The 55047-nt window shown below is 70.1% G+C and carries 55 protein-coding genes and 2 pseudogenes (1 of these 57 only partly in view); 38 read left to right on the plus strand and 19 right to left on the minus strand.

From position 1 onward, the window contains the following. Positions 1 to 113: 113 nt before the first annotated feature. Entirely contained in the window at positions 114 to 1106 is a 993-nt protein-coding gene (locus ACFYSC_RS35550; RefSeq protein ID WP_389970367.1) for an EamA family transporter, read from the minus strand. A 74-nt stretch (positions 1107 to 1180) separates the two neighbouring features. Here ACFYSC_RS35550 and ACFYSC_RS35555 point away from each other — a divergent pair, with 74 nt between their 5' ends. From ACFYSC_RS35555 to ccsB, 6 genes are all read left to right on the plus strand, one after another. After that, positions 1181 to 2080 (plus strand): LysR family transcriptional regulator, encoded by a 900-nt coding sequence (locus ACFYSC_RS35555; RefSeq protein ID WP_362938775.1) that lies wholly within the window; start codon positions 1181 to 1183, stop codon positions 2078 to 2080. Between the two features lie 39 nt (positions 2081 to 2119). Then, positions 2120 to 2758: a histidine phosphatase family protein gene (locus ACFYSC_RS35560; protein WP_389970370.1), complete on the plus strand. Its 639-nt coding sequence runs from the start codon at positions 2120 to 2122 to the stop codon at positions 2756 to 2758. A gap of 200 nt (positions 2759 to 2958) precedes the next feature. Then, a complete protein-coding gene (locus ACFYSC_RS35565; protein ID WP_389970373.1) occupies positions 2959 to 3543 on the plus strand; it encodes a TlpA family protein disulfide reductase in 585 nt (194 codons plus the stop codon). 30 nt (positions 3544 to 3573) lie between these two features. Continuing rightward, positions 3574 to 4308, plus strand: coding sequence for a cytochrome c biogenesis protein CcdA (locus ACFYSC_RS35570; protein WP_362938766.1), 735 nt, complete (start codon positions 3574 to 3576; stop codon positions 4306 to 4308). Between the two features lie 34 nt (positions 4309 to 4342). Beyond that, positions 4343 to 6037, plus strand: a complete 1695-nt coding sequence (locus tag ACFYSC_RS35575; RefSeq protein WP_362938764.1) for a cytochrome c biogenesis protein ResB — start codon at positions 4343 to 4345, stop codon at positions 6035 to 6037. Then, positions 6027 to 7076 carry a c-type cytochrome biogenesis protein CcsB gene (gene ccsB / locus ACFYSC_RS35580; RefSeq protein WP_389970377.1) on the plus strand — a complete coding sequence of 350 codons (1050 nt, stop codon included), beginning with the start codon at positions 6027 to 6029 and terminating at the stop codon, positions 7074 to 7076. The genes ACFYSC_RS35575 and ccsB overlap by 11 nt, the downstream gene beginning before the upstream one ends. 175 nt (positions 7077 to 7251) lie before the next feature. On the opposite strand, the gene ACFYSC_RS35585 is transcribed toward ccsB, so the two are convergent. Further along, on the minus strand, positions 7252 to 7545 hold the full coding sequence (locus ACFYSC_RS35585; RefSeq protein WP_362938758.1) for a PLD nuclease N-terminal domain-containing protein: 294 nt from the start codon (positions 7543 to 7545) through the stop codon (positions 7252 to 7254). A 116-nt stretch (positions 7546 to 7661) separates the two neighbouring features. Between ACFYSC_RS35585 and ACFYSC_RS35590 the strand changes: the two genes are divergently transcribed. Both ACFYSC_RS35590 and ACFYSC_RS35595 read left to right on the plus strand, forming a co-directional pair. Beyond that, positions 7662 to 8588: a hypothetical protein gene (locus ACFYSC_RS35590; RefSeq protein ID WP_389970382.1), complete on the plus strand. Its 927-nt coding sequence runs from the start codon at positions 7662 to 7664 to the stop codon at positions 8586 to 8588. Between the two features lie 11 nt (positions 8589 to 8599). Further along, complete coding sequence (locus ACFYSC_RS35595) at positions 8600 to 8839, plus strand: hypothetical protein (RefSeq protein ID WP_362938752.1); 240 nt, start codon at positions 8600 to 8602, stop codon at positions 8837 to 8839. Between the two features lie 139 nt (positions 8840 to 8978). Here the strand turns inward: ACFYSC_RS35595 and ACFYSC_RS35600 are convergent. Beyond that, positions 8979 to 9219 (minus strand): annotated as a pseudogene (locus ACFYSC_RS35600) (BldC family transcriptional regulator). 283 nt (positions 9220 to 9502) lie between these two features. Here ACFYSC_RS35600 and ACFYSC_RS35605 point away from each other — a divergent pair. Further along, entirely contained in the window at positions 9503 to 9700 is a 198-nt protein-coding gene (locus ACFYSC_RS35605) for a DUF4229 domain-containing protein (protein ID WP_362938749.1), read from the plus strand. Here ACFYSC_RS35605 and ACFYSC_RS35610 read toward each other — a convergent pair whose 3' ends face one another. After that, positions 9701 to 11086: a hypothetical protein gene (locus ACFYSC_RS35610; protein ID WP_389970385.1), complete on the minus strand. Its 1386-nt coding sequence runs from the start codon at positions 11084 to 11086 to the stop codon at positions 9701 to 9703. 78 nt (positions 11087 to 11164) lie between these two features. Between ACFYSC_RS35610 and ACFYSC_RS35615 the strand changes: the two genes are divergently transcribed. The 18 genes from ACFYSC_RS35615 (at position 11165) to ACFYSC_RS35700 (ending at position 30607) form a co-directional block, all read left to right on the plus strand. Continuing rightward, positions 11165 to 11890, plus strand: a complete 726-nt coding sequence (locus ACFYSC_RS35615; RefSeq protein WP_389970388.1) for a demethylmenaquinone methyltransferase — start codon at positions 11165 to 11167, stop codon at positions 11888 to 11890. Positions 11891 to 12036: 146 nt separating this feature from the next. Next, complete coding sequence (locus ACFYSC_RS35620; protein ID WP_389970391.1) at positions 12037 to 13314, plus strand: geranylgeranyl reductase family protein; 1278 nt, start codon at positions 12037 to 12039, stop codon at positions 13312 to 13314. 127 nt (positions 13315 to 13441) lie between these two features. Beyond that, complete coding sequence (locus tag ACFYSC_RS35625; RefSeq protein WP_362938737.1) at positions 13442 to 13801, plus strand: NADH-quinone oxidoreductase subunit A; 360 nt, start codon at positions 13442 to 13444, stop codon at positions 13799 to 13801. A gap of 2 nt (positions 13802 to 13803) precedes the next feature. Beyond that, positions 13804 to 14355, plus strand: coding sequence for an NADH-quinone oxidoreductase subunit B family protein (locus ACFYSC_RS35630; protein ID WP_179820475.1), 552 nt, complete (start codon positions 13804 to 13806; stop codon positions 14353 to 14355). 58 nt (positions 14356 to 14413) lie between these two features. Next, a complete protein-coding gene (locus tag ACFYSC_RS35635) occupies positions 14414 to 15088 on the plus strand; it encodes an NADH-quinone oxidoreductase subunit C (RefSeq protein ID WP_362938734.1) in 675 nt (224 codons plus the stop codon). Beyond that, positions 15085 to 16413 carry an NADH-quinone oxidoreductase subunit D gene (locus ACFYSC_RS35640; RefSeq protein ID WP_389970395.1) on the plus strand — a complete coding sequence of 443 codons (1329 nt, stop codon included), beginning with the start codon at positions 15085 to 15087 and terminating at the stop codon, positions 16411 to 16413. Before ACFYSC_RS35635 ends, ACFYSC_RS35640 begins: the two co-directional genes overlap by 4 nt. Continuing rightward, a complete protein-coding gene (gene nuoE, locus ACFYSC_RS35645; RefSeq protein ID WP_362938731.1) occupies positions 16410 to 17099 on the plus strand; it encodes an NADH-quinone oxidoreductase subunit NuoE in 690 nt (229 codons plus the stop codon). Before ACFYSC_RS35640 ends, nuoE begins: the two co-directional genes overlap by 4 nt. Further along, complete coding sequence (gene nuoF, locus ACFYSC_RS35650) at positions 17096 to 18382, plus strand: NADH-quinone oxidoreductase subunit NuoF (protein WP_362938728.1); 1287 nt, start codon at positions 17096 to 17098, stop codon at positions 18380 to 18382. The genes nuoE and nuoF overlap by 4 nt, the downstream gene beginning before the upstream one ends. Continuing rightward, the gene (locus ACFYSC_RS35655) at positions 18379 to 20802 is read left to right on the plus strand and encodes an NADH-quinone oxidoreductase subunit G (protein WP_389970400.1); all 2424 of its coding nucleotides are present in this window, start codon (positions 18379 to 18381) and stop codon (positions 20800 to 20802) included. The genes nuoF and ACFYSC_RS35655 overlap by 4 nt, the downstream gene beginning before the upstream one ends. After that, complete coding sequence (gene nuoH, locus ACFYSC_RS35660) at positions 20799 to 22136, plus strand: NADH-quinone oxidoreductase subunit NuoH (protein ID WP_362938722.1); 1338 nt, start codon at positions 20799 to 20801, stop codon at positions 22134 to 22136. The genes ACFYSC_RS35655 and nuoH overlap by 4 nt, the downstream gene beginning before the upstream one ends. Before the next feature lie 43 nt (positions 22137 to 22179). Further along, the gene (gene nuoI / locus ACFYSC_RS35665; RefSeq protein WP_229811920.1) at positions 22180 to 22638 is read left to right on the plus strand and encodes an NADH-quinone oxidoreductase subunit NuoI; all 459 of its coding nucleotides are present in this window, start codon (positions 22180 to 22182) and stop codon (positions 22636 to 22638) included. Continuing rightward, entirely contained in the window at positions 22631 to 23587 is a 957-nt protein-coding gene (locus tag ACFYSC_RS35670; protein WP_389970403.1) for an NADH-quinone oxidoreductase subunit J, read from the plus strand. The genes nuoI and ACFYSC_RS35670 overlap by 8 nt, the downstream gene beginning before the upstream one ends. Next, the gene (nuoK, locus tag ACFYSC_RS35675) at positions 23584 to 23880 is read left to right on the plus strand and encodes an NADH-quinone oxidoreductase subunit NuoK (protein ID WP_179820454.1); all 297 of its coding nucleotides are present in this window, start codon (positions 23584 to 23586) and stop codon (positions 23878 to 23880) included. The genes ACFYSC_RS35670 and nuoK overlap by 4 nt, the downstream gene beginning before the upstream one ends. Before the next feature lie 70 nt (positions 23881 to 23950). After that, on the plus strand, positions 23951 to 25819 hold the full coding sequence (gene nuoL, locus ACFYSC_RS35680; protein ID WP_389970497.1) for an NADH-quinone oxidoreductase subunit L: 1869 nt from the start codon (positions 23951 to 23953) through the stop codon (positions 25817 to 25819). Next, the gene (locus tag ACFYSC_RS35685; protein WP_362938716.1) at positions 25819 to 27348 is read left to right on the plus strand and encodes an NADH-quinone oxidoreductase subunit M; all 1530 of its coding nucleotides are present in this window, start codon (positions 25819 to 25821) and stop codon (positions 27346 to 27348) included. The genes nuoL and ACFYSC_RS35685 overlap by 1 nt, the downstream gene beginning before the upstream one ends. Further along, positions 27345 to 28898 carry an NADH-quinone oxidoreductase subunit NuoN gene (gene nuoN, locus ACFYSC_RS35690; RefSeq protein WP_389970408.1) on the plus strand — a complete coding sequence of 518 codons (1554 nt, stop codon included), beginning with the start codon at positions 27345 to 27347 and terminating at the stop codon, positions 28896 to 28898. Before ACFYSC_RS35685 ends, nuoN begins: the two co-directional genes overlap by 4 nt. A 14-nt stretch (positions 28899 to 28912) precedes the next feature. After that, a complete protein-coding gene (locus ACFYSC_RS35695; RefSeq protein ID WP_389970411.1) occupies positions 28913 to 29908 on the plus strand; it encodes a polyprenyl synthetase family protein in 996 nt (331 codons plus the stop codon). 276 nt (positions 29909 to 30184) lie between these two features. Continuing rightward, positions 30185 to 30607, plus strand: a complete 423-nt coding sequence (locus tag ACFYSC_RS35700; protein ID WP_389970414.1) for a VOC family protein — start codon at positions 30185 to 30187, stop codon at positions 30605 to 30607. 138 nt (positions 30608 to 30745) lie between these two features. Here the strand turns inward: ACFYSC_RS35700 and rarD are convergent, their stop codons facing one another. Continuing rightward, positions 30746 to 31666, minus strand: a complete 921-nt coding sequence (gene rarD, locus ACFYSC_RS35705) for an EamA family transporter RarD (RefSeq protein WP_389970417.1) — start codon at positions 31664 to 31666, stop codon at positions 30746 to 30748. Between the two features lie 167 nt (positions 31667 to 31833). On the opposite strand from rarD, the gene msrA reads away from it, so the two are divergent. Beyond that, on the plus strand, positions 31834 to 32493 hold the full coding sequence (gene msrA, locus ACFYSC_RS35710; RefSeq protein ID WP_389970420.1) for a peptide-methionine (S)-S-oxide reductase MsrA: 660 nt from the start codon (positions 31834 to 31836) through the stop codon (positions 32491 to 32493). Between the two features lie 87 nt (positions 32494 to 32580). On the opposite strand, the gene ACFYSC_RS35715 is transcribed toward msrA, so the two are convergent. Together ACFYSC_RS35715 and ACFYSC_RS35720 are read right to left on the minus strand one after the other, a co-directional pair. Then, entirely contained in the window at positions 32581 to 33423 is an 843-nt protein-coding gene (locus tag ACFYSC_RS35715; protein ID WP_389970423.1) for a hypothetical protein, read from the minus strand. Continuing rightward, positions 33398 to 34309, minus strand: coding sequence for a hypothetical protein (locus ACFYSC_RS35720; RefSeq protein ID WP_389970426.1), 912 nt, complete (start codon positions 34307 to 34309; stop codon positions 33398 to 33400). The genes ACFYSC_RS35715 and ACFYSC_RS35720 overlap by 26 nt, the downstream gene beginning before the upstream one ends. A 327-nt stretch (positions 34310 to 34636) precedes the next feature. On the opposite strand from ACFYSC_RS35720, the pseudogene ACFYSC_RS35725 reads away from it, so the two are divergent. Continuing rightward, positions 34637 to 34741 (plus strand): annotated as a pseudogene (locus ACFYSC_RS35725) (peptide-methionine (S)-S-oxide reductase); the annotation flags it as partial. Positions 34742 to 35108: 367 nt separating this feature from the next. Further along, positions 35109 to 35690: a hypothetical protein gene (locus ACFYSC_RS35730; RefSeq protein WP_389970429.1), complete on the plus strand. Its 582-nt coding sequence runs from the start codon at positions 35109 to 35111 to the stop codon at positions 35688 to 35690. On the opposite strand, the gene ACFYSC_RS35735 is transcribed toward ACFYSC_RS35730, so the two are convergent. Further along, positions 35687 to 36637 (minus strand): MerR family transcriptional regulator, encoded by a 951-nt coding sequence (locus tag ACFYSC_RS35735; protein WP_389970432.1) that lies wholly within the window; start codon positions 36635 to 36637, stop codon positions 35687 to 35689. The two genes, ACFYSC_RS35730 and ACFYSC_RS35735, sit on opposite strands and share 4 nt — an antisense overlap. A gap of 342 nt (positions 36638 to 36979) precedes the next feature. Beyond that, positions 36980 to 37645: a TetR/AcrR family transcriptional regulator gene (locus ACFYSC_RS35740; protein WP_389970435.1), complete on the minus strand. Its 666-nt coding sequence runs from the start codon at positions 37643 to 37645 to the stop codon at positions 36980 to 36982. A gap of 105 nt (positions 37646 to 37750) precedes the next feature. Here ACFYSC_RS35740 and ACFYSC_RS35745 point away from each other — a divergent pair, with 105 nt between their 5' ends. Next, positions 37751 to 38698: an SDR family NAD(P)-dependent oxidoreductase gene (locus tag ACFYSC_RS35745; RefSeq protein WP_389970438.1), complete on the plus strand. Its 948-nt coding sequence runs from the start codon at positions 37751 to 37753 to the stop codon at positions 38696 to 38698. Positions 38699 to 38865: 167 nt separating this feature from the next. On the opposite strand, the gene ACFYSC_RS35750 is transcribed toward ACFYSC_RS35745, so the two are convergent. After that, positions 38866 to 39723 (minus strand): NAD(P)H-binding protein, encoded by an 858-nt coding sequence (locus ACFYSC_RS35750; RefSeq protein WP_389970441.1) that lies wholly within the window; start codon positions 39721 to 39723, stop codon positions 38866 to 38868. A gap of 90 nt (positions 39724 to 39813) precedes the next feature. Between ACFYSC_RS35750 and ACFYSC_RS35755 the strand changes: the two genes are divergently transcribed. Further along, on the plus strand, positions 39814 to 40572 hold the full coding sequence (locus tag ACFYSC_RS35755; protein ID WP_389970444.1) for a TetR/AcrR family transcriptional regulator: 759 nt from the start codon (positions 39814 to 39816) through the stop codon (positions 40570 to 40572). A gap of 54 nt (positions 40573 to 40626) precedes the next feature. Here the strand turns inward: ACFYSC_RS35755 and ACFYSC_RS35760 are convergent, their stop codons facing one another. Beyond that, a complete protein-coding gene (locus ACFYSC_RS35760; RefSeq protein ID WP_389970447.1) occupies positions 40627 to 41865 on the minus strand; it encodes an iron-containing alcohol dehydrogenase in 1239 nt (412 codons plus the stop codon). Between ACFYSC_RS35760 and ACFYSC_RS35765 the strand changes: the two genes are divergently transcribed. Next, entirely contained in the window at positions 41864 to 42052 is a 189-nt protein-coding gene (locus tag ACFYSC_RS35765) for a hypothetical protein (protein WP_389970450.1), read from the plus strand. The two genes, ACFYSC_RS35760 and ACFYSC_RS35765, sit on opposite strands and share 2 nt — an antisense overlap. Here the strand turns inward: ACFYSC_RS35765 and ACFYSC_RS35770 are convergent. From ACFYSC_RS35770 to ACFYSC_RS35795, 6 genes are all read right to left on the minus strand, one after another. Continuing rightward, positions 42028 to 43488: an NAD-dependent succinate-semialdehyde dehydrogenase gene (locus ACFYSC_RS35770; protein ID WP_389970453.1), complete on the minus strand. Its 1461-nt coding sequence runs from the start codon at positions 43486 to 43488 to the stop codon at positions 42028 to 42030. The two genes, ACFYSC_RS35765 and ACFYSC_RS35770, sit on opposite strands and share 25 nt — an antisense overlap. Positions 43489 to 43537: 49 nt before the next feature. Continuing rightward, positions 43538 to 44614, minus strand: coding sequence for an ABC transporter ATP-binding protein (locus ACFYSC_RS35775; RefSeq protein WP_389970456.1), 1077 nt, complete (start codon positions 44612 to 44614; stop codon positions 43538 to 43540). Then, on the minus strand, positions 44614 to 45681 hold the full coding sequence (locus ACFYSC_RS35780; RefSeq protein ID WP_389970459.1) for an ABC transporter ATP-binding protein: 1068 nt from the start codon (positions 45679 to 45681) through the stop codon (positions 44614 to 44616). The genes ACFYSC_RS35775 and ACFYSC_RS35780 overlap by 1 nt, the downstream gene beginning before the upstream one ends. After that, a complete protein-coding gene (locus tag ACFYSC_RS35785) occupies positions 45681 to 46592 on the minus strand; it encodes a carbohydrate ABC transporter permease (RefSeq protein WP_389970462.1) in 912 nt (303 codons plus the stop codon). The genes ACFYSC_RS35780 and ACFYSC_RS35785 overlap by 1 nt, the downstream gene beginning before the upstream one ends. Beyond that, complete coding sequence (locus ACFYSC_RS35790) at positions 46592 to 47458, minus strand: carbohydrate ABC transporter permease (RefSeq protein ID WP_389970465.1); 867 nt, start codon at positions 47456 to 47458, stop codon at positions 46592 to 46594. Before ACFYSC_RS35790 ends, ACFYSC_RS35785 begins: the two co-directional genes overlap by 1 nt. An 80-nt stretch (positions 47459 to 47538) precedes the next feature. Then, complete coding sequence (locus ACFYSC_RS35795; protein WP_389970467.1) at positions 47539 to 48909, minus strand: extracellular solute-binding protein; 1371 nt, start codon at positions 48907 to 48909, stop codon at positions 47539 to 47541. Between the two features lie 442 nt (positions 48910 to 49351). Here ACFYSC_RS35795 and ACFYSC_RS35800 point away from each other — a divergent pair, with 442 nt between their 5' ends. From ACFYSC_RS35800 to ACFYSC_RS35815, 4 genes are all read left to right on the plus strand, one after another. Beyond that, positions 49352 to 50095: a GntR family transcriptional regulator gene (locus ACFYSC_RS35800; RefSeq protein WP_389970470.1), complete on the plus strand. Its 744-nt coding sequence runs from the start codon at positions 49352 to 49354 to the stop codon at positions 50093 to 50095. Between the two features lie 92 nt (positions 50096 to 50187). Beyond that, entirely contained in the window at positions 50188 to 50757 is a 570-nt protein-coding gene (locus tag ACFYSC_RS35805) for a DJ-1/PfpI family protein (protein ID WP_389970473.1), read from the plus strand. Positions 50758 to 50776: 19 nt separating this feature from the next. Then, a complete protein-coding gene (locus ACFYSC_RS35810) occupies positions 50777 to 51598 on the plus strand; it encodes an alpha/beta fold hydrolase (RefSeq protein ID WP_389970476.1) in 822 nt (273 codons plus the stop codon). Between the two features lie 376 nt (positions 51599 to 51974). Beyond that, on the plus strand, positions 51975 to 53393 hold the full coding sequence (locus tag ACFYSC_RS35815) for a non-reducing end alpha-L-arabinofuranosidase family hydrolase (RefSeq protein ID WP_389970479.1): 1419 nt from the start codon (positions 51975 to 51977) through the stop codon (positions 53391 to 53393). A 243-nt stretch (positions 53394 to 53636) separates the two neighbouring features. On the opposite strand, the gene ACFYSC_RS35820 is transcribed toward ACFYSC_RS35815, so the two are convergent. Next, positions 53637 to 54368, minus strand: coding sequence for an SDR family NAD(P)-dependent oxidoreductase (locus ACFYSC_RS35820; protein WP_389970482.1), 732 nt, complete (start codon positions 54366 to 54368; stop codon positions 53637 to 53639). A 90-nt stretch (positions 54369 to 54458) separates the two neighbouring features. Here ACFYSC_RS35820 and ACFYSC_RS35825 point away from each other — a divergent pair, with 90 nt between their 5' ends. After that, entirely contained in the window at positions 54459 to 54884 is a 426-nt protein-coding gene (locus ACFYSC_RS35825; protein ID WP_389970485.1) for a MarR family winged helix-turn-helix transcriptional regulator, read from the plus strand. A gap of 116 nt (positions 54885 to 55000) precedes the next feature. On the opposite strand, the gene ACFYSC_RS35830 is transcribed toward ACFYSC_RS35825, so the two are convergent. Then, a protein-coding gene (locus tag ACFYSC_RS35830; RefSeq protein WP_389970488.1) for a methyltransferase crosses the window boundary here: on the minus strand, positions 55001 to 55047 show its end. 1108 nt of this gene lie beyond the right edge of the window; the window shows 47 of its 1155 coding nt (coding positions 1109-1155); its start codon lies beyond the right edge, outside the window; it ends in the stop codon at positions 55001 to 55003.

Below are 55047 nucleotides of genomic sequence, written 5' to 3' on the forward strand. Positions count from 1 at the left end.
ACCCACCCACCGCAGCGCGAACCACCGACCAGCACGGCAAGCGGCGACCCGCCCAAGCCCGGAGGAACCGCCCCGCGACGCGAAAAGCCCCAGCCGCAGCGGAGCCGTACGGGTCATCCCCCGGCGGTGACGGCGCTGCCCGCACGGGGCCGGTCGCCATCCAGCCGTCCCTCCTCGCCGGAAGCCCCGCCGGAAGCCCCGCCGGAAGCCCCGCCGGAAGCCCCGCCGGAAGCCCCGCCGGAAGCCCCGCCGGAAACAGCCTTCCGGCGCGGGCGGGCGCCCGCGTACAGGACTCCGGAGACGATCAGCGCGGCGGCGGCGAGCTTCACCGGGGAGACGGGTTCCCCGGTGACCAGGAAGGCCGAGGACATGCCGAAGACCGGGACGAGCAGGCTGTAGGGCGCGACGACGGACGCGTCGTACTTCTTGAGCAGGAAACCCCACACCCCGAAGCCGCCGAGGGTGGCGAGCAGAGCGACGTACAGGACCGCCAGCACGCCCTCGGTGGAGAGCCGCACCTGAGGGACGCCCTCGACCAGGAGTGACAGGCCGAACATGGGAACCGCCGCCACCGCGCTCAGCCAGATCATGAATCGCATGGTGCTGGGCGGCGCCGCCTTGCGCACCGCGATGTTGCCCAGCCCCCAGCCGAAGGCGCCGCCGACGACCAGGAGGAAGGCGCCGACCGGACCGCCCTCGCCGCCCAGGTCCGCGCCGATCAGCGCCAGTCCGGCGAGCGCGACGCCGAGGCCGGTCGCCCGTCGCGCGGTGATCCGCTCCTTCAGCAGGAGCACCGCCAGGAGCACGGTGAACACCGGCTGGGCCTGGATGACGACCGAGGTCAGTCCGGCGGGCATGCCGGCCCGCATGCCCAGCAACAGGAGGCTGTACTGCGCGACGCCGAGCGTGGCCCCGGCGGCCAGGACCCGCCGCCACGGCACACCGGGACCCCCGATGAACAGCAACGCCGGGAAGGCCGCCAGGGCGAACCGCAGCGTCACGAAGAGCAGGGGCGGGAAGTGGCGCAGCCCCGCCTCCATGACGACGAAGTTGAAGCCCCAGACGGCGGCGAGGCCGACGGCCAGCAGGAGGTGTCTGGTTCTCATTTTTTCATCGTTGACCGTACCGATAATTCAGGACAAGCGAGACTTTCTTTGCTGGTGGCTTTAGAATCGCTTACATGTTGGATCTCAACCGCCTCAAGGCCCTGCACGCCGTGGCGGTCTACGGTTCCGTGGGCGCGGCAGCCGAGGCCCTGATGGTGACCCCGTCGGCGGTCTCCCAGCAACTCGCCAAGCTGGAGCGGGAGACCGGTGCGCCCCTGCTGGAACGCAACGGACGCGGGGTACGGCTGACCGACGCGGCCGGGCTGCTCGCCGACCACGCCGGGCGCATCCTCGCGCTGGTGGAGACCGCCGAGGCCGACTTCGAGGCGCTGCGCGGGGAGGTCGTGGGACGGCTGTGCATCGGCGCCTTCCCCACGGCGGCCCGCGGCCTGCTGCCCGGGGCGCTGCGCCTGCTGCACAGGCGCCATCCCGACCTGCGGCTGCAGATGATGGAGCGCGAACCCGCCCGGCAGATCCGCGAGGTGGCCAGGGGTGAGCTGGATCTCGCGGTGGCCCAGGACTGGTCGAACCGGCCGATGGCCATCCCCGAGGGGCTGTCGCGGGAGACACTCCTCGACGACATCGCGGACGTGGTCCTGCCCGAGGCGCACCCGCTGGCCGGGCGGTCGGAGATCGAGCTCGCCGGCCTGTCCGGGGAGCGGTGGGTCAGCTCCTCGCCGGGCACGGTCTGTCATGACTGGCTGGTCCACACGCTGCGCGCGGCCGAGCTGGAGCCGGAGATCTCCTGCATGGCGGACGAGTACCCGACCCAGCTCGCCCTCGTCGCCGCCGGACAGGGATGCGCGATCATCCCGCGCCTCGGCCGCGACTTCGTGCCCGAGGGGGTCAGGATCGTCCCGCTGCGGCCCCGCCCGTCCCGCCGGGTCTACGCCCTGTGGCGCGCCGACGCGGCCCGCCGCCCGGCGATCCGGGCCGCGGTGGAGGCGCTCAAGGCGGTGGCCGCCGACCTCTGACGTGGGCCGCGCCGTACGGATGGGTAGGCTGATGACACCATGGCCGAGACCACCATCGTTCACTTACTGCGCCACGGCGAGGTGCACAACCCCGCCAACGTCCTGTACGGCAGGCTGCCCGGTTTCCACCTCTCGGAGACCGGCGTGCAGATGGCCGAGACGGTCGCCAAGGCGATCGCCACCCGCGACGTCGTCGCCCTGTTCTCCTCCCCGCTGGAGCGGGCCCAGGAGACCGCGGCCCCCCTGAGCGCCACCTTCGGGCTGGACGTCACCCTCGACGACCGGCTCATCGAGGCGGAGAACATCTTCGAGGGCCTGATGGTCGGGGGCGGTGACGGGATCTTCCGGAGCCCGAGCCGCTACCGCTACCTGTGGAACCCGCTCCGCCCCTCCTGGGGCGAGCGTTACACCGACGTGGTCCGGCGGATGAAGGCGGCCATCGACGTCGCCCGCGACGCGGCGCGCGGCCACGAGGCCGTGCTGGTCAGCCACCAGCTCCCGATCTGGATCATCCGGCTCGCGGCGGAGGGCCGGCGGCTGCCGCACGATCCGCGCCGCAGGCAGTGCGGGCTGGCCAGCCTCACCACCCTGTCCTTCGAGGGCGACCGCCTGACCAGCGTGGGTTACAGCGAGCCGGCCGGCGCGCTCTCCAGACGCCCCGCCGTACCGGGCGCGTGACACCCGCGGACGCGTCACCGGGCGCCTGACACCCGCGGGCACGGGGTACGCGCGGGCGCGTGACCGGGAGCGTCACACCCGTCGCCGGGCACGTGGCGCCGGTGGACGCGCCCGCCGGACGCCCCACTGTGCCGGGGCGCGTGACCCCGCCGGTAGAGTGGCTGCTCTACCGGTTGTAGTACAGGGAGACCCCGCCACCGATGCGCGCAAAACTCTTCTCCGCTGCCGCGCTGTGCGCCGCCGTCGCCGTGTCCGCGTCCGGGTGCGCCGGGAACCAGGGGTCGCAGCCGCAGGCGGGGGACACCCGTTTCGTGGCCGGCGACGGCAAGATCACCGTGTTCGACGCGGCCTCCCGCAAGGCCGCCCCCGAGGTCGCGGGGGAGACCCTGGACGGCGGCCGGACCACGCTCGCCGAGCACCGGGGCAAGGTCGTGGTGCTGAACTTCTGGGCCTCCTGGTGCGCGCCCTGCCGGGCGGAGGCGCCGACGCTCAAGGACATCGCGGCCAGGACCAAGGACTCCGGAGTGGAGTTCGTGGGCATCGACTTCAAGGACCGCAAGGCCGACGCGCTGGCCTTCGAGCGGGGGCAGCAGCCGGGCTATCCCAGCATCTTCGACCAGCCGGGAAAGATCGCGCTCTCCTTCCAGGGCACGGTGCCGCCCGCGGCCATCCCCTCGACGCTGGTCATCGACCGTCAGGGCCGGATCGCCGCCCGCGCGCTCGGCGCGGTCAAGCACAGCGAGCTGCTCGCGACGGTCACCAAGCTGAGCGCCGAGTCACGGTGACCGGCGGCGGACCCGATGAACGCGGGCGTGATGAGCGCTGACCTGGCCGGGACGGTGGCGGGCGGGTCGCTCGCCCTGGCGTTGCCGATCGCGGTGGCGGCGGGGCTGGTGTCCTTCCTGTCGCCGTGCGTGCTGCCGCTGGTGCCCGGCTACCTGTCGTACGTGACCGGGATGAGCGCCGACCCCCGGCGCGGCCGGATGGCCGCGGGCATCGCCCTGTTCGTCCTGGGGTTCGCCGTGGTGTTCGTGGCGGGCGGCGCCCTGTTCGGCGGGCTGGGCTCGGTGCTGCTCGGCAACGCCGAGGTCATCACGCGGGTGCTGGGCGCGGTGACCGTCGTCATGGGCCTGGCGTTCATGGGCGCGATCCCCGGCCTGCAGCGGGATCTGCGCATCCACCGGGTCCCGGCGGCGGGCCTGGCCGGGGCGCCGCTGCTCGGGGTGGTGTTCGGCCTGGGCTGGACGCCCTGCATCGGCCCTACCCTGGGAGTGGTGCTGACCCTCGGGCTCAACGAGGGCAGCGCCGGGCGCGGCGCGCTGCTGGCGTTCGCCTACGCGCTGGGCCTCGGTCTGCCCTTCCTCGCGGCGGGACTGGCCTACGGCAAGGCGCTGCGCACGTTCAAGGTCTTCCGCCGCCACTCACGACTGATCACCCGGGTGGGCGGGGCCATGCTGGTCGCCGTCGGCCTGCTGCTGGTCACCGGGCTCTGGTCGGGGCTGATCGCGACGATGCAGACGTGGATCGGCGGATTCGAGCCGGTGATCTGATGGACCGGGCCGAGCGCGACGAAAGGGGGGTGCGGTGAGCGAGACCGAGCGGACCGGCCGGGCCGGCACGGCCGTGGAGACGCCGCCTCCGGCCGGGCGGGAGCCCGCCGTACGGCCGGCGTCGTTCGGCGCGGTGGCGTGGGCGCGGTGGTTCTGGCGCACGCTGACGTCGATGCGGACCGCGCTGATCCTGCTGTTCCTGTTCGCGCTGGCCTCGATCCCCGGGTCGCTGTGGCCGCAGCGCGGCATCGCCGACGCCAGGGTCGCCCAGTACTTCCGCGACGACCCCGGGCTCGCCGAGTGGCTGGACCGCCTCTGGCTGTTCGACGTGTTCCGCGCGCCGTGGTTCGCCGCGATCTACCTGCTGTTGTTCGTCTCCCTGATCGGCTGCGTGCTGCCCCGGGCCGCCGCCCACCTGCGCGAGCTGCGCAGGAAGCCGCCCGCGCCGCCGCGCAACCTCGTCCGGCTGCCGCACCACGCCTCCTTCGACGCCGGCCTGACCGTGGAGGAGGCGGCCGCGCGGCTGCGTGCCCGCCGTTACCGCGTCACCACCGGTCCCGGCTGGGTGTCGGCGGAGAAGGGGTATCTCCGCGAGACCGGCAACCTGCTGTTCCACGTCGCGCTGCTCGGCATGCTGGTCGCCGTGGCCGTGGGCGCGCTGTACGGCTACCGCGGCAACGTGCTGGTCGTGGAGGGGGAGGGGTTCTCCAACACGGTCGCCGCCTATGACCGCTACATCCCCGGTCAGCAGGTGAGCGCCGAGTCGCTGGAGCCGTTCTCGTTCACCGTGGACGACTTCCAGGCCACCTACGTCGCCCAGGGCCAGCGGCGCGGTCAGCCCCTCGACTTCTCGGCCGCGCTCAAGGTCACCGACGCCCCCGGCGCACCCGAGCGCGACTACACCCTCAAGGTCAACGAGCCGCTGGACGTCAACGGCACGCTGACCTACCTGATCGACCACGGCTACGCGCCGACCTTCAAGGTCACGGACGGCAAGGGCCAGGTCGCCTACGACGGCCCGGTGCCGTGCCTGGTCGCCCAGCCGAGCACGTTCACCTCCGAGTGCACGATCAAGGTGCCGGACGCCCGGCCCGAGCAGCTCGGCATCCTCGTCGGCTTCCTGCCGAGCGGCGTGCCGATGGGCGGCGAGTGGGTGTCGGTCTTCCCCGGCGCGGCCAACCCCCTGGCCCAGATCTACGGCGTCTTCGCCGGTGACCTGGGGATGGGCGACGGACGGCCGCAGTCGGTGTACCAGCTCGACCCGGAAAGCCTGAAGAAGATGAGGCCGCTGGTCATGAAGGCCGGTCAGCCGCCCGCCGGTCAGCGGCCCGACCTGCCCGGCGGGGCGGGGGCGCCGGTCACGCGGGCCGACCCGCTGGCCGTCGGACAGAAGCTCGACCTGCCCGGCGGCGCGGGCTCGATCGAGTTCACCGGCGTCAAGGAGTGGGTGGCCCTGCAGATCACCCACGACCCGGGCCGGATGCCCGCGTTCGTCTTCTCGGTGCTGGCCGTCCTCGGCCTGGTGCTGTCCCTGACCGTCCGCCGCCGCCGGGTGTGGGTACGGGTGAAGAACGAGGCCGTGGCCACCGGGCAGGGACCGGACGGGTCCGAGCCCGGCCTTCGGCACATCGAGGTGGGCGGTCTGACGCGCACCGAAGGCGGTGACTTCGGCGAGGAGTTCGCCGGGGTCGTCGCCGCCTTGAATCCAGGAGTTAAGGATGCCCGTTGAGAACAGCGGCCTCGCCGTACTGAGCGACCAGCTCGTCCTGGTGACGGTGCTGCTGTACGTCTTCGCAATGATCGGATACGCCCTGGACCTCGGCTTCGGCCGTCCCCGGTCCGCGGCCAAGGCCGCCGGGACGACGGCGGACGCGGGAGCGGAGGTCAAGGCCGACGCCGTGCTCGCCACGGTCGGCGGCGGTACGGCACCGCCCGCGGCCGGGTCCGCCGGAGAGCCCCCGGAGGCCGCAGAGGTCCTGGAGAGCTCGGAGAGCACGGAGGGCGCCGGGCGGGAGGTTCCCGCCGGGAAGGAGCCCCCGTCCTGGGCGTCGCGGGCCGGCACGGTCGCGGTCGCGCTCACCTGGCTGGGCTGGGCCGCCCACCTGTCGGCGGTCCTCACCCGGGGCATATCGGTGAACCGGTGGCCGTGGGGCAACATGTACGAGTTCGTGGTCGCCATGTGCCTGGCGGCGGTGACCGCGTTCCTGTTCATGGACCTGCGTTACCGGATCCGCTTCCTCGGGGCGTTCGTCACGGTCGCCGCCGCGCTCGGGCTGGGCTTCTCCGTGAAGTACCTGGAGGTGCAGGCCGGACCGGTGGTTCCGGCGCTCAACTCCTACTGGATCGCGATCCACGTGACGGCGGCGATCATCGCCAGCGGCCTGTTCACCATGGCCGCGGTCTGCGGAGTCCTCTACCTCGTCCGCAAGGACACCGCGCTGCGGCTGCCGTCCCGGGAGGACCTGGACCGGATCGCGCACCGGGCGATCGTGATCTCCTTCCCGATCTGGACCTTCGCCGTCATCGCCGGCGCGCTCTGGGCCGACAAGGCGTGGGGCCGCTACTGGGGCTGGGACCCCAAGGAGGTCTGGGCGTTCATCACCTGGATCGCCTACGCCGCGTACCTGCACGCCCGCGCCACCGCCGGCTTCAAGGGCCGGGCCGCCATGATCGTGCAGCTGATCGCGTTCGGCTGCCTGCTGTTCAACCTCGTCGGGGTGAACGTCTTCCTCGGCGGCCTGCACTCCTACGCGGAGGTGCCGGGCTGACCGGCGGGCGTCCGGTGACGGGGCGGTGCGGGGTGATCCCGCGCCGCCCCGTCCGTGTTCCGGCGGGTTCTCCGGCGGGCCCGGGGCCTTCCGGCACGCGGTCTTCCGGCGGGTCCGGGGCATCCGGCGTAGGACCCTCTGGCGGGCCGGGAACGGTCCGCCGGGTGTCGTGCCGTCAGTCGTCGTCGCGCAGGCGCCGGTCGAGGTCGCGCAGGAAGTCGGGGTCGTCGTCCGGGCCCCGGGGGGCCTGCGGCCGCGGCGCCTCCGGGGGCAGGGGGACGCGGGGCGCGCGTGGGCCGGACGGCCTGCCGAGCAGGAGCCAGAACACCCCGCCGGCCAGGGGGACCAGCACGATGATGATCACCCACAGCAGCTTGGGCAGGTTTCTTGTCTCCTCGTCCGGCGTGGTGATGGCGTCGAACAGGCAGTACAGCCACAGGGCGAGCAGCGCCAGAGCTAGCAAGGGCATGTTCCGCACTGTAGGCCATCACCGGTCCGGGTGAGGCAAGAGCCCGGTTTCGGATGACTGGTGAAGATCCACGTCGTACGGTGGGATCCGTTGCCACTTCCCCTGGAGGGCATGCGATGGCGAGTTCCGCCGACAAGGGCCGCCACCGGCGGCGCTGGTGGCAGGGCGGCCTGTCGTCCCGGCGCGTGGACGGCGCGGGGCGGGCGCCGCGCGAGGCCGACCCGGCGCACGACGGCGGCGCGGTGCGGGAGGCGGGAAGGGCGCGTGACCCCGGCGCGGTGCGGGAGGCGGGCGCGGTGCGCGAGACAGGGGCCGGTCCCGAGCGCAGGGCCGGCACCGTGACGGCGTCCGCGGAGGACCGCCCGCGGTACACCTGGCGTGACTTCGAGTTGGCGGACGAGCGGCCACGGGCCCGGCCCCACCCGCCCGACGCCCCAGGCTTCGGCGACGGCCTGCGGCACTGCGGGCCCCTGGAGACGATCCTGCACCGCCAGTGGGACTCCCGGGAGGGCCCGCCCTCCCCGGAGACGGTGCGGGCGGTGGAGAGCCTCGCCCGGCTGCCGGACAGGCTCAAGGAGAAGCTGGCCGAGGGGCTCACCGGGATCTACGTCGGCGAGGGCGGGGTGCCCGACCTGGACGACATGGGCTACCTGCGGGGCGCGGCGCTGCCGTCGGGCCGCGCCACCTGGGACGTCTGCGCCGGCGCGTACGGTGACCGAAAGGTGGTCGTGGGGGACCGCCCCTCGCCCACGCCCGACGTGATGATGCACGAGATCGGGCACGCCCTGGACGACGTGGACATGCCCCACGACGGCTGGGTGTCCGACTCGGCGGAGTTCGTCGCCCTCTACGAGCAGTGCGTGCCGGTGCTGGCGTCGGGTTTCCACCTGCAGGCGGGGGAGCTGGGGCGCCGGGAGTTCTTCGCGGACGCGTTCGCCGCCATCGCCTCCCGGCAGCGGCCGGCCCTGGTGGACATGCTCGGCGGTGACACGCGGATGGCGCTCAATGTCATGTTGTTCTTCAACCGGCGCTACGGAATCTAGGTGATCTGGGGATGTACGTCATCAGGCTCGCTGACGGGACTCTGCGCGTGCCGCAGAGCCTGTCCAGCGATGACGGGCGTCTGATCGGCAACGCGTACGTGGAGATCTCGCCGGGGGACCCGGACTACGACCGTTGGCTGGCGGAGTCGCTCACCGAGGAGGAGTTCGCGCTCCGGCGGCGGCGCTGGCTGGAGGAGAACGACGAGTTGGAGCGGGAGTTCCTGGCGTTCAAGGCCGAACAGGAGGGGTGAGCGGCGGGTCGGCTCGCCGCTTCGCACGGGCACGCGGCCGGCGGACCGGTCCGCCCGTGGGCCGTGCGACTCCATCGGCGATCCTGCGGCATTCCGGGTAAGGCGCGCAGGACCACCGATGACGTGACGTCCTCAGTCGTCAGACACGCGGGGTCTCGCCTGCCGGCCGTTCGGCCGTCAGTACGTCCTCTCCGCGCAGGAGGGCGTGCACTTCCGACTCGCGGAACCGCCGGTGCCCCCCCGGGGGTACGGATGCTGCTGATGCGGCCTGCCGCGGCCCACCGCGTGACCGTCTTTGGGTCGACCCGGAAGAGGGCGGCGACCTCTCCGGGCGTCAGCAGACGCTCGCTGCTACTCTCCACAATCTCTCCCCCTCGCATCCCGCTTCCTGCCAGCGGGCGGACAGGTAACCAGTGTGCCGAGCGAAGTCTGATTTATCCGTGGTTTCTTACAAAGATCACGGGTTGTTACCGACTGACTGCCCGATTGTTATATGATAGAGCCTCTTTGACGCTCTCGTGGGTGTTTCTTTACAAAACTGATCTGTTGGGCACACTAGCAGCGCCCGTGCTCGGTGCGAAGAGCGTCCGCTCTGTCTTTATGGCACCGTCATACGCCCGGGCGGCACGGACCATACGTGGAGAGTGACGTAACCTCGACGGTGTGCATCCCGTCTTCGTTTACACCGTCTCCCGGCTGGGACTGTTCGCCGTGAGCTTCGGCGTGCTGTATCTCCTCGGCCTGCGTGAGCCCTTGATCCTGATAGTCGCCGCATTCCTGGTCAGCGGGGTGGCCAGTTACGTCCTGCTGTCCAAACAGCGGGACGCGGTGAGTGCGCGAATCGCCAAGAATCAGAAGTGATCACGGCAGCGGGAACATGCCGACTCGGGCATGGTACTCGTGACCGAGCCGAGTTGTGTCGCTACCAACGAGTAGTCCCCGGGGACAGGTGAGGAACGCCTTGACTCCGATTCCCCGCTCCCTGGTCGGGTTCCACGGTAAAGCCCGGCCGGTGCGCGGGTCGATCGCCCCGATCCCCGGCCTCGGGGCGGCCCCGGGCCCGGCCGAGTCGTGGCCCTCCGGGTTGTCGAGCCAGCGCTGGTGGCCGCCGACGTAGACCGCGGCCCCGGTCGCCGCCACCGCGTACAGCGAGTCGCCCCCGGTGTGGTTGACCCAGGTGGGGGAGACCTCACCCGAGGCTCGCTGCGGGCGGGTCTCGAAGCGGGCGGCGGTGTCGCACGGCCGCTCCGCCCCGCGCGGGCCGCCGGTCGTGACGACGGCGAAGTAGGAGCCGCCGGGCGCGAAGTCCAGGCCGCGCACGTAACCCGGGAAGTCGCGGGCGCACCGCGGCGCGTAGAAGGCGGTCCGCCAGGCGTCGACCCGGGCGGCGCGGACGTCCACCAGGCCGAGCTGGGCCCGCGGCAGCCCGCCCAGGGTGGTGAAGTCGCCGCCGACCGCCAGCCTCCCGCCGCCGAGCGCCAGCGCGTGGACCCGTGCCCGGGAGCCTCGCGGCGCGTCCGGCCGGATGTCGAACGCGGCGTCGGCGGCGCCGGTGGCGGCGTCCAGCCGGGCCAGGGCCGGGCGGGCCAGGCCGCCCGCGCGGGTGAAGCCCCCGCCCGCGTACAGCGCCGCGCCATCCCTGACCAGGGCGGTCACCGGGCCTCCGCTGATCCGGGCGGCGAAGCCGGCCACCGGCGAACCGTCGGACAGCCGCAGCCGGGCCAGCGCACCGGTCCGGCCGCGGGCGGAGGCGCTCACCGTGGTGAACTCCCCGCCGGCGTAGACGGTGCCGTCGTCGCCCGCGGCCAGCGCCCGGACCGGGCGGTCGGGGCGCGGGGCGAAGTCCGGCAGGATCCGCCCGGTGGCCAGGTCGTAGGCGAAGAGGTTGCGCCGCTCCACCTCCCGGGCCATGCCGGCCTCGCGCACCCGGCCGAACCTGCCGCCGACCACCACCGTGCCGCCGACCAGGGCGAAGGCGTTGACGATCCCGTCGAGGACGTGCGGGGTGGTGTCCACCGGGTCGGCCGAGACGACCGCGGGGTGCGGGACCGTGCCGGCCGCGGCGGGCGGCGGAGGGGCGGCGAGGACGGAGAGGGCGGCGAGGGCGGGGACGGTGGCCCGGCGGAGGGCGGGGACGGCCGCCGCCGGGGCCGGGACCGAAGGCGGCGCGGCGACCGGGGGCTGCGCTGTGAGCAGGGGCGGGACCGGAGCGGGGGCGGCCCGGGTGGGGGTGGTTTCGGGGAGCATTCCGCAATTACTAGCAGACCGTGAGTAACCGAGTGGCTACTTTCCGTGGAATGTCCCTGCGGCCCTAGTCTTGTCCTCATGACGCGCGCTTCGCTGGACAAGCAACCGCATGAGGTCGCCGCGATGTTCGATCGCACGGCCCGGCGCTACGACCTGGTAAACGACATCATCTCCCTCGGCCAGGTCCGGCTGTGGCGCAAGGCGACCGCGGCGGCCGTCGACGCGGGCCCCGGTGAGCTGGTCCTCGATCTCGGCGCGGGCACCGGCACCTCCACCGACGCCTTCACCGCCCTCGGCGCCCGCGCGATCGCCTCCGACTTCTCGCTCGGCATGCTGCGCACCGGGGTGCGGCGGCGGGGCGGCTCGGGCCTGTCCGGCGGCGGGGTGCGCGGGGTCACCTTCGTCGCCGGCGACGCGCTGCGGCTGCCGTTCGCCGACGACGTCTTCGACGCGGTGACGATCTCCACCGCGCTGCGCAACGTCCACGACACCGGCCAGGCGCTGCGCGAGATGCTGCGGGTGGCCAAGCCGGGGGCGCGCCTGGTGATCCTGGAGTTCTCCCACCCCACCAGCAAGGCGTTCGACCTCGTCTACACCCAGTACCTCATGAGGATGATGCCGCAGGCCGCCAGGCTGTTCGGCTCCAACGACGACTCCTATGAATACCTGGCCGAGTCGATCCGGGCCTGGCCGGACCAGCCGGGGCTGGCCAGGATCATCCGCGAGGCCGGCTGGGAACGGGTCGCGTGGCGCAACCTCGCCCTGGGGATCGTGGCGATTCACCGCGCGTACAAGCCGGCGTGAAGGATTCGCGGGCATTGACGGACCCCGCTGACACTTCAGGCCGTAAAGGGGCTAGACTTCGGGCCGACAAGTTTGTGAAGCACTTCACAAAGGAACGAAGGGCCGAATACTCAAAGGCCTCGAAGCTGTAGGACAGGACGGGTCCCGTGACCGTGCCAGCCGCCGCGCAGCGGAACGTCACCGAAATCGACGCCGACGTCATCGTCGTCGGTGCCGGACCCGCCGGCTCGACGACCGCATTCCACCTCGCACGGGCCGGCCTTGAGGTCCTGCTGCTCGAAAAGACGACCTTCCCCCGCGAGAAGGTCTGCGGCGACGGCCTGACGCCCCGGGCGGTCAAGCAGCTCATCGCCATGGGCATCGACCTCGACGCCCCCGGCTGGGTCAGGAACAAGGGCCTGCGGGTGGTCGGCGGCGGCCTGCGCTTCGAGCTCGACTGGCCCGAGCTGTCGAGCTACCCCGACTTCGGCCTGGTGCGCACCCGGCAGGACTTCGACCAGATCCTCGCGGCCAACGCCGAGCGCGCCGGGGTCCGCCTGCTGCAGGGCGTGAACGTCATCGCCCCGATCCTCGACGAGCGCAGCGGTCACGTCGTCGGCGTCACCGCGAAGAAGGACGGCGAGGAGGTCTCCTACCGCTCCCGTCTCGTGGTCGCCGCCGACGGCAACTCCACCCGGCTCTCCCTGGCGATGGGGCTGCACAAGCGCGAGGACCGCCCGATGGGCGTCGCCGTACGGACGTACTTCACCAGCCCGCGCCACGACGACGACTACCTCGAGACCTGGCTGGAGCTGTGGGCCGGCGACACCCTGCTGCCCGGCTACGGCTGGATCTTCGGCGTCGGCGACGGCACCTCCAACGTCGGCCTCGGGCTGCTGAACACCAGCGAGGCGTTCAAGGGCACCGACTACCGCGACCTGCTGCGGCGCTGGGTCGCGACCATGCCGCCCGAGTGGGGCTACGTCGAGGAGAACATGACCGCCCCCATCCGGGGCGCGGCGCTGCCGATGGGCTTCAACCGCCAGCCCCACTACACCCGCGGCCTGGTGCTCGTCGGCGACTCGGGCGGGATGATCAACCCGTTCAACGGCGAGGGCATCGCGTACGCGATGGAGACCGGCCACATCGCGGCGGAGACGATCGTCCAGGCGCTCGGCCGGGCGACCGCCGCCCAGCGCGAGCGGGTGCTGCGGGCTTACCCGGGTATCCTCAAGGACGCCTACGGCGGATACTTCACCCTGGGCCGCGGGTTCGTCGAGCTCATCGGCCGTCGCGGGGTGATGGACTTCATCACCCGCCACGCGCTGCCGCACCCGCCGCTGATGAGGTTCGCCCTGAAACTCCTGGCCAACCTCACCGACCGGCGCGGTGACGCGTCCGACCGCATCATCAACGCCCTGTCGAAGGTGGCGCCACCGGCATGAACCCCTGCTTCACGAAGCCCGGCCAGCGGGAGGCGGACCTGACGACCGCCCTCCCTAGACTTGCACACCACACAGAAACGACCAGCTACGCGCCGGCGCGCGTGGAGATGGGAGAGGAGGCGTAGCGATGGACCTGTACGCGCCCATCCTGGTGCTCGCCGTTCTCGCGGCGGGATTCGCGATCTTCTCGGTGACGATCGCGCCCTTCACCGGTCCCAAGCGCTGGAACCGCGCGAAGCTCGACGCCTACGAGTGCGGTATCGAGCCGACGCCCCAGCCGGTCGGCGGCGGCCGTTTCCCGCTGAAGTACATGATCACCGCGATGCTCTTCATCGTGTTCGACATCGAGATCATCTTCCTCTACCCGTGGGCGGTCGCCTTCGACCAGCTCGGCGTCTTCGGGTTGGTCGAGATGGTGCTGTTCATCGTCACCGTGCTCGTGGCCTACGCGTACGTGTGGCGCCGCAAGGGTCTGGACTGGGACTAGATATGGGACTTGAAGAGAAACTTCCGAGCGGGTTCATGCTCAGCACGGTCGAGCAGGTCGCCGGCTGGGCGCGCAAGAACTCCGTATGGCCGGCCACCTTCGGCCTGGCCTGTTGCGCCATCGAGCTGATGTCCACCGGCGGTCCCAAGCACGACCTGGCGCGCTTCGGCATGGAGCGCGCTTCGGCGTCTCCGCGGCAGGCCGACCTCATGATCGTCGCGGGCCGTCTCTCGCAGAAGATGGCCCCGGTCCTGCGCCAGATCTACGACCAGATGGCCGAGCCCAAGTGGGTCATCGCCATGGGCGTCTGCGCCTCCAGCGGCGGCATGTTCAACAACTACGCCATCGTGCAGGGCGTGGACCACGTCGTGCCCGTCGACATCTACCTGCCCGGCTGCCCGCCGCGGCCCGAGATGCTCATCGACGCGATCGTGAAGCTGCACGACAAGATCCAGAACATGAAGTTCGGCGCGCACCGCGCCAAGCAGATCGACGAGCTCGAACTGCAGGCGCTGCGGACGCTGCCGCTGATCGACCAGGAGGCCGCGAAGTGACCGGCGGTTTCCCTGCGGCGGGCCCGCGCACGGCGGACGAGGAGCGGTAAGGCGACCGATGACTGACAACCTCCCCGAGATCCCGGAGGAGCCGATCGCCCGCACGGGCATGTTCGGCGCCACCGGCACCGGCGACACCTCCGGGTACGGCCGGCTGGTCGTGCGGCGCAAGCCCGAGCTGGCCACCCCGCGCCCCTACGGCGGCTACTTCGACACCGTCGCCGACGAGCTGGAGCGCGCGCTCGGCGCGGACTTCGGCGACGCGATCGAGCGCGTGGTCGTCGACCGCGGCGAGCTGACCTTCCACGTCCGGCGCGAGCGCCTGCCCGAGGTCGCCCGGACGCTGCGCGACGACCCGGCGCTGCGCTTCGAGCTGTCGCTCGGCGTCTCCGGCGTGCACTACCCCCACATGGAGGGGGCGGAGCTGCGCGCGGTGATCCACCTGTGCTCGATCACGCACAACCGGCGGCTGCGCCTTGAGGTCTCCTGCCCCGACGCCGACCCGCACATCCCGTCCACGGTCTCGGTCTACCCGACCCACGACTGGCACGAGCGTGAGACGTGGGACTTCTTCGGGATCGTCTTCGACGGTCACCCCGGGCTGACCCGCATCATGATGCCCGACGACTGGGACGGCCACCCCCAGCGCAAGGACTACCCGCTCGGTGGCATCCCGGTGGAGTACCGCGGCGCCGAGATCCCGGCACCGGACCAGAGGAGGTCCTACCAGTGAGTGCCTCATACGACGAAGAGGTCACCGAGGGCAGGGTGTACACCGTCTCCGGCAACGACTGGACGGAGCTGGTCGACTCCCTCAGCGGTCAGCAGGACCAGCAGCTCGTCGTCAACATGGGCCCGCAGCACCCGTCCACGCACGGCGTGCTCCGCCTGGTGCTGAACCTCGACGGCGAGACGGTCACCGAGGCCCGCACGGTCATCGGCTACCTCCACACCGGCATCGAGAAGAACCTCGAGTACCGGACGTGGACCCAGGGCACCACGTTCGTCACCCGGATGGACTACCTCTCGCCGATCTTCAACGAGACCGCCTACTGCATGGGCGTGGAGAAGCTGCTCGGCATCACCGACCGGGTCCCCGAGCGGGCCCAGGCCATCCGCGTGATGATGATGGAGCTCACCCGCATCTCCTCGCACATGGTGGCCATCGGCACCTTCGGCATGGAGCTGGGCGCGACCACGCCGTTCCTCTTCGGGGCCCGCGAGCGCGAGATGGTGCTCGACGTGATGGAGTACATCACCGGCCTGCGGATGAACATGGCCTACGTCCGGCCCGGCGGCGTCGCCACCGACCTGCCGGCCGGAGCCGTGGACAAGGTCGGCGAGCTGCTCAAGGTCATGCCGGGCCGCATCCGCGACTTCCGCAAGATGCTCGACGCCAACCCGGTCTACCTCGCCCGCACCAAGGACGTCGCCTACCTCGACCTCACCGGCTGCATGGCCCTGGGCGTCACCGGGCCGATGCTGCGGGCCGCGGGCCTGCCGTGGGACCTGCGCAAGACGCAGCCCTACTGCGGCTACGAGACCTACGAGTTCGACGTCCCGACCGAGCGCAGCGCCGACGTCTACGGCCGCTACCTCGTGCGGATGGCCGAGATGGAGGAGTCGCTCAAGATCATTGAGCAGGCCCTCGACCGGCTGTCCGGGCCGCTCAAGGGCGGCCGCGTGATGGTGGACGACAAGAAGATCGGCTGGCCCGCGCAGCTCGCGCTCGGCCCCGACGGCTACGGCAACTCGCCCGACCACATCGCGCACATCATGAGCAGCTCGATGGAGGCGCTGATCCACCACTTCAAGCTGGTGACCGAGGGCTTCCGGGTCCCGGCGGGTCAGGTCTACTCCTCGGTCGAGTCGCCCCGCGGCGAACTGGGCGCGCACGTCGTCAGCGACGGCGGCACCCGCCCCTACCGCGTGCACTTCCGCGACCCGTCCTTCACGAACCTGCAGGCCATCCCCGCCACCTGCGAGGGCGGCATGGTGGCCGACGTGATCTCCGCGGTCGCTTCCATCGACCCGGTTATGGGAGGTGTGGACCGATGAGCCATGAGGAGGGCGCCGTCGTGGGCGCGACCTATCCGCCGGAGGTCCGCGAGCGTCTGGAACGGGACGCCAAGGAGATCATCGGCCGCTACCCGAAGCCGCGCTCGGCCCTGCTGCCGCTGCTGCACCTGGTGCAGTCGGAGGACGGCTACGTCTCCGACGCCGGCCACGAGTTCTGCGCCGAGATGCTCGGCCTGAGCAAGGCCGAGGTCGTGGGCGTCTCGACCTTCTACACGATGTACAAGCGCAGGCCGATGGGCGAGTACCACGTCGGCGTGTGCATCAACACGCTGTGCGCCGTCATGGGCGGCGACCAGATCTGGGACGAGCTGTCCGAGCACGCCGGGGTGGGTCACGACGAGACCACCCCGGACGGGAAGGTCTCGCTGGAGCGGCTGGAGTGCAACGCCGCCTGCGACTTCGCCCCGGTGATGATGGTCAACTGGGAGTTCTTCGACAACCAGACCCCGGAGTCGGCCAAGCAGCTCGTCGACGACCTGAGGGACGGCAAGGACGTCGTGCCGACCCGCGGCCCGAAGAGGCTGTGCACCTTCAAGGAGGCGTCCCGGGTGCTCGCCGGGCTGTCCGACGGCCTGGCCGGTGAAGGCCCCTCGGCCGCCGGCCCCTCGCTGGAGGGCCTGAAGGTCGCCAAGGCCAACGGATGGAAGGCGCCCGAGGCACCATGACCACTCTCACCCCGGTCCTGACCGCGAACTGGGACCAGCCCGACTCCTTCACCCTGGACGGCTACGGCGACTACGCCGCCGCCCGCAAGGCGCTGACCATGGACCCCGACGCCGTCATCCAGGCGGTCAAGGACTCCGGTCTGCGCGGCCGCGGCGGCGCGGGCTTCCCCACCGGCATGAAGTGGGGATTCATCCCGCAGGGCGACGGCAAGCCCCACTACCTGGTGGTCAACGCCGACGAGTCCGAGCCCGGGACCTGCAAGGACATCCCGCTGATGATGGCCAACCCGCACTCGCTCGTCGAGGGCGTCATCATCACCTCCTACGCGATCCGCGCCAATCACGCGTTCATCTACGTGCGCGGCGAGGTGCTGCACGTCATCCGCCGCCTGCGGGCGGCCGTGGCCGAGGCGTACGAGCGGGGCCTGCTCGGCAAGGACATCCTCGGCTCCGGCTTCGACCTGGAGCTGGTCGTCCACAGCGGGGCGGGCGCCTACATCTGCGGCGAGGAGACGGCGCTGCTCGACTCGCTGGAGGGCTATCGCGGCCAACCTCGGCTCAAGCCCCCCTTCCCCGCCGTGGCGGGCCTGTACGCCTCGCCCACCGTCGTGAACAACGTGGAGTCGGTGGCGAGTGTTCCCTCGATCATCGCCAACGGCGCCGAGTGGTTCGCCTCGATGGGCACGGAGAAGTCCAAGGGCTACGGCATCTTCTCCCTCAGCGGGCACGTCACCCGCCCCGGCCAGTACGAGGCGCCGCTCGGCATCACGCTGCGCGAGCTGCTCGACATGGCCGGCGGGATCCGCGCGGGCCACCGGCTGAAGTTCTGGACCCCCGGCGGGTCGAGCACCCCGATCTTCACCGACGAGCACCTGGACGTCCCGCTCGACTTCGAGTCGGTCGGCGCCAAGGGCTCCATGCTCGGCACCCGGGCCCTGCAGATCTTCGACGAGACCACCTGCGTGGTGCGCGCCGTACTGCGGTGGACCGAGTTCTACGCGCACGAGTCCTGCGGCAAGTGCACCCCCTGCCGGGAGGGCACCTACTGGCTCAAGCAGGTCCTCAAGCGGCTGGAGAAGGGTCAGGGCGGCGAGGAGGACCTGACCACGATCACCGACATCGCCGACAACATCCTGGGACGCTCCTTCTGCGCCCTGGGCGACGGCGCCACCAGCCCCATCCACTCGTCGGTGAAGCTCTTCCGCGACGAGTACCTCAAGCACTTCGAGATCGGCGGCTGCCCGTTCGATCACGCTCCGTCCACGGTGTGGGGGACCGCATGACAGTCGAAGCGACCACCCCGGCCCAGGCGCCGGTAGACCTGGTGACCCTCACGATCGACGGTTTCCAGGTCAGCGTCCCCAAGGGAACGCTGATCATCCGGGCGGCGGAGCTGCTCGGCATCCAGATCCCGCGGTTCTGCGACCACCCGCTGCTGGAGCCGGCCGCCAACTGCCGCCAGTGCCTGGTGGACATCACCGACGCCGGCAACGGCCGCGGCTTCCCCAAGCCGCAGCCGTCCTGCGCCATCGAGGTGGCCCCGGGCATGGTGGTGCAGACCCAGCTCACCTCCCCGGTGGCGGAGAAGGCACAGCGCGGAGTCATGGAGCTGCTGCTGATGAACCACCCGCTGGACTGCCCGGTCTGCGACAAGGGCGGCGAGTGCCCCCTGCAGAACCAGGCGATGTCCAACGGGCAGGGCGAGAGCCGCTTCACCGAGAGCAAGCGGACCTTCCCCAAGCCGGTCGCGCTCTCCACCGAGGTGCTGCTCGACCGCGAGCGGTGCGTCCAGTGCGCCCGCTGCATCCGCTTCTCCGACGAGATCGCCGGCGACCCGCTCATCGACTTCTTCGAGCGCGGGGCCAAGGAGCAGGTCGGCGCCGCCGACGGGCAGCCGTTCGAGTCCTACTTCTCGGGCAACACCGTGCAGATCTGCCCGGTGGGCGCGCTGACCGGCGCCGCCTACCGGTTCCAGGCCCGCCCGTTCGACCTGGTCTCCACGCCCAGCGCGTGCGAGCACTGCGCCAGCGGCTGCTCGCTGCGCACCGACCACCGCCGCGGCAAGGTCACCCGCCGCCTCGCCGGGGACGACCCGGAGGTCAACGAGGAGTGGAACTGCGACAAGGGCCGCTGGGCGTTCGCCTACACCACCGCGGCCGACCGGCTGAAGACCCCGCTGGTCCGTGACGAGGAGGGCCGCCTGGTCCCGGCCTCCTGGCCGGAGGCGCTCGCCGTCGCCGCCGCCGGGCTGGCCGCCGCCCGCGGCCGCGCCGGCGTGCTCGTCGGCGGCCGGGTCACGGTCGAGGAGGCCTACGCCTACTCCAAGTTCGCCCGGACCGCGCTCGGCACCAACGACATCGACTTCCGCTCCCGCCCCCTGTCGGCGGAGGAGACGCTGTTCCTCGCGCACGCCGTCGCCGGCAAGGGCATCGAGGTCCGCTACTCCGACCTGGAGACGGCCCCGGCCGTGCTCCTGGCGGGCTTCGAGCCCGAGGAGGAGTCGCCGATCGTCTTCCTGCGGCTGCGCAAGGCGTGGCGTAAGAGGGGCCTGCCGGTCTTCTCGATCGCCCCGTTCGCGAGCCCCGGCCTGGCCAAGATGCGCGGCACGCTGCTGCGCACGCTGCCCGGCGCCGAGGCCGAGGCCCTGGGCGAACTGGTCTCCGGTGGCTCTCCGGCCGCCGAGGCCCTCCGCAAGCCGGGCGCGGTCATCCTCGCCGGCGAGCGGCTCGCCACCTCGCCGGGCGCGCTGTCGGCGCTGGTACGGCTGGCCGACGCGACCGGCGCCCGGCTGGCCTGGGTGCCGCGCCGTGCCGGTGAGCGCGGCGCGGTCGAGGCCGGCGCGCTGCCGAACCTGCTGCCGATCGGCCGCCCGGTCGCCGACGAGGCGGCCCGCGCCGAGGTGGCCCGGATCTGGAACGTCGCCTCGCTGCCGGACACCCCCGGCCGCGACACCTCCGGCATCCTGGGCGCGGCGCTGGACGGCGAGCTGGACGCGCTCGTCGTGGCCGGCGTCGACCCCTACGACCTGGCCGACCCCGAGGCCGCGCTGGCGGCCCTGGAGAACACCCCGTTCATCGTGAGCCTGGAGCAGCGGGCCAGCGCCGTCACCGACCGCGCGGACGTGGTGCTGCCGATCGCCGCGACGGCCGAGAAGTCCGGCACGTTCGTCGACTGGGAGGGGCGCGGCCGCACGTTCGAGCAGGCGCTCCGGGTTCCCGGGGTGATGAGCGACCTGCGGGCCCTGACCGCGATCGCCGACCACATGGACGTCCACCTCGGCCTGCCCGACCCGGCCGCCGCCCGCCGCGAGCTCGGCTCGATCGGCGCCTGGCGCGGCCCCCGGGCCGCAGCCCCGGACGTCGCCTCACGCAGGGTCCCGGCCCTGCGACCGGGCGAGGCGACCCTCTCCACCTGGCATCTGCTGCTCGACGACGGGCGCCTGCAGGACGGCGAGCCGTACCTCGCGGGCACCGCCCGGGAGGCCGCGGCGCTGGTGTCGGCGGCCACCGCGGCCGCGTCGGGGGTCTCCGACGGTGACAAGATCGTCGTCACCGGCGAGCGGGGCTCGCTGAGCGTCCCGGTGCGCATCGCCGACCTGCCCGACGGGGTCGTGTGGCTGCCGTCGAACTCCGCCGGCCGCTCGGTGACCCGCGACCTGGGCGCCGTCGCCGGTGACACCGTAAAGATCGGGAGTGTCTCGTGAGGACTACCCTGCTGGCGGCGGCCGATCCGACCCTCGCCGACTTCGGCCATGACCCGCTCTGGATCAGCATCATCAAGGCCGTCGTCATCTTCGTCGTCCTGATGCTGGGCGTGCTGTTCGGCGTGTGGTTCGAGCGCAAGCTGATCTCCCGCATGCAGAACCGCTACGGCCCCAACCGGGCCGGCAAGTTCGGCCTCCTGCAGTCGGTCGCCGACGGCCTGAAGATGGGTCTCAAGGAAGACCTGATGCCCCGGACCGTCGACAAGGTGATCTACTTCATCGCCCCGGTCGTCCTGGCGGTCCCGGCGTTCCTGGCCTTCTCCGTCGTCCCGATGGGCCCGAAGGTCTCCATGTTCGGCGTCGAGACGCCGCTGCAGCTCACCGACCTGCCGGTCGCGGTGCTGCTGGTGCTGGCGATGGCCTCGGTCGGCGTGTACGGCATCGTGCTCGCCGGCTGGGGGTCGCGCTCGCCGTACGCGATGCTGGGCGGCCTGCGGGCCAGCGCCCAGGTGGTGTCGTACGAGATCGCGATGGGACTGTCGTTCGTCGGCGTGTTCCTGTACGCCGGGACGCTGTCCACCTCCGAGATCGTCGGCGCGCAGGCGGGCGGCAACGAGATCTTCGGCGTGCCGATGCCGTCGTGGTACATGATCGTCCTGTTCCCGTCCTTCGTCATCTACGTCATCACGATGCTGGGCGAGACCAACCGTGTGCCCTTCGACCTGCCCGAGGGTGAGGGCGAGCTGGTCGGCGGCTTCCAGACGGAGTACTCCAACTCGCTGAAGTTCGCGGTCATCATGCTCGCCGAGTACGTCAACGTCTTCGTCGTCTCGGCCATGTCGATCACCCTCTTCATGGGCGGCTGGCGCGCCCCGTGGCCGATCTCCATGTGGGACGGCGCGAACAGCGGCTGGTGGCCGCTGCTGTGGTTCTTCGCGAAGATGGTGCTGGTCTTCGCGTTCTTCATCTGGTGCCGCGCCTCGCTGCCGCGAGTCCGCTACGACCAGCTCATGGCCCTGGGCTGGAAGATCCTCATCCCGGTCAACCTCGCCTGGATCCTGCTGATCGCCACCGCCAAGGCGTTCCGCCTGGCCGGCACGGACCGGACCCTCGTGTACGTGCTGGGCGTCGTGGTGCTGATCGGCTGTGCCCTCATCTGGTGGCGCTTCGACAGCGTCCTGCAGAGGCGCAAGGAGGAGCGGGAGGCCCAGGTCCAGGCCGAGTTCGAGGAGCTCGGCGCCGAGCCCGCCGCGGGCGGGTTCCCCGTGCCGCCGCTCGACCTGCCGCACTACCACGGAGTGGCGCGCAAGGAGGTTTCCAGTGGGAGCAACTGATTGGCTGAACCCCGTCAAGGGGTTCGGCGTGACCTTCCACACGATGTTCAAGAAGGTCGAAACGGTCAACTACCCCGAGGAGAAGCGGCCCACGGCTCCGCGGTTCCACGGCCGGCACCAGCTCAACCGCTGGCCCGACGGCCTGGAGAAGTGCGTGGGCTGCGAGCTGTGCGCCTGGGCCTGCCCGGCGGACGCGATCTACGTCGAGGGCGGCGACAACACCGACGAGGAGCGTTACTCGCCGGGTGAGCGCTACGGCCGCGTCTACCAGATCAACTACCTGCGGTGCATCCTGTGCGGCCTGTGCATCGAGGCCTGCCCGACCCGCGCGCTGACCATGACGAACGAGTACGAGCTCGCCGACTCCAGCCGCGAGAGCCTCATCTACACCAAGGAGATGCTCCTCGCGCCGCTCGGCCCGGGGATGGAGACTCCGCCGCACCCCATGCGCCTCGGCGAGACCGAAGAGGACTACTACCGGCTGGGACGCAACAATGGGTGAGACCGTCACGTTCTGGGTGCTGGCCGTCGTCTCGGTCGCCGCAGCCCTCGGCCTGGTCTTCAGCCGCAAGGCCGTCTACTCGGCGCTGATGCTGGGCGTCGTCATGCTGTCCCTCGCGGTGCTCTACGCCGTCCAGGACGCCCCGTTCCTCGCCGCGGTGCAGATCATCGTCTACACCGGCGCGGTCATGATGCTCTTCCTGTTCGTGCTCATGCTGGTCGGCGTCGACTCCGCCGACTCGCTGGTCGAGACGATCAGGGGACAGCGCTTCTGGGCCGCGATCGCGGGCCTGGCCTTCGCGCTCCTGCTCGCCCTGGGCGTCGGCAACGCCACGTTCGGCCGGGCGCCCGGCGTCGGGGGCGCGGTCAAGGAGGCGGGCGGCAACGTCCCGGCGCTGGCCCAGCTCATCTTCACCCGGTACGTCTTCGCCTTCGAGGTCACCTCGGCGCTGCTGATCACCGCCGCGCTCGGCGCCATGGTCCTGGCCCACCGCGAGCGGGTCCGGCCCAAGGCCACCCAGCGCGACCTGGCCCGCGCCCGGTTCGCCGGGCCGCAGCCGTCGCCGCTGCCCGGCCCCGGCACCTACGCCCTGCACAACGCCATCGACATGCCGGCCCTGCTGCCCGACGGCTCGGTGGCGGTCAAGTCGATCAACCGGGTCCTCGCCAGGCACGACCTGGAGGACGGCGTCCGGCCCACCGACCCCGAGAAGGCCGCGCTCATCCGCCAGGTCATCGGCAAGGAGGAGGCCGGCGAGCCCGACGAGGCGGCCGGTGAGGCCGCCCGAGGCGAGGGCTTCCGGGTCGAGGAGAGCGTCGCCGGGCGCAACCCCGCCGTCGAGAGTCCCGCGGCCGCCCAGAACGCCCCCGCCGAGGACGGCGTCGCCGGGCGCGACTCCGCCGTCGCCGGGCACGACAGGGAAGCGGCTCAACGAGAGGAAGGCCAGTGACCACCCACTACCTGGTGCTCTCCGCGCTGCTGTTCGCGATCGGCGCCGTCGGCGTGCTGATCCGGCGCAACGCGATCGTGGTGTTCATGTGCGTGGAGCTCATGCTCAACGCCTGCAACCTCGCGTTCGTGACCTTCGCCCGGCAGCACGGAAACCTTGACGGTCAGCTCATCGCGTTCTTCGTGATGGTGGTGGCCGCGGCCGAGGTCGTGGTCGGCCTTGCCATCATCGTGATGATCTTCCGAACCCGCAGGTCGGCGTCGGTGGACGACGCGAACCTGCTGAAGTACTAAGAGGTGGCCGGTGCAATCTCCCGTTGAGATCTTCCAGCACTCCGGTGGGGTGATCGGGGTCTCCTGGCTGATGATCGCGCTGCCGCTGCTCGGCGCCGCGGTCCTCCTGCTGGGCGGCCGCCGCACCGACCGCTGGGGTCACCTCCTCGGCGTGGCGATGTCGCTGGCCGCCTTCGTGGTGGCCGTCGCCGCCTTCGTCGAGCTGCTCGGCATGCCCGCAGGGGAGCGCCGCCAGGCGATCAGCCTGTACCAGTTCATCCCCGGCGTCGCCGACATGGGGCTGCTGATCGACCCGCTGTCGATCAGCTTCGCACTGCTGATCACCGGTGTGGGATCGCTGATCCACATCTACTCGATCGGCTACATGTCGCACGACCCCGACCGGCGCAGGTTCTTCTCCTACCTGAACCTGTTCGTCGCGGCGATGCTCCTGCTGGTGCTGTCGGACAACTACCTCGGCCTGTTCGTCGGCTGGGAGGGCGTGGGTCTGGCGTCCTACCTGCTGATCGGGTTCTGGCAGTTCAAGCCCACCGCGGCGACCGCCGCGAAGAAGGCGTTCATCGTCAACCGCGTCGGCGACTTCGGGCTGCTGATCGCGCTGTTCACGATCTGGTCGGTCTTCGGCTCGTTCGCGTACAAGAACCTCGGGGCCGGCGCCGTACAGGAGGCCATGGCCGGCGGCAGCCTGTCCCAGGGAACGGTCACCGCGATCGGCCTGCTGCTGCTCCTCGGCGCGTGCGGCAAGTCGGCGCAGCTGCCGCTGCAGTCGTGGCTCCTCGACGCGATGGAGGGCCCGACCCCGGTCTCGGCCCTCATCCACGCCGCGACCATGGTCACCGCCGGCGTCTACCTCGTCGTCAGGTCCGGCGCGTTCTTCGAGGCCGCCCCGACCGCGCAGCTCGTCGTGACGATCGTCGGCGTGGCCACGCTGCTCGCCGGTGCGATCATCGGTTGCGCCAAGGACGACATCAAGAAGGGCCTGGCCGGTTCGACGATGTCGCAGATCGGCTACATGATGCTCGGCGCGGGCCTCGGCCCGGTCGGCTACGCCTTCGCGATCGCGCACCTGATCACGCACGGCTTCTTCAAGGCCAACATGTTCCTCGGCGCCGGCTCGGTCATGCACGCCATGAACGACGAGGTCAACATGCGCCGCTACGGCGGCCTGTTCGCGGTGATGAAGGTCACCGCGGTCACCTTCTTCATCGGCTACCTCGCGATCATCGGCTTCCCGCTGCTCTCCGGTTACTACACCAAGGAGGGCATCATCGAGACGGCCATGGAGCACAACCAGATCCTCGGCTGGCTCGCCGTGCTCGGCGCGGGCCTGACCGGCTTCTACATGTCGCGGATGGTCTTCATGACCTTCTTCGGCAAGAAGCGCTGGGCCGACGACGCCCACCCGCACGAGTCGCCGTCGGTCATGACCGTCCCGCTGGTCCTGCTCTCCATCGGCTCGATCGGCCTGGGCGCCTACCTGATCCTCGGCAACCGGTTCATGAAGTTCCTCGCCCCGGCCGTCGGCCTGCCGGCGGAGCTGCCCGAGACGCACATCTTCGGTGTCGGCACGGTCGGCCTGGCCACGCTCGCGCTGGTCGCGATCGGCGCCGCGTTCGCCTGGTTCCGGTACGGCGCCGCCCAGGTGCCCGAGGTCGCCCCGCGCGGCTCCTTCCTCACCGTCTTCGCCCGCCGTGACCTGTACGGCGACGCCCTGAACGAGGCGCTGTTCATGCGTCCCGGCCAGTGGCTGACCCGGATCGCGGTGTTCTTCGACAACCGCGGCATCGACGGCCTGGTCAACGGGCTGGCCGCGGGGATCGGCGGGACCTCCGGGCGGGTGCGCCGCATCCAGACCGGCTACGTCCGGTCCTACGCGTTGTCCATCCTCTTCGGTGCCGCCGTGGTCGTTGGCGCGCTGCTCTACGTAGGGACCATGTGATGCCCTGGCTCTCAACCCTGATGGCCGTGCCCGTACTGGGCGCGGTGGGTGTCTCCCTTGTCAAGAACGACAAGCTGGCCAAACAGGTCGCCCTGGCGGTCTCGCTGGTCGTGCTGGCGCTCACCGTCGTCATGGCGACCCGGTTCGACCCCTCCTCGGCCGAGCGGTTCCAGTTCGCCGAGGTCCACCAGTGGATCCCGCGCTTCGGCGTCCACTACGGCGTCGGCGTGGACGGCATCGCGCTGGTGCTGATCGCGCTGTCGGCGCTGCTCGTGCCGATCGTGATCCTGGCCTCCTGGCACGACGCGGACGGCACCGGGGCCGCGGCCCCGCCCAAGCGGTCGGTGCGGACCTACTTCGCGCTGCTGCTGGTGCTCGAGGCGATGATGATCGGCGTCTTCGCGGCGACCGACGTCTTCCTCTTCTACGTGTTCTTCGAGGCCATGCTGATCCCGATGTACTTCATGATCGGGTCGTACGGCGGTGTCCAGCGGTCCTACGCGGCCGTGAAGTTCCTGCTGTACTCGCTCTTCGGCGGCCTGCTCATGCTGGTCGCGGTGATCGCCCTCTACGTGATCGCCGAGAAGAACACCTTCATGTTCCCCGAGCTGATCGGGGCCATCCAGGACCCGGGCACCCAGAAGTGGCTCTTCCTGGGCTTCTTCATCGCCTTCGCGGTCAAGGCGCCGCTGTGGCCGTTCCACACCTGGCTGCCCGACGCCGCGGCGCAGGCCCCGGCCGGCGCCGCCGTGCTGCTGGTCGGCGTGCTGGACAAGGTCGGCACCTACGGCATGCTCCGCTTCTGCCTGGAGCTGTTCCCTGAGGCCTCGAAGTTCTTCACGCCGCTGGTGATCGTGCTGGCGGTGGTCGGCATCGTCTACGGCGCGATCGTGGCCATCGGCCAGACCGACATGAAGCGCCTGATCGCCTACACCTCGATCTCGCACTTCGGCTTCATCGCGCTGGGCGTCTTCGCGATGACCAAGGACGCCGGCGCGGGCGCCACCCTCTACATGGTCAACCACGGGTTCTCCACCGGCGCGCTGTTCCTGATCGCCGGGTTCCTGATCTACCGCCGGGGCTCCAGCCGCATCGCCGACTACGGCGGCGTGCAGAAGGTCTCCCCGGTGCTCGCCGGGACCTTCCTGATCGCCGGACTGTCCGGCCTGTCGCTGCCGGGCCTGTCGACGTTCGTCAGCGAGTTCATGGTCCTCATGGGCTCCTACGAGCGCTACAAGGTCGCGGCGATCATCGCCGCCTCCGGCGTGGTGCTGGCGGCCATCTACATCCTGTGGATGTACCAGCGGACGATGAACGGTCCCACGGCCGAGTCGGTCAAGGGCTTCACCGACCTCAACGCACGTGAGCGGTGGGTGGTGGGCCCCCTGGTCGCGCTCCTCATCGTCTTCGGCTTCTTCCCCAAGCCGATGCTCGACGTGATCAATCCCGCGGTGGACAAGACGCTCACCAGCGTCCACGTGACCCCGTTCACCCCGGCCGTCGCTGAGAAGAAGGGGGCCGGGCAGTGAACAACGGCACCATCCAGGCTCCGACGATCGAATACGCGCTGCTCTCCCCGATGCTGATCGTGTTCGGCGCGGCGATCATCGGAGTCCTGATCGAGGCGTTCGCGCCCCGTTACCTGCGCAAGTCGATCCACATGCCGCTGACGCTGCTGGCGCTGCTCGGCGCGTTCGCCACCACGGTCCTCGGGGCGGTGAACGGCCTGCCGACGAGCGCCGCCGCGATGGGCGCCATCGCGGTCGACGGGCCCTCCCTGTTCATCTGGGGCATCATCCTCATCCTCGCGTTCGTCAGCGTGCTGCTGATCAACGACGACGAGCAGTTCGTCGCGCAGGCGGCCGCCGTACCGGGCAGCTCCGACGAGGAGGAGGCGGTCCGCGGCGGCTACGCGCAGACCGAGGTCTACCCGCTGCTGCTGTTCGCGGTCGGCGGCATGCTGCTGTTCGCCTCCGCCAACGACCTGCTGGCGATGTTCGTCGGCCTGGAGGTCATGTCGCTGCCGCTGTACCTGCTGTGCGGCCTGGCCCGCCGTCGCCGCCTGCTGTCGCAGGAGGCGTCGGTCAAGTACTTCCTGCTCGGCGCGTTCTCCTCGGCCTTCTTCCTGTACGGCATGGCCCTGGTGTACGGCTACGCCGGGACGGTGAGCCTCAAGGGCATCGGCGACGCGCTCGGCGCGGTCTCCGGCCAGGAGACGCTGCTGCTGATCGGCACCGCGATGCTCGGCGTCGGCCTGCTGTTCAAGATCGGCGCCGCGCCGTTCCAGGCGTGGAAGCCCGACGTCTACCAGGGCGCGCCGACCGCGGTCACCGCCCTGATGGCCTCCACCGTGCTGGTGGCGGCCTTCGGCGCGGTGCTGCGCGTCTTCTGGGTCGCCCTGGGCGGCCTGGAGTGGAACTGGCAGCCGGTCATGTGGGGCGTGGCGATCCTGACCATGGTCGTCGGCGCGATCCTGGCGATCACCCAGACCGACATCAAGCGGATGCTCGCCTACTCCTCGGTCGCGCACGCGGGCTTCCTGCTCACCGGCGTGATCGCCACCGGCGCCGCCGCGCAGAACTCCAAGGCCCTGTCGGGCATCCTGTTCTACCTCGTCGCGTACGGCTTCACCACGGTCGGCGCGTTCGCGGTGGTCACGATGGTCCGCGACGCGGGCGGCGAGGCCGGGCACCTGTCCCGCTGGGCGGGCCTGGGCAAGCGGTCGCCGTTCCTGGCCGGCGTCTTCGCGTTCTTCCTGCTGGCCTTCGCGGGCATCCCGCTGACCAGCGGTTTCTTCGGGAAGTACGCGGTGTTCGCGGCGGCGGTCTCCGGCGGCGCGGTGCCGCTGGTCATCGTCGGCGTGGTGAGCTCGGCCATCGCCGCGTTCTTCTACGTCCGGGTCATCGTGCTGATGTTCTTCAACGACCCGGCCGCGGACGGCCCGACCATCGCCGTTCCCACTGTGGGGACCTCGGCTGTGGTCGCACTCGCGGCAGCGGCTACCGTAGTGCTGGGAGTCTTCCCCCAGCCGGTGCTCGATCTCGCGGACCAGGCTGCGTCCGCTCTGTTCATTCGTTAGAGGAGTAGTGCTTCATGGCTGCGCCACCGGTTGTTGATCTGGCTTTCACCGACGAGCGGCTGGCGCAGGACCTCACAGCGGGGCTGGCGGAGGTCGAGAAGCTGCTGCGGGCCTCGGTGGAGAGTGACGACGCCTTCGTGACGGAGGCGTCCAAGCACCTCATCGAGGCCGGCGGCAAGCGGTTCCGGGCGATGCTCGTGCTGCTGGCCGCCCAGTTCGGCGCCCCCGCAGCCCCGGGAGTCGTGCCGGGGGCGGTGGTCATCGAGCTGACCCACCTGGCGACGCTCTACCACGACGACGTCATGGACGAGGCCCCGGTGCGCCGGGGCTCCCCGTCGGTCAACGCCCGGTGGGACAACACCGTGGCGATCCTGACCGGCGACTACCTGTTCGCCCAGGCGTCGGAGATCCTCGCCGACCTCGGCGCCGACATCATCCGCATCCAGGCGCAGACGTTCTCCCGCCTGGTGCGCGGGCAGATCCGCGAGACCATCGGCCCCCGCCCCGGTGAGGACGCGGTCGCCCACTACATCGGCGTCCTGGCCGACAAGACCGGCTCCCTCATCGCCACCTCCGGCCGGTTCGGCGCCCTGCTGAGCGGCGCCGCGCCGGAGGTCGTCGAGCGGCTGACCCGGGCCTGCGAGGCCATCGGCGTGGCCTGGCAGCTCAGCGACGACCTGCTCGACGTCGCCTCGGAGTCGGCCGAGTCCGGCAAGACCCCCGGCACCGACCTGCGCGAGGGCGTCCGGACGCTGCCGGTGCTGCACGTCCTGGCCTCCGACGACCCCGCCGACGCCCGGCTGCGCGAGCTGCTGGCCGGCCCGGTGGCGGAGGAGGACGTCGAGGAGACCCTGCGCCTGCTGCGCGCCAACCCCGCCATGGAGCGGGCCCGCGCCGAGCTCGTCGCCTGGGCCGACCGGGCCCGCGAGGACCTGTCGGGCCTGCCGGACATCCCGGCCCGCGCCGCCTACCTCGCGATGTGCGACTACGTGGTCGAGCGCTCGGGCTGACCGGCCGTACCCCGGCGCCGGAGCGCGGAACGGGGCGTGTCGCCGGGGACGGCCGGCGGCCGGCCCGGGTGGTGCCGCGGGCCGTGGGCGTTCGGCCGGCGATGACGCGCGACGGGCCGATTTCCGCCGCAGTACAGGACACAACCTGTCCTCCACCTTCGCCATGGTGATAGACGAGCCGTTCGAGAGATCGTCTTCCTGGTTCCGGCGGTCGCCGTCACCGGGGCCTGGACGGTCGCCGGCGGCATGTTCATCCATCCAGGCAAGGAACATGGCATGTCAGTCACGACCACCACCCACCTGAACTTCCGGGGCGCCGCACGCGAGGCGCTGGACTTCTACCGGTCCGTCTTCGGCGGACGCACCGTCGCGGTCACCTATAGGGACGCGGGCGCCGTACAGAACGAGAGCGAGGCGGACCAGGTGATGTGGGGCGAGGTGGTCGGCGACGACGGCTTCCACGTCATGGCCTACGACGTGCCCTCGCACCTGCCCTGGAACCAGGGTGAGAACCCGTTCTTCGTCTCCGTGCGCGGTGACGACGCCGAGGAGATCAGCGCCCTGTGGGGCAGGCTCGCCGACGGCTCGACCGTCGTGCGGCCGCTGGAGCCCGCGCAGTGGGCGCCGCTGTACGGCATGCTCACCGACCGCTTCGGCGTCACCTGGGTCCTGGACGTCGCCGCCCCCTACAACGGCTGAGCCGGCCGGACCGGGACGCCCGCGCCATCCGGGCCGCCGCAGCCACACGGGCGGCCCGGACGGCGCGGGCGCCGAGCACGCAGCACAGGAAGGAAACGGAGCCCATGCGGACCATGACCGTCCTCGGCACCCGCGCCCTCAACGCGTGCCCGCGGGCTCCAGGTCGCGGAGCGCGACGCGGCGCGCCCGGTGGGCGGCTCGGAGGCTGTCCCAGGTGAAGATCGACAGGGCCAGCCAGACGATGGCGAACCCGGCCCACCGGCTGGCCGGCATCGCCTCGTGGGCGATGAACACCCCGCACAGGAACTGCAGCACCGGGGCGATGTACTGCAGCAGACCGATCGTGGTGAGCGGCACCCGGATCGCGGCGGCGGTGAAGCAGAGCAGCGGCACGGCCGTGATCGCGCCGGCGCCGGCCAGCAGGAGAGCGTGACCCGCGCCCGCGGTCGCGAAGGTGCCCTCGCCCCGGACCTGCAGGTAGACCAGGTAGGCGAACGCGGGCACCAGCAGCACCAGCGTCTCGATGGTCATGCTCTCCGCGGCCCCGACCCCCGCGATCTTCTTGATGAGACCGTAGGTGCCGAAGCTGGCGGCCAGGACCAGCGCGATCCACGGCAGCCTGCCGTAGTCGACGGTGAGGACGACGACGGCCAGGGCGCCCATGCCGACCGCCGCCCACTGCAGGGGCCGCAGCCGCTCCTTGAGCAGGAAGACGCCGAACAGGACGCTGACCAGGGGGTTGATGAAGTAGCCGAGCGCGCTCTCGACCACATGGCCGGTGTTGACCGCGTAGATGTAGACGCCCCAGTTGACGGTGACGACCGCCGCGGCCAGGGCGAGCAGGCCGAGCTTGCGGGGGGTGCGCAGGAGCTCGCCGAACCACGACCAGTGCCGCCGGACCGCCAGGATGGCGGCGACGACCACCAGGGACCACACCATGCGGTGGGCGAGGATCTCCAGGGCGCCGGACGGCTTCAGCAGCGGCCAGTAGAGGGGGAAGAGTCCCCACATGGCGTAGGCGGCGATGCCGTACAGGACTCCTCGGCGCGTTTCAGGCATGTATTACATTTTCGCTGCTTACCACATTTAATACAAATTAGCGATGCTTCGCTAAGAGTTAAGCGCCGCTTACGGGAACATCGGGGCAGGCAAGCTGGTTCCCCCTGTAGCGACAGGTGGGGACGTTCGGGTCCCCCTGGAGCGACAGGTGAGGAGGATGTCGGCACATGGGCTGGCTGTTCGGCAACAAGACTTCCATGGTGTCCCCGGACGAGGCTCTGCCGGGCCGTGACACGAGGATGGCGGTGCCCGCCCGCCACGCCGTCCTCGACGCCCCCCTGGCTCCGCCGTACCCCGAGGGGACCGAGATCGCCGACTTCGGCCTCGGCTGCTTCTGGGGCGCCGAGCGGAAGTTCTGGCAGACCCCCGGCGTGGTGACCACCTCCGTCGGCTACGCCGGCGGGTACACCTCCAACCCCACCTACGAGGAGGTCTGCACCGGGCGGACCGGCCACACCGAGGCCGTCCGCGTGGTCTTCGACCCGGCCAGGATCTCCTACGAGGAACTGCTGCGCGTCTTCTGGGAGGCCCACGACCCCACCCAGGGGATGCGCCAGGGCAACGACGTCGGCACCCAGTACCGCTCGGCGATCTACTTCCACTCACCCAAGCAGGAGAAGGCCGCCCTGGCCTCGCGTGACGCCTACCGGAAGGTGCTCGCCGACGCGGGCTACGGCGACATCACCACCGAGATCGCCCCGGCGGGTGACTACTTCTTCGCGGAGGAGTATCACCAGCAATATCTGTACAAAGTGCCCAATGGGTACTGCGGCATCGGCGGCACCGGAGTCTCCTGTCCGGTGGGCATCGCGCCTGCGGGTGAGTAGCTCGATACCTTGGGTGGAGTCTGGTCTCGTCAGCGCAGAGGGCCGGGCATTGAAGTCGAGGTCGAGCCCTCCGCGGAGTTGGAGGGCTCAAGTATGTTCCAATGCCTGCACGAGATCAGCGGCCAGCAGAGATGTTGCCAAAGCAACGGTTTCTGGCTCGCCGATTCCCTCTTCCGCGCGCCCTGCCATCGTTGAGCCGAGCGCGTCCGGTCCTGCCGCGAACAGTGCCGCCAGATGTTCGACCGCCTGCTCGGTGACCTCACTGCTGATGGGGTCGCGAGCCAGGAGCCTGAACGCGGTGGCCAGTTCAGCGGTGTCGACGTCGACAAGGATGCGGTACGTGTCGTGTGCGTCCTTGTCATTCAGCCGGTGGGGGGCCGCAACCCGTTCGGCGATCTTGTGGAGCTTGGCTACCAGCAAGGCCGCGGGCCCGGCGACTCTGACTCGATATACGCGGGCATCGGCCGGGTCGAGGGCGGCCACGTCCATGACCGTGTTGTCGATGACAGCGGCTTCGAGACCTCGAGCGCGCCGGGTGGCGCGGCGATCATGTGGCGGGATGCGGGCTCCCCTCGTGTTCCTCGTACCTGCTCCTGCAAGAGCCTCGGGCACCATCAGATCGACCGGAACGCCCGCGGGGTTCAGCCACGACCCAGGTTGTCCGCCGATGGGATCACGGTAGAACCCCGCGCGGCCCATGGATTGCTCCAGAAGCGGATCGTCCTCCAGGACTCTCGGGTCAAGTGCGAGATCGCTGTCCTTCGTCGTCTCGGCGAGGGCGACAGGACTTCCCGCAGTGCGCAGGTAGACGGCCTGCGCTCCGATCACGATCACAGCTTCGCGATGGGCATCCAGCGCGGCCAACGCATCGAGAAGCGCGGATCGGGATCGGACGAGGATGTCGCTACTGCTTACGCCAAGAGGGTTCATGTCGCGTCATCCATTCAATGAGTTCTTCGGCTTCGGAGGGGTTGCGTCCAGGGCCTGTCATCAAGTCGACGGCGACTTGGGGTGGTGCTGCGATCGTGAGACCGGAAGCGTCGGTAAGGGTACGGGTGAAGACGACGTCGCTTTCCGGCTCGGCCAACATCACATTTGCTCCGGCGTCAGCGGGACGGAGACCCCAGAGCCGGGCGGTGTGCTCAGCATCCGTCGTGTAGATCATCGCGGAGCGAGCCGGAGCATGGGGGGCCCAGCCGGCTGCGGCCAAGGTCCCGGTTACGGCGTACCGGGCGGGGTTGTCGGCCGCTCGCCGCATGAGGTCGGGTAGGCCTCTCGGTGCTATCCATCGGGTGATGCGATTGCTTCGTACGAACCCGTAGTCCTCGCTCCAACGCCTCAGTAGGGCAACCCAGTCGGGAACCACGACCGCACCCGAGCTGTTCCGTGTCGCCAGGTTCTCGCTCTCGAGGAACTCGATCACCCGGTAGGTCGACCCCGTGGATACGCCGGCGACGTCGATCAGCTGGCGGATCGTCCATGATCTTCGGTGGTCCAACAGCGCACGCACGATCTTCGCTGCGGGAGCGCCCTTCAACGTTCCGCGCGGTCTTCCGGGACCACGCCATGGATCGTGGTCGGCTCCTCGATCCGCAACGTACAGACCGGGCTGAGAGACGTTCAAGGTGATGTTCCCTGTCGCGTCTATGTAGGACAGGCCGGCCTCCGTGAGCCGCTTACGCACGGGTGGCGACAGGTACCGGGAGACGACAACCCCACGACTGCCCGGGTGCTCGTCCGCCGCGTCATTCAACTGCTGGAGCAGCGTGGCGGTGTCACGTCTCTCCACCACGTTCTTGGCTTCCACGATCAGCACGACCGAGTTTCCGTCCGGTGCCGTCACCTTCCAGAGAGCGTCGAAGCGAGCATCCGGTAGTCCGCGCCCTAGTGGCTGAACGTCCCACCCGTTCGGCAACCGGTCACCCAGCACGGCCATTCCGGCTCGCAGAACTTCAACCTCGTTCCTAGGTTGTGGTCTCGCCTCCATTGGTGCTCTCCAGTCCCTCGGTGTTCGGGAAAAATCCTAACTCCGTTGAACGCGGAAAGTCGGGATTTTCTGAACAGCCAGCCGGAGGCGATCGCCGTCGTAGCACCTCTGAGGCCCGCCGGTTCGTTCTACGCGGGCGAGTTGTCGCCCGAAGGAGAGTGCTACCACCAGCAGTATTTGTTCAAGAACCCAAACGGCTACTGCGGGATCGGCGGTACCGGGGTGACGTGTCCGGTCGGCCTGACGACCGGCGAGGCCTGATTTCGCGGGAACCAGTCGGCCCGGAGCCCAGACCCCGGGCCGGCACAGCCGCTCTCGGCGGGTTGCGATCAGCCGCCGCGCCGCGCGGCTGTCACTCTCACCGTCGGCGAGGCGTAACCCTTCGAACCGATGGTCCGTGATGCGGGCCATCGGAGTTTGAGAGCGGGCTCACGTGGTCCATGAGCTTGTCGGCGGCGGCCCGGACGGCCATGTTCCCGGCACCTGATCGCGTTGTGGGCTGAGCCTTTGTCCGGACCGGCACTTGAGTCTCAAGTAACCGGAGACTCCAGGATCGACGACGTGGGCGGCATGTGCTCGTCTTCGCCGTCCGCGCCCCATCCGATTCGACTCCGGGAGAGTGCATTCCATGCCGCGATACGTGACGCCGTCCGCTGAGGATGGCAAGCGCCTCATCAACGACTTCATCGACGAGACTTTCGGGGGTCTGAACGCCAACCAAGACTTCGTCGCCATGCTGCGTACGGCGGTGCCTGAGATGCCCGCCGATCCCAGCCCTGAGCAGCTGGGCGCCTGGGCGGAGCTGTCCGAGCTGGTCCGCGATGCCGACTTCAAGGCCAGGGTCCGCAGGATGGCCGAGCATCAGGCGGCCGAGAGGGCGGCCGGGGATCAGACGGGCCTGCATCACGAGGTGACCGAGCTGGTCCGGGAACGGGTGCGGCAGGCGCAGGCGGACGGGGTCGAGCCGGGTTCGCAGGAGGCGCGGATGGTGCTGGTCGAGCTGATCGCCGGATACACGGCGACGTTCGGTCATCTCGACAGTGCCGAGTACCGCCGGAAGCTGCTGACTCGGCTGGAGATCGCGAATGATCCCCGTACGGAGCGGTACTTCGCCTTGCTGTCCACGATCAACGGCTGGCCGGTGCCGCCGAGCCTGGCGCCGGCGTTCGACTGGTTCACCCAGGCGCTCCGGCACCATCCCGTTCCCTAAAGGCCGGCTACGCGGGGGTTGAGTGCGGCGAGGAGCCAGCGGGCCGCAGGGACCGGATCGGGTTTCGGGGGCGTACCGTTGATCATGGCCAGCAGTCGCCAGTATCGGGAGACCCGAGGGTCGGCTCCGATGCGGATCCGCTCGGCGAGCCAGAGCCGGAACCCGGCGTCGTCGGACCGCCGGTGGGCCTGGGCGAAGACGGCGACCAGCTCGTTCACTATGGGCCGGGCCAGGGGGGATGCCGGCGGAATCCCGTCCGCCAGCGCGCGGCCGACGAGGTCCAGCGTGGCCTGCTCGGCTCGCGCCCAGCTCTCGTGGTCGCCGTGCTCGGCGCCGGAGGAGCGGTCCGTCGCGTGCCGCTCGAACGCCTCGCGTACGCTCTCCCGGAAGTGGGGGTCGCCGACCAGGTGTGCGAGCTCCAGCCACGCGTCGAGCTGCTCGACCGATGGGTCGCCGGGCAGGTCGGGCAGCATCGAGCGCAGGTGCGCGGCGAACGCGGGCTCCATGTCGAGCCCGCGAGTCGCTTCGGCCACGAGATCGGCCACCAGCTGCCGGCGCCGCTCCGCCGGTAGCCGGGCGAGCCGGTTCACGTGGGCGATTCCGGCCGTGCCGGTACGGCGGGTGGTGACGTAGCGCAACACCGCCTGGCGTACCCGCAAGGTCTGGATCTGGTCCTCCATGGCCGCGATCTGCCCGTCGGCGATCTCGTTCAGGGTCTGCGTGTCGGCGAGCACTCGTGTGATCGTCGCGATCTCGACACCGAGATCTCGCAGCGTCCGGACGAGTTCCAGCCGGTCCAGGGCGTCGTGATCATAGAGCCGGTAGCCACCGGCCGACCGGCCGACCGGAGGCACCAGTCCTTCGTCGGAGTAGTACCGGACCGTCGGCACCGGCACCCCGGCGAGTCGTGCCACCTGGCCGATCGTGTAGAGCCCGTCGTCCTTCACAGGTCCAGCCTGGCTTATCAGCCGCCCTTTCGGTGGGCCTTCGGGGGAGCACGACCGGTGATGCCGTTGAGAGGAGCTCTTCAGGCACGCCCTGGCGAATAGATGGCGATGTCTTGAAGCTTTGCGCGCAGATCCACGCTATTCGATCTCCGCCGTTTCACCGTCGTGCGCCCCCGGCATGTGGACGCCCTCACCCTTCTGCCCGAACGGCTCTGAACGCGGAGTCAGAACGCGTCTCGTGTCATGTACACGTAGTGGTCACCTGGCGTTGGTGTCGCGTGTCCGACGGGGCCGGTCCCGGCCGAGGATCGAGGCTCCGGGACCTGTCCGGTGCACGGCGGGTCAGCGGCGGGGTAGCACGCCCAGGAGGGTCGCGGTCAGGGCCAGCTTCAAGGAGTCCTTCAGGTCCACGTGGAAGCGGGCGAGGTCGGGCTCGGCCTGGTAGGCCGCCTGCAGGCTGGGTGGGGGTGTGCTGTATGCCGACAGCGCGCCGGCCATGACCATGGTCTGCAGGCTGAACAGCGTCGCGTTCTCGCCCAGCTCCGGCAGGTGGTTCCGGATCAGGGCGCTCATGGTCGTCAGGCGGTCCAGGGAGGCGCGCTTGTACCGTGCCACGACCTCGACGGAGACGTTGTGCTCCAGGACGCCGCCCTGCGCGCCGAAGAGGTCGCACAGCACCGTTCGGCTGGAGAGCGAGCGGCTGAGGATCTCTGCCACGGCTGTCGCCCGCTCGGCCATGGGGAGGTTCTCGTCGATTCCGGCGGCCAACTCGTCCGCCAGTTCCGTCAGCCACTCCTGCAGGAAGCGGTCCAGCAGTTCCAGCAGCACCGCCTCGCGGGACTCGAAGTAGCGCAGCACGTTCGGCTTCGCCAGGCATACCCGGCGGCTGAGCTCGTTCAGGGTGACCGCGGCCACGGGCATCTCGTGGAGCATCGCCGACGCCGTGTCGAGGATCGCCCGCCGGCGGATCTCCCGCTGCTCTTCGGTTCGCGCCCGCTTGAAGCCCACGATCGCCAGCCTATCTTAAGTACCCTCGGTACGTTGACAACGTACCGAGGGTACTTTAGCGTTGCGGACAGAAGATACCTTCGGTACTTTAGATGGGAGCCCGGCATGGGCAAGAAGTGGACGACGGCGAACATCCCAGACCAGCGCGGGCGGGTGGCCGTGGTGACCGGGGCCAACACCGGACTGGGATACGAGACCGCCAAGGCGCTCGCCGGACGCGGGGCGTCCGTGGTCCTCGCCGTGCGCGACGTCGAGAAGGGCGAGCGGGCCGCGGCCCGCATGACCGGCGACGTGATCGTGCAGGCCCTGGATCTGACCTCGCTCGACTCCGTCCGCACCGCCGCGGCGGCGCTGCGGTCCCGGTTCGACCGCATCGACCTGCTGATCAACAACGCCGGCGTGATGTACACCCCGAAGCAGACCACCCGGGACGGCTTCGAGATGCAGTTCGGCACCAACCACCTCGGCCACTTCGCGCTCACCGGGCTGCTGCTGGAGCTGATGCTGCCGGTGCCCGGCTCGCGCGTGGTGACGGTCAGCAGCACCGGCCACCGCATCCGGGCCGCGATCCACTTCGATGACCTGCAGTGGGAGCGGTCGTACAGCCGGGTCGCCGCCTATGGTCAGTCCAAACTGGCCAACCTGATGTTCACGTACGAGCTGCAGCGCCGTCTCGCCACGCGCGGCACCACCGTCGCGGTGGCCGCCCACCCCGGCGTGTCCAGCACCGAGCTCGCCCGCAACACCCCCGCGGCCTTCCGGCTTCCGCTCACCTGGCTCGCGCCGCTGATCACCCAGACGCCGGCGATGGGCGCGTTGCCGACCCTGCGCGCCGCCACCGACTCCGCCGTGCTCGGCGGCCAGTACTACGGTCCCGGCGGACGCTTCGAGGTCATGGGCCACCCCCGGCTGGTCGCCTCCAGTCCGGAGTCGTACGAGGTGGCCGTCCAGCAGCGGCTGTGGGCCGTCTCCGAAGACCTCACCGGGGTGAGGTTCCCCGCGGTCCGGTCCGATCAGAACCCGTTTCCCTCCGGATCGGCCATCACGATGTAGCCCGCGCCGGCAGGAGGCGCCGGCTCGTCCCGGTGGTCGTTGCGGAATCGGCGTCCGCTGTCTGATCGGTCTGGTCTCCGGCGAAGCCTGATCCGTGAGACGCGGGTCCCAGGGCTGCGAATTCGCGTGCCGTCAACGGTGGCATCGGCACAAGGTCTCGATCATGGTTACGTGGTGAGGCCCTTCAGCATCGAATGGACTGACGTGGCCGGGTGCTGGAGGAGGTTCTCGAGTTCTGGTCCGGTGGTGGCGAATTCCCCGCGGCGTGCCGCGCGGAACATGCCGAGCAGCATGTTCGCCTGATCCTCGGGCACACCATTGCCGATCATCGTGGCCGTCCACGCCGCGTCGTCGGCGACGACGCGGCGGATGGCGCGCCCGGTGAGTTCGGTGGCGATGCCGGCGATGTCGGCCAGATCGAGCGCTTCCGGTGCGGTGAGCGGCGGAGTCGGACCGTCGAACCGGCCCGGGTCCGCGAGGATGATCGCCGCCGCTTCGGCGAGGTCGGAATGCGTGGTCCAGGATATGGGCCCATCGGCCGGTGCGACGAGTTCGCCGGTCTCGAGGGCCCGGCCGAGCAGATGCCGGACGGTGTCGGCGTAGAACCCGTTGCGCAGCGCCGTGAACGGTGTTCCCGTCTTCGACAGGTGGTGCTCGGTGGCGGCGTGGTCGGGCATCGGTGCGAAGAGCGAGTCTTCGGCGGCGCCCTGGTGGCTCGTGTAGAGGATGCGCCGGGCTCCGGCGTCGCGGGCGGCGTCGATCGCCGCGATGTGCTGGGCGACCGCCTCTTCGCCCGCCCGGTCCGTCGAGACGATGAGCACCTGCGTCGCGCCCTCGAACGCGTGGGCGAGTGAGCCGGGGTCGGTGAAGTCTCCGTGGCGTACGCGTACCCCGCGCCCGGCCAGGTCGGCGGCACGGCCGGTGTCGCGGACGCTCACGCCGATCCCGTCCGCCGGGACCCGGGTGAGCAGCCGGTCGACGATTTGAGAGCCGAGCCGGCCGGTGGCGCCGGTAATGATGATCATGACCTGCCTCTTCGTCTGATAACAATGGAAACAAAAATATGCTACCAGTGTTAATAACCGAGATAGCAAGGGTGCGTTATCGTTGGAAGCGTGGCAGAGGTGAGGGCGGACGGCGTCGGTAGGCGCAAGACGCGAGTGAACATCGTGGAGTGCGCGGCGCGCCTCCTGCGTGAACAGGGCGCGAGCGCGGTCACCACCCGTGCGGTCGCGCAGGCGGCCGGAGTGCAGGCGCCGACCATCTACCGGTTCTTCGAAGACAAGGACGCGCTGCTCGACGCCGTCGCCGAACACGTCTTCGCCACCTATGTCGCCGGGAAGACCCTCGCTGAGGCCGGCGGCGATCCGATCGCGGACCTTCGGGCGGGGTGGGACGCCCATATCGGCTTCGGTCTCGCCAACCCGGCGTTGTTCGGTCTCCTCGCCGACCCCGTTCGCGGGGCTCGTTCACCGGCGTCGGCCGCCGGCCTGGAGGTTCTTCGCGCCCGGGTGCACCGCGTGGCGGCGATCGGCCGGCTCAGGGTCCCGGAAAAGCGTGCCGTCGACCTCATCCACGCCGCCGGGACCGGGACCGTGCTCACCCTGCTCGCCACCCCGCCGCAACACCGGGACCTCGACGTCGCGGACGCGATGTACGAGACGGTGGCGCGATCGATACTCACCGAGATGCCCACGCTCGCCGCGGACAGCCCGGTCGCGGCCGTCATCGCGTTCCGGGCCGTCGTGCCGAGGCTCACAACGCTCACCGACACCGAGCGCGCCCTGCTGTCGGAGTGGCTGGACCGAGTCGGTGACGGCCCGGCCCCTCCTCGTGCCTCGGCCGAATCCGACCCAGATCGACCGCTGACCTGACCGGCCCCGAACCACTGCGTGAAGCCAAGAACTCGTCGTCGTGTGAAAGGCCCGTCACCGTCTCCGCTCCGGAGCCGGGACGCGCCGGGTCCGGTCCCCGATCCAGGCCGCTTCGAGGATCGCGGTCAGGCTGGCGGTGTCGGTCGGGCCCGGATGGTTCTGGATCAGGCGGGTGACGCCACCCGCCATCTCCGCGAAGCGCGGGAGGTCGGCGCGTGCCACGCCGATGTCCGCCAAGGTGGCAGGGATGCCGATGCAGGCGAGGAGCCCGTCGAGCCAGGTGAGGAACGTATCTGCGGCCTCGGCCTCCGAGGCGCCGGTCACGTCGAGCCCGCACACCCCGGCGAGGACGGTCAACCGGTCGCCGATGGCGCCCTTGGCCGCGTCCAGCGCGTAGGGCAGCAGCAGCCCGACGCCCAGGCCGTGCGGTGTGTGGGTGGCCGCTCCGATGGGGTACTGGAGGGCGTGTGGAGCCGCGTTGCCCGCGTGGGAGAACGCGAGCCCGGCCAGCATGGACCCATAGGACATGTCCGCGCGCGCGTCCTTGTCGCCTCCGTCCTTGACGACACGGGGCAGGCTGCGGGCGATCCGCTCCGCGGCCAGGAGCGCGTAGTGATCGGTGATCGGGTTGCGGCCGAGGAAGACCTGCTCCACCGGGTCGCGCGGTCCGTGGACCCGTGGTCGCGCGGTGTAGCTCTCCACCGCGTGACAGAACGCGTCGATGCCGGAGTGGGCGGTGACGGCCGCAGGGCAGGTGTAGGTGAGCTCGGGGTCGACGATGGCGAAGTCGGGCACGATGTGGACGCTGGAGACTCCCACCTTCAGCTCGCGGTCCGGGTCGGTCAGCACGGAGACGGGCGTGAGTTCGGAGCCGGTGCCCGACGTCGTCGGGACCGCGACGAGGGGAATCGTCGGCCCGGGCACCTTCGACTCGCCGTAGAAGTCGCGCGGCGTCCCACCGTGGCACCGGATGACGCCGACGATCTTGGCGAGGTCGATCACCGTGCCACCCCCGACGGCGAGGATCACGTCGGCGTCCACCTCTGCGGCGACCGAGACGGCCAGGGCGACATCGGTGAGCGGCACGTCCGGAGTCGCGTCGGCGAACACCCCGACGACTTCGGCCTTCTCCCGTACGGCGGCTACGATCTCGGCCACGCCCGGCTGCCCCAGAAGGACCCGGTCGGTCACGATGAGGACTCGCGAGCCGCACTCGGCCACCACCCGTGGGATGTTCTGCGCGACCCCTTCGCCCACCATCAGCTGGCGTGGTCCGCGGACGGTCTCAAGCATGTCGGTGCCTCCCTGGAACGTCGGCGGTGATTCGCTGGGCGGACGTCCGGGTCACCCGCGAGACCGGGACGGCGTCGGCAAGGTCGGCTGCCGGGTGGCGCGGGCGCGCGCCGGGCTCCCGGACGCGGTGACCCTCGGCGGGCACCCGGAGCGGCAGGCCGGTCACGGTAGGTCGATCGCCGCGTAGGTGACGTCGAGGTACTCGAGGATGCCCTCGTGCGACCCCTCCTTGCCGATCCCGGACTGCTTCACGCCTCCGAACGGAGCCGACGGGTCCGAGATCAGACCACGGTTGACGCCGATCATCCCCGTCTCCAGCCCCTCGGTGAACCGGAGTGCCCGCTGGAGGTCGCGGGTGAAGACGTATCCGACCAGGCCGTGCTCGGTGTCGTTGGCCTTCGCCATCACCTCGTCGTCGGACGTGAACGAGATGATCGGCGCCACCGGGCCGAAGATCTCCGCCTCCAGTATCCGCGCGTCTTCGGGCACGTCGGCGAGGACCGTGGGCGGGTAGAAGTGGCCCGGCCCATCCGGACGCTCGCCGCCTGTCAGGACACGGGCGCCGCGATCGACCGCGTCGGCGACGAGCTCGTCGATCTTGGTGACCGCGGCCTCGTCGATCAACGCCCCGACGTCCACGCCGTCGTCGAGACCATGGCCCACCGAGAGCGCGCCCATCCGCTCGGCGAAGCGCGCCGTGAACTCCTCGCGCACCGGCTCCTCGACGTAGATCCGGTTGGCTGCGATGCAGGACTCCCCGATGTTGCGCATCTTGGCCACCATGGCGCCGTCGAGCGCGACGTCCAGGTCCGCGTCGGCACACACGATCAGGGCCGCGTTGCCGCCCAGTTCCATGGAGGTGCGCAGCACGTTGTCCGCCGCCTGTCGTAGCAGCACGCGCCCCACCTCGGTCGACCCGGTGAACGAAAGCTTGCGGGTCCGGCGGTCGGCCAGCAGCGCTGAGACCACCTCGCCGGCACGCTTGGTCGTCACGACGTTGACGACGCCCGGGGGAACACCGACCTCCTCCATGATGCGGGCCAGCAACAGCATGGTGAGCGGCGTCTGGGCCGCCGGCTTGGTGATCGTCGTGCAGCCTGCCGCCAGCGCAGGAGCGATCTTGCGGGCGCCCATGGCCAACGGGAAGTTCCAGGGCGTCACGAAGACGCACGGTCCGACCGGCTTCGGCACGGTGAGGATGCGATATCCACCGGCGGGAGCGGTGTTGTAGCGCCCCTCGACGCGCACCGCCTCCTCGGCGAACCAACGGAAGAACTCGGCGCCGTAGGCCACCTCTCCCCGAGCCTCGGCGAGCGGCTTGCCCATCTCGAGCGTTATCAGCCGGGCGACCTCCTCGGATCGCCCGGTCAGTGCCCGGTACGTCGCGGTCAACAACTCCGACCGTTTTCGCGGCGGGGTCGCCGCCCACTCCGCCATCGCCTTGCTCGCCGCGTCCAGAGCGGCGAGCCCGTCGTCGACGCCGGCGTCCGCCACCTCGGCGATGGTCCTGCCGGTGGCCGGGTCCTCGACGACGAAGGTGGCTCCGCCGGCGGCGTCGCGCCAGGCGTCGCCGATCCGGAGCCGCCGGTGCTCGGGGGCCAGGACGTTCATCGGGTCACTCATCGCGTCGCCTCCTGTGATGTCCCTGGTTCGACGTCGCCGTCCTGCGCGGTCACCTCCCGGCCTCGGACAGCGCCAGCCCGGTGGCCGCGTCGAACAGGTGCGCGCGGTCCAGGTCGACCGTGACGAGCAGTCGCTCGCCCGGCGTACCGGTGACGGTGGGTCGTGCCTTGACCTTGAGGATCTCCGTCCCCACCTGCACGTCGACCACCGTCCGGTCACCGAGCGGCTCGAGGCCGTAGAGCTCACCCGGCAACGACGCGTTCCCACGCCGCTCGACGGACAGGTCCTCCGCGCGCAGGCCCAGCAGCAGCGGACGACCGTCCTCAGCCGTGGTCCAGCGGGGCCGCGGCAGCGTCCAGCCGTCCGCCCCGACCAGACGGTCTCCCTCGGCGCGGCAGGCGAGCAGGCTGATCGGAGGGCTCCCGACGAAGCCCGCGACCCACTGGTTGGCCGGACGCTCGTACACCTCGGCCGGCGTTCCGACCTGTTGCACCTTCCCCTCCTTGAGGACCGCGACCTGGTCGGCCATGGCCAGGGCCTCGACCTGGTCGTTGGTCACGTAGACGAAGGTCCCCCCGAGGCTCCGGTGGATGCGGGCGAGCTCGGTGCGCATCTCGACGCGGAGCTTGAGGTCGAGGTTCGTCAGCGGCTCGTCCATGAGGAACGCGCGCGGGCGGCGGACCAGCGCCCGGGCCAGGGCGACACGCTGCATCTCACCGCCCGACAACTGCGCGGGACGACGCTGCAGCAGACGTTCGATGTGCAGCAGGTCCGACATCCGCTCGACGGCGGCGGCGACCTCGCTCGAAGAACGGCGGCGTGCCCGCAGCGGCGAAGCGATGTTCTCGTACACCGTGTGCCGCGGGTAGAGGGCGTAGCTCTGGAAGACCATGGCCAGGTCGCGTGCGGCCGGGGTGTCACCGGTCGCGTCCCTCCCGTCCAGACGCACCGACCCGGCGTCGAGCTTCTCAAGGCCGGCGATCGCCCGCAGGGTCGTCGTCTTGCCTGCCCCGGACGGCCCGAGCACGACGAAGAACGAGCCGTCCGGCACGTCCAGCGTCACCCCGTCCAGGGCCTGGACCTTGCCGAAGGACTTGCACAGCCCGTGCACCGCCACGGTTCCCATCAGGCCACCAGCTCTTCCGTGCTCACGTCGTAGACCGGCGGGGGCCCGCCGGTGTGCCGCAGCCCGACCGATGCGTCAGTGGCGAAACGGACGGTCGGTGGCATCCGAACCCGTACGTCGTGCCGGCCGCCGTGGTCGACCACGTAGATGATCTCGTCGCCCAGCCACTCCGCCGAGACCACGCGGGCCGGGACCGAACGTTCCGCCCCTGGTTCCGTGACTTCCAGCGCCTCCGGCCGGACGCCTGCGACCAGGCGACGGTCGCGCGGCAGGCCCGGCGGTGGCGTGAGGACCAGTCCGCCCTGACCGCGCAGCTTCCCGTCGGCCACCTCCACCTCGATCAGGTTCATCGGCGGGGAGCCGATGAACGCGGCGCAGAAAAGACTCGCCGGACGGTCGTAGACTTCCAGCGGCGTGCCGATCTGCTCGACGCGGCCCTTGTTGAGGATGGCGATCCTGTGACCGAGCGACATCGCCTCGACCTGGTCGTGGGTGACGTAGACCATCGTCGTCCCCAGCTCCCCCTGCAGGTGCTTGATCTCCGTACGCATGTCCGCCCTCAGCTCCGCGTCCAGATTGGTGAGAGGTTCGTCCATGAGGAACGCGCGCGGTCGTCGTACCAGGGCGCGAGCGAGCGCGACGCGTTGCTGCTCCCCTCCGGACAGCCGGTGCGGTCGCCGGTCCAGGAGCGGACCGAGCCGCATCAGCCGGGCGGCCTCGCCGACCCGCTCGTCCACCTCCGACCTGGGCAGTCCCTCGGCCCGCAGTGGGAACGCCAGGTTGTCGCGGGTTCTCAGATGCGGGTAGAGAGCGTAGAACTGGAACACCATGGCGATGTCGCGCTCGGGGGGCGGCAGGTCGTTGACCAGCGTGGTGCCGATGCGGATGTCGCCCGCCGTCTGCCTCTCCAGGCCGGCCACGGCCCGCAGTGTGGTCGTCTTGCCGCAACCCGAAGGGCCGAGCATCACGAACAGCTCGCCGTCGCCGATGGACAGGTCCACGTGATCGACCGCGACCGTCCCGTCCGGGTAGCGCTTGTGCAGGGCGGTCACCTCGATGCCCGCCATCAGCGTCGCACCGCCCCGAGCGTCACACCGGCGACGAGGTGTTTGCGCACCAGGTAGGCGAAGACGAGCACCGGCAGGGCGAACACCACGGAGGCGGCGGCCACGAGACCCCAGTCCACAGTGGTTCCACCGATGAGGCCGGCGATGGCGGGTGGGGCCGTCCGCACGGTGTCACCGGAGGTGAGGAAGATGGCGAACACGAACTCGTTCCACGAGAAGATGAGGGCGAAGACCGCCGTCGCGGCGATGCCGGGCACGAGCAGGGGAAGGGTGAACCGCCGGAACGCCTGCAGGCGGGTGTGGCCGTCGAGCATGGCGGCCTCCTCGTACTCCGCGGGCACCTCGTCGACGAACCCCTTCATCATCCAGATCGTGAACGGGACGTTGAACGCGGCGTAGATGAGGATCAGGCCGAGCTTGGTGTCGATGAGCCCGACCTGCCGGTACATGAGGAAGATCGGGATCACGACCACCACGGGCGGCATGAAGCGGGTGGACAGGATGAAGAACAGCTGGTCCTTCTTGGCCTTCACGGCGAAGCGCGAGTAGGCCCAGGCCGCCGGGACCCCCAGTACGGTGGCCAGCACCGTGGAGGTCCCGGCCACCACGACGGAGTTGAGGAACGCGACGGACAAGGCCGAGCGACCGCCGCCGGAGGCGACGAACACGTCCTTGAAATGGTCCAAAGTGATCTTGAAGTCGAAGAACTTGGCCGGGACGGCGTAGACGTCCCGGTTCTCCTTGATGGACGTCTCGATCATCCACAGCACCGGGAAGAGCATCACGACGGCCAGCACGGTCAGTAGCGCGACCTCCAGCACGGAGCGGCCCCGGCCGCCGAAGCGGCGTGTGGGGGGCGTGTGATCCCGGCCAGGACCCGCGGACACGGCCTCGTCGACGGAGACGGCCATCAGTCCTCCTTGAGCTTGTTCAAGTAGCGCAGGTAGAGCTGCGTGAGGACGATGACGACGAGGACCATGAGGATCCCGTACGCCGAGGCGGTTCCGGTGTTGAAGCCCAGGAACGCGACCTTGTAGACGTGGAACGACAACGTCTCGGTGGAGACCCCGGGACCTCCGCTGGTGAGGATGTAGACGAGGTCGAACAGCCGGAACGCCTCGATGGCCCTGAACAGCACGGCGATGAGGAGCAGCGGCCACACCAGCGGAAGAGTGATGGTGCGGAACCGGAACCACTCGGACGCCCGGTCGATCGAGGCGGCCTCGTACAGGTACCTGGGGACCGCGGTGAGGCCCGCGAGTGCGATGAGCATGATGAACGGCGTCCACTGCCAGGTGTCGACCACGATCAGGGAGATCAGTGCCGTTCGCTGCCGGGTGAGCCACTCCACCTGTCCCAGGCCGAGCGAGCCGAGCATGCTGTTGATCACGCCGAACTGCGCGTCGAGCATGAACCGCCAGAACAGCCCGACCACGACCTGCGACAGCATCATCGGAACCAGGAACAGGGTGGTCAGCAGTCCTCGCCCGTGCGTGCGCCGTGAGATCAGGTAGGCGATGGTGAAACCGAGCACGGTCTGCAGGGCGACCGCGCCGCACACGTAGATCAACGTCGTCAGGGCCCTCAGGTGGACCTGCGCCGACGTCAGGATGGCGGTGTAGTTCTCGAACCAGACGAAATGGGCCGGCCCCCCGCGGGTGGCCGAGTAGTCGGTGAAAGACAGGTACAACGCCCACAGCAGCGGGAACACCGACATCGCGAGCAACAGCAGCAGCGCGGGGGAGACGAAGGTCACGGCGAGCCCGCGGTCGCTCAACCGGCGAGACCGGCCCGGTGCGGGCGGCGTCGCGGACGCCACCTGCCCGGGGTGATCGGTCGTCAGAGGGACGGGGTCACTCACAGCCCGCCGCCGCCCTTGCGGCTGCTGGAGTCGAGCACGCTCTGCTGCTCCCTGGCGATGTCGTCGAGCGCCTCCTTCGGCTTCTTCGCGCCGTTGAGAGCCGCGTTCACGTTGGTGTTCTCGATGTCGACGAGGCGCGCGTACTCGGGGACGTTCCACATGTCCCGCATCCGTGTGACCGAGTCGGCGTACACCTGGTTGAACGGCCCGGCATCGAGGAACTCGGGCGACTCCAGGGCGTCCGTACGCGATGGCACGCCACCGGCCGCGGCCCACTTCTTCTGGATGTCGGCCTGCTCGAACCACTTCATGAAGTTCAGGGCCTCCGCCTGGTTCGCCTCGGAGGAGTAGGCCGACACGTGCATCCCCATGCCGCCGAGAGGCACCAGGTTCGTCTTCTGGCTCGGCAGGGTGGCGAAACCCAGCTTGTCGAGGATCTGCTCCCGCGTGGTGCCGAGCGTCGACTGCTTCGGGTCGAGCAGGCCACCGCTCGCGGCGATCCAGTTGAACGCGATGCACGCCTTGCCCTGGGCGACCGCCGCGTTCACCTCGTCGATGAACCAGTTGCCGGAGCCCTTGGCGGTCAGCGGTTTCATCTTGCCGACCAGGACGTCCATCGCCTCCTGGCCCGCCGCGTCGTTGATGACGCCGTCGATCTTGCGCGTCCCGGGGTTCCAGAGGTTGCCGCCGTAGACGCCGTTGACCGTGTTGTAGGTCACGGCCGCGGCGTCGGAGCCGTTGGCCTGGTGGAAAGCCAGCCCGCTGACGCCGGGGTTGTCCGCCTGGCACTTCTCGGCGACTGAGATCATTTCGTCCCAGGTCCGCGGTGGCCTGTCACCGATCAGGTCCTTGCGGTAGATCATCGTCCAGGTGTCGCCGAGCAGCGGCAGCCCGTACAGGCTGGCGTTTTCGTCGCGCTTCCCGGTCTCCGCCTGGGGGTACTGGCCGTAGGCCGCCAGGAGATACGGGTTGTAGGCTTTGACGTCGATGTTCTGCTTAACGAAGTCGGTGATGTCGAGGATGTTGCCGTTCGTCACGGCCTCGCCGATGTGTTGCGAGTCCAGGATCGGGATGTCGAAGTCGGTCTTGCGCGCTGCGAACTGGGTGAACATCGCGTCGTGCCAGTTGGCGTTCGGCACGGTGTTGACCTTGATGGTCACATTCGGCCGCTCCTTGGTGTACTCCGCGTTCGCGAAGTCCTCCAGCGCGTGGGCGGGGGGCCAGTCGAACCAGATGAAGCTGAGGGTCAGCGGGTCCTTGGTGAGCTCCGGGATGGTCGCCGGCGCCTTGGGAGCGCTCGCCTCCGTGTCACCGCCGCAAGCCGCCACGGTCGTGGCCACCAGCATGGCCGCCGTCGCCAGCTGCACCTTTCGGCCGGGAACGGATATTCGTCCTGTTCGCTGTGGATACCGCATCCTCTTGCCTGCTTTCTGGGGGGTGGGGACTTCCCGGGCCTCGCTACGTGCTTCGCCGAGCAGCCGCCGGGTCGTTCAGGCGCGTTGCCTGCTGTCGCAGGGGTTGATCCGCGGGCCGGCGTCACGGGCACGCCGCGACGCGATGGGGCTTCAGGCGGTCGGGAAGTCCTTCGGTCCTTGTGAGACCCGGTGGCGACCCGAGTAGGACGTCGAGCATGCTCATGGAGCTCCAACTGATCGAAGCGGAGCGATGGCGGACGGTTCCGCGATGGGCGAAGGATGGCCGGCATCCGCCACCTTTCCTATACGATCTGATTGGGGGCGTCAATATCCCGCAGCGTTGCGGCCGATGTCGGCAGGTTCCCGAAGACGCAAGAAAGGACGTCATGTCACGATGGACGACGAAGCGATGATCGCGCGGCGCCAGGGGGCCGTGACGGGCGGAACGTCGCCGGGGAGATCTCGCGGCCGGCTTGCCGACGAGGTGTACGACACGCTGCTCGGACAGCTGATGTCGCTACGGATCGAGCCCGGCTCCCGCGTCACGATCGACGCCCTGGCGCGAGAGCTGGGGGTCTCGCAGACGCCGATCCGGGACGCTCTGAACCGCATGGAGGCCGAGGGCCTGGTCGTGCGTGTGCCCCATGCCGGCTATCGCATTCCCCCCCAGATCACCCGTCAGCGATTCGAGGACATGCTCGAGGTCCGCCTGCTCCTCGAACCGGCGGCCGCGCGCAGATCCGCCGAACGCGCGTCCTCGGAGCAGGTGGCCGGTCTGCGGCGGATGCTGGAGGAGATGGCGGAGCTGGAGGGGGGCGACGGGCTCCTGGCCTACGGCGCGTTCGGGCTGCGCGACGCCGCTTTCCACGATCTCGTCGCCCTGAGCACGGAGAACCAGGTCATCCGCGAAGCGCTCGCCCGCCTGCACGCGCACGTGCACCTGTTCCGGCTTCTCCACGACACCCAGGTCACCCACCTGGCCATGGCCGAGCACGAAGAGGTTCTGGCCGCGATCGCCGCGCGTGACCCCGACGCCGCCGCCTACGCCATGCGCCGGCACATCCTGCTGTCCGGCGAGCGGTTCCGGCGATTGTTCGACGAGGCCCAGGGGGCGGACGGAATGGCGGCAGAGGCTTGACGGGTGGGCTGGGCCAAGGAATGCTGACTCAATCAGATCGGATTGGATCGGATTGGATCCACCTCACCCGCCTCAGATGCGAGGAGAAGTAGGTGCCCAGAGCGCTGCTCCTGACCGGCGACGCCGCCGAGGAGCTCGACACCATGTATCCCTACTATCGCGTGCAGGAGGGCGGCTGGGACGTCGACGTCTCGTCGAGGACGATGCGTGACGTTCAGCTGGTCATCCACGAGTTCGACCCTGACTCCGACGCCTACGTGGAGAAGAACGGCCGGAAGCTGCCGGTCGACGTGCCCTGGGCCGAGGTCGACGTCGAGCGCTATGACGCCCTCATCATTCCCGGGGGACGTGCCCCCGAGTGGATCCGGGTGGACGCCGACGTCAGGCGTATCACCGAGCACTTCTTCGCGCGTGACCTCCCGATCGCGCTGGTGTGCCACGGCGCGCAGGTGCCGGCTGTGTACGGGCTGCTGAAGGGCCGGAAGACGGCGTGCTTCCCCCCCATCACCGGCGACATGGAGAACGCGGGTGCGACGGTCATCGACGCTCCCGACGTCGTGGACGGCAACCTCGTCTCCTGTCGGGGGTGGCCCGACATGCCGCAATTCGGCAAGGCCATGATGGAGCTCTTCTCGAAGTCCGTCGACTCCGCATCGGCATGAGCACGCCTGGCCTGTCTCGGTGACGGCACTTCGGACCGTCACCGTCGACGGCTCCCCCGTCCACGTCATGGAGAGCGGCACCGGGCCCGCGGTGCTGATGCTGCACGGCTCCGGACCCGGTACGACCGGATCCGGAGCCTGGGCGACGACGGCACAGGCGCTGGGCACGTCCTGGCGCCTGGTGGCTCCTGACCAGGCGGGGTTCGGCCGTACGCCGATCCCGGAGGGCGCCAGGGGCGGGCTCCGGCTGTGGACGGAGCAGGCCGCGGGCCTGATGGACGCTCTAGGTGTCGAGTACTACGCGGTGGTGGGCCACTCCATGGGCGGTGCCGTGGCGCTGGCGTTGGCGGCCGCGCGTCCCCGGCAGGTCACCCATGTCGTGGCGGTCTCGACGATGGGCGCCCCCGGAGCGCCGCTGTCCGCCGAGCTCGACGCGGTCTGGGCCGCCCCCGCCGGCCCGGTCGGGGCACGGGACATGTTGAGTCGCCTCGTCCTCGACCAAGCGCTCGTGACCGAGTCGGCCGTCGCCGCCCGTGCGGCTGCGATGCGGGCGGGGGCGGCCGCATTCGCGTCGTTGTTCCCTCCACCCAGGGCACGCTGGGCCGACGACCTCACCCTCTCGGCGCGAACGCTGGCGGGGATCCGCGCGCCCGTGCTGCTCGTCCACGGCGCCGAGGACCGGGTCACCCCGCTCGGGACGGCGGCCCTGCCCCTGCTCGAACACCTGGCCGATGTCTGTCTGCACGTGCTCGGCCGATGCGGGCATGTGCCGGCGCTCGAGCACCCGCACGACTTCAGGCGGCTCCTGTCGTGCTTCCTCGGCCGGGAACGAAGTCACTGATCACCGCGACAGGTCCCCGGCCCGTGCCTATTCGGTTGAAAGTTTCATCACCGGTCGTCTCGTGCGTGGTGAGGGCCGGGCCGGTAATGCCAGGTGGGTGCCTTCCGTAAGGCCGAGGCGCCGCCGCGCCTCCTGGCTTTGTCTTGACGCGTCCTGATGAGTCCTTGTTTGATCCGCAATTACCACCGGCATCCACAACTGTGGACACGGCTCCTCGCGTCGCAGAAATGTGAGCGCTAACACTCCCGTGAGACCACTGCGGTTTTCCCTGGTGTGGCCAGCTTCGCCACGCCCTCACCCCCAAGGAGAACGAACAATGGATTCACCCCCCATTCGTGTGAGGAGCGGCGGGCGTCGTTCGCCGGCCGGTGCCGGCGTGCGCCTCGTGGCGGTGCTGGCCACGGTGCTGACGACGGTGATCGCGGCCGTTGCGACCTGGTCGGCGCCGGCCTCGGCGGCGGTGGCGCCGCTGGTGAGCGCGGCGTCGGGACGGTGCCTGGACGTGGCGGGCAACACCGACACCCTGGGCGCGGGCCTGCAGATCTGGGACTGCACCGGTCAGGCGAACCAGGCGTTCGAGTTCACCTCCGCGGGTGAGCTGCGGACGTTCGGCGGCACGCGGTGTGTGGACGCCTACGGCCAGGGGACCTCGCCGGGCACGAAGGTGGTCATCTGGTCCTGCAGCGGTCAGGCCAACCAGAAGTGGCAGCAGAACGCCGACGGCTCCATCAGGGGAACGCAGTCGGGCCTGTGCCTGGACGTGACCGGAGCCGGTACGGCCAACGGCACCGCGGTCACCCTGTGGACCTGCAACGGGCAGAGCAACCAGAAGTGGAGCGGCTCCGGAGGAAACCCGGACCCGACGGTCACGCCGACGTCGCCCGGTACGTGCAACCTCCCCACGAGCTACCGCTGGACCTCGACCGGCCCGCTGGCCACCCCGAAGTCGGGCTGGGTGTCGCTCAAGGACTTCACCAACGTCGTCTACAACGGCAAGCACCTGGTCTACGCCACCACCCACGACACCGGCAGCAGCTGGGGCTCGATGAACTTCGCCCCGTTCACCAACTGGTCGGACATGGCCTCGGCCACCCAGACCAAGATGAACTTCTCCACCGTCGCCCCCACCCTGTTCTACTTCGCGCCCAAGAACATCTGGGTCCTGGCCTACCAGTGGGGCGGCACCGCCTTCTCCTACCGAACCTCGACCGACCCGACCAACGCCAACGGCTGGTCGGCCCAGCAGACCCTCTTCACCGGAAGCATCTCCGGCTCCGGCACCGGCCCCATCGACCAGACCCTCATCGGTGACGGCACCAACATGTACCTGTTCTTCGCCGGCGACAACGGCAAGATCTACCGGGCCAGCATGCCCATCGGCAACTTCCCCGGCAGCTTCGGCTCCAGCTACACCACCATCATGAGCGACACCACGGCCAACCTCTTCGAAGGCGTCGAGGTCTACAAGCTCCAGGGCCAGAACAAGTACCTCATGCTGGTCGAGGCCATGGGCTCCCAGGGCCGCTACTTCCGCTCCTTCACCGCCACCAGCCTCGACGGCACCTGGACCCCCAACGCCGCCACCGAGGCCAACCCCTTCGCCGGCAAGGCCAACAGCGGCGCCACCTGGACCAACGACATCAGCCACGGTGACCTGGTCCGCGCCAACCCCGACCAGACCAAGACCGTCGACCCCTGCAACCTCCAGCTCCTCTACCAGGGCCGCAGCCCCAGCTCCGGCGGCGACTACGGCCTGCTGCCCTACCGGCCCGGCCTGCTGACCCAGCAGCACTGACGACCCGGCAGCGCTGACGACCCTGCACCGGCCCCGCCCGGACACCCCCGGTCTCCCCACGGCGACGGCACACGCCGCATCGGGTGAGAACCGGTCAGGACCCGGGCGGGCCCCAGGCGGTGGGCTAGGCACGGAACCGAGCCCACCGCGACCACACGGGGGACGGCGCCGGTGGGCGGGCCGCGGAACTCGGCCGGTCCCCGGCGGACCGTCCGCCCGGACCGCCTCGCCGGGCCCGAATCCTCAGATCATGCCTCCCGCGGCATGGATGGTCTGGCCTGTGATCCAGCGGCCGGCGTCGGAGGCGAGGAAGGCGACGATCTCGGCGATGTCGGACGGTTCGCCCAGACGGCCCAGCGGCGTGCGGGCCCTTGCGTCGTCGATGACATGCCGGGGGACGGTGTCGATGACGCCGGTCCTGGTCAGGCCGGGCAGGACGCTGTTGACCGTGACGGACCTGGAGCCCACCTCCCAGGCCAGGGTGCGGGCGAGCTGGTCGCCCGCGGCCTTGCCCGCGGCGAGCAGCGCCATGCCGGGCAACGGTGAGACCGTCAGGGCGGAAGAGATCATGATGATCCGGCCGTGGTCGCGGATGCGCCGTGCGGCCTCGCGGAGGGCCACGAATGCGGCCCGGATGTTCGCGTGCACGTACCGGTCGAAGTCGTCGTCGGTGGCATGGGACAGCGGCCCCGCGGTCACCGTGGCCGCGTTGTTCACCCACACGTCCACGCGGCCGTAGTGGTTTTCGGCGGTGTCGAACAGCTCCTTGACGGCTCCGGGCCGAGTGATGTCGGTGCGGACCGCGGTGGCCAGCCCGCCCGCGTCCTTGATCCGGGTGACGGCCCGCGCCGCCGCCTCCTGGTCGCGGGAGCCGATGACGACGCGCATCCCCGCTACGGCGAGCCGCTCGCCGATCGCGCGTCCGATGCCACGTGATCCCCCGGTGATGACCGCCACCCGTTCCTCGGCACGCATGACTCCTCCGATTCATTGACTATATCGATAGTCGAGATAGTCGACTATTTTGGTGGAGGATGTCAATGGTCGAGGTAGTAGACTTTCCCCATGGCCGCCGCCCCTGAGGACACACTCGTCGAAACACTGATCGGCCTCTTTCAGGAGGTCGACGGTCTGTTCGGTGCGGCCAGTCGCCGGCTGGGGCTGACCCCTCAGCAGGCGCAGCTGTTGTGCTTCGCCCGGCATCGCCGGCCGTCCTCCGGTGAGCTGGCGGCCCTGCTGCACTGCGACAAGACCAACATCACCGGTCTGGTCGACCGGCTTCAGCGACGCGGCCTGCTCACCCGCCGGCCCGATCCCGATGACCGCCGCGTGACCCACATCCACCTCACCGCTGAAGGCGAAGCGCTCAGCGGCGAGTTCCAGCAGGTCATCGAAACGACCCTGACCGCGGGCTTCACCTCCTGGTCCGGCGCCGAACGCGACGACCTCATCCGCCTGCTGCGGTCCGCCACCTCGGCGCTACGTCCCTGACCGCGGTAGGCGCTGTGAGGGCCCTGACGCGAAGAGCCGAGGCGGCAGGGGCGCGGGCCGCCCGGCTCGTACCCCGTCGGCGGTGCCCGGCCGGCTTCGGGGTTTCGCGGGCGCGGTCAGCGTTTGACGGCGCGGAGGACGACGAACCTCGGGTCGCTCGCGA

This window comes from Streptosporangium sp. NPDC004379 (genome assembly GCF_042873875.1).
In the GTDB taxonomy this organism is placed as follows: Bacteria; Actinomycetota; Actinomycetes; order Streptosporangiales; family Streptosporangiaceae; genus Streptosporangium.

What these genes read in the sequence shown, in the direction of transcription:
- ACFYSC_RS35550 (WP_389970367.1), bottom strand. Translation starts at nt 1,106, where the DNA reads ATGAGAACCAGACACCTCCTGCTGGCCGTCGGCCTCGCCGCCGTCTGG.
- ACFYSC_RS35555 (WP_362938775.1), top strand. Translation starts at nt 1,181, where the DNA reads ATGTTGGATCTCAACCGCCTCAAGGCCCTGCACGCCGTGGCGGTCTAC.
- ACFYSC_RS35560 (WP_389970370.1), top strand. Translation starts at nt 2,120, where the DNA reads ATGGCCGAGACCACCATCGTTCACTTACTGCGCCACGGCGAGGTGCAC.
- ACFYSC_RS35565 (WP_389970373.1), top strand. Translation starts at nt 2,959, where the DNA reads ATGCGCGCAAAACTCTTCTCCGCTGCCGCGCTGTGCGCCGCCGTCGCC.
- ACFYSC_RS35570 (WP_362938766.1), top strand. Translation starts at nt 3,574, where the DNA reads ATGAGCGCTGACCTGGCCGGGACGGTGGCGGGCGGGTCGCTCGCCCTG.
- ccsB (WP_389970377.1), top strand. Translation starts at nt 6,027, where the DNA reads ATGCCCGTTGAGAACAGCGGCCTCGCCGTACTGAGCGACCAGCTCGTC.
- ACFYSC_RS35585 (WP_362938758.1), bottom strand. Translation starts at nt 7,545, where the DNA reads ATGCCCTTGCTAGCTCTGGCGCTGCTCGCCCTGTGGCTGTACTGCCTG.
- ACFYSC_RS35590 (WP_389970382.1), top strand. Translation starts at nt 7,662, where the DNA reads ATGGCGAGTTCCGCCGACAAGGGCCGCCACCGGCGGCGCTGGTGGCAG.
- ACFYSC_RS35595 (WP_362938752.1), top strand. Translation starts at nt 8,600, where the DNA reads ATGTACGTCATCAGGCTCGCTGACGGGACTCTGCGCGTGCCGCAGAGC.
- ACFYSC_RS35610 (WP_389970385.1), bottom strand. Translation starts at nt 11,086, where the DNA reads ATGCTCCCCGAAACCACCCCCACCCGGGCCGCCCCCGCTCCGGTCCCG.
- ACFYSC_RS35615 (WP_389970388.1), top strand. Translation starts at nt 11,165, where the DNA reads ATGACGCGCGCTTCGCTGGACAAGCAACCGCATGAGGTCGCCGCGATG.
- ACFYSC_RS35625 (WP_362938737.1), top strand. Translation starts at nt 13,442, where the DNA reads ATGGACCTGTACGCGCCCATCCTGGTGCTCGCCGTTCTCGCGGCGGGA.
- ACFYSC_RS35630 (WP_179820475.1), top strand. Translation starts at nt 13,804, where the DNA reads ATGGGACTTGAAGAGAAACTTCCGAGCGGGTTCATGCTCAGCACGGTC.
- ACFYSC_RS35635 (WP_362938734.1), top strand. Translation starts at nt 14,414, where the DNA reads ATGACTGACAACCTCCCCGAGATCCCGGAGGAGCCGATCGCCCGCACG.
- nuoE (WP_362938731.1), top strand. Translation starts at nt 16,410, where the DNA reads ATGAGCCATGAGGAGGGCGCCGTCGTGGGCGCGACCTATCCGCCGGAG.
- nuoF (WP_362938728.1), top strand. Translation starts at nt 17,096, where the DNA reads ATGACCACTCTCACCCCGGTCCTGACCGCGAACTGGGACCAGCCCGAC.
- ACFYSC_RS35655 (WP_389970400.1), top strand. Translation starts at nt 18,379, where the DNA reads ATGACAGTCGAAGCGACCACCCCGGCCCAGGCGCCGGTAGACCTGGTG.
- nuoI (WP_229811920.1), top strand. Translation starts at nt 22,180, where the DNA reads ATGTTCAAGAAGGTCGAAACGGTCAACTACCCCGAGGAGAAGCGGCCC.
- ACFYSC_RS35670 (WP_389970403.1), top strand. Translation starts at nt 22,631, where the DNA reads ATGGGTGAGACCGTCACGTTCTGGGTGCTGGCCGTCGTCTCGGTCGCC.
- nuoL (WP_389970497.1), top strand. Translation starts at nt 23,951, where the DNA reads ATGATCGCGCTGCCGCTGCTCGGCGCCGCGGTCCTCCTGCTGGGCGGC.
- ACFYSC_RS35685 (WP_362938716.1), top strand. Translation starts at nt 25,819, where the DNA reads ATGCCCTGGCTCTCAACCCTGATGGCCGTGCCCGTACTGGGCGCGGTG.
- ACFYSC_RS35695 (WP_389970411.1), top strand. Translation starts at nt 28,913, where the DNA reads ATGGCTGCGCCACCGGTTGTTGATCTGGCTTTCACCGACGAGCGGCTG.
- ACFYSC_RS35700 (WP_389970414.1), top strand. Translation starts at nt 30,185, where the DNA reads ATGTCAGTCACGACCACCACCCACCTGAACTTCCGGGGCGCCGCACGC.
- rarD (WP_389970417.1), bottom strand. Translation starts at nt 31,666, where the DNA reads ATGCCTGAAACGCGCCGAGGAGTCCTGTACGGCATCGCCGCCTACGCC.
- msrA (WP_389970420.1), top strand. Translation starts at nt 31,834, where the DNA reads ATGGGCTGGCTGTTCGGCAACAAGACTTCCATGGTGTCCCCGGACGAG.
- ACFYSC_RS35715 (WP_389970423.1), bottom strand. Translation starts at nt 33,423, where the DNA reads ATGAACCCTCTTGGCGTAAGCAGTAGCGACATCCTCGTCCGATCCCGA.
- ACFYSC_RS35730 (WP_389970429.1), top strand. Translation starts at nt 35,109, where the DNA reads ATGCCGCGATACGTGACGCCGTCCGCTGAGGATGGCAAGCGCCTCATC.
- ACFYSC_RS35745 (WP_389970438.1), top strand. Translation starts at nt 37,751, where the DNA reads ATGGGCAAGAAGTGGACGACGGCGAACATCCCAGACCAGCGCGGGCGG.
- ACFYSC_RS35750 (WP_389970441.1), bottom strand. Translation starts at nt 39,723, where the DNA reads ATGATCATCATTACCGGCGCCACCGGCCGGCTCGGCTCTCAAATCGTC.
- ACFYSC_RS35765 (WP_389970450.1), top strand. Translation starts at nt 41,864, where the DNA reads ATGTCGGTGCCTCCCTGGAACGTCGGCGGTGATTCGCTGGGCGGACGT.
- ACFYSC_RS35760 (WP_389970447.1), bottom strand. Translation starts at nt 41,865, where the DNA reads ATGCTTGAGACCGTCCGCGGACCACGCCAGCTGATGGTGGGCGAAGGG.
- ACFYSC_RS35770 (WP_389970453.1), bottom strand. Translation starts at nt 43,488, where the DNA reads ATGAGTGACCCGATGAACGTCCTGGCCCCCGAGCACCGGCGGCTCCGG.
- ACFYSC_RS35775 (WP_389970456.1), bottom strand. Translation starts at nt 44,614, where the DNA reads ATGGGAACCGTGGCGGTGCACGGGCTGTGCAAGTCCTTCGGCAAGGTC.
- ACFYSC_RS35780 (WP_389970459.1), bottom strand. Translation starts at nt 45,681, where the DNA reads ATGGCGGGCATCGAGGTGACCGCCCTGCACAAGCGCTACCCGGACGGG.
- ACFYSC_RS35785 (WP_389970462.1), bottom strand. Translation starts at nt 46,592, where the DNA reads ATGGCCGTCTCCGTCGACGAGGCCGTGTCCGCGGGTCCTGGCCGGGAT.
- ACFYSC_RS35800 (WP_389970470.1), top strand. Translation starts at nt 49,352, where the DNA reads ATGGACGACGAAGCGATGATCGCGCGGCGCCAGGGGGCCGTGACGGGC.
- ACFYSC_RS35820 (WP_389970482.1), bottom strand. Translation starts at nt 54,368, where the DNA reads ATGCGTGCCGAGGAACGGGTGGCGGTCATCACCGGGGGATCACGTGGC.
- ACFYSC_RS35825 (WP_389970485.1), top strand. Translation starts at nt 54,459, where the DNA reads ATGGCCGCCGCCCCTGAGGACACACTCGTCGAAACACTGATCGGCCTC.